Below are 55,564 nucleotides of genomic sequence, written 5' to 3'. Positions count from 1 at the left end.
CTTCCTGGCGGCAGAAAGGATTTCCTCGACATCGACGAAGGCGTGCGCTGCAGGTGTCATGGCGGGCAAGGTAGTTATGCAAAAAATGATCCACAAGAAAACCACTGCGGGAGGCAGACAGTGCAGGACTCGGTGGACCGTGCTTCAGGCCGTCGGAGTCCAGCACGGCCCGACGGGCCTGGGTGGTGTGGCGCGCAGTACAAAGTGCTGTTGATGCTGCGCAGGTCCGGGCCGCCCTACGAGGCCGGCCCCGCACAGCTGGCCGACCGGCTCGGGCTGACCCGGGGCGCGCTGTCGGCACGGCTCGGGTCCGTCGAGGAGGCCGGGCTGATCACCCGTACCCATGAGACCGGTGACCGCCGGCGCGTGCGGGTCCGGCTCACCGAGGCCGGCCATGCCGCGTTCGAAGCACACGCGGCAGCGGAGGACGCGGGCGAAGGCACACTGCTCTCAGCGCTGACCGAATCAGAGCGGCGCACACTGGCGGACCTGCTGCGCAAGCTGGTGCCGGCCGCCGAGGGCGAGCCCGGGGCATCCGCCCCAGACTCGCCCGCGCCGAGAAGGTCCAGGTCAGCCGGGAGGTGATGCGGACCCTCGCGTAGCTCCTTCCGGCGCCTGTCATGCCGGGGTGTGTCTACTCGTCCCAGGCCTGGATGATCAGCTGGTCGGCTATCTTGCCGTCGCGCAACGTGACCATCGACTCGGCGAGGACGCGGGTGCCGTCCCCGTACTGGCAGGACTCACTGAACGCGGCATGATCGCCCTGCACGACGCACCGGTCCAGCTTGTGTGTCATGTCGCGGCTGTAGACGTCGTCCAGCAACTCGGCGATCTGACCCCGGCCGCGCAGGACGGTGGGGTGGCTGGGCTGGTTGTTGCGGTCGACGATGCGGATCTCCGCGTCGTCGGCGTAGAGCGACAGAAGGGTGTTCCCCGTGTTCCCTTCTATTCCCCGGCGCAGTGTCTCGATGTCGAAGGCGGAACCTGTCGCGGTGCCCATGGGTGACCTCCTTCGGGCGTCGCCCGGCCCGGCGGGGCGCGGACCGCACGGACGCCCACCCTTCGAGACTGCTCCGGCCCGGCGGCCACGGCAAGCGCAGACGGCGGCCCTGGCCGCATGGGTCAGCGCGGGCCGCCGTCCGTGTCCGGGGCCTCACCGCCGTACGGCCCCGGAGCCGGTGCCCGGCCCCGAGCGCAGCGCCGCCCAGTCGCGGGACAGCGCGAAAGCCGAGGCCGCACCGCCCGGAAGGCAGTCCGGGAGACAGTCCGGGAGCAGGCGGGTGAGCCGGTCGCCCGGGCCCAGTTCCAGCCAGGTGCGCACTCCGTCGCGGTGCAGCAGGCCCACCGCCTCGGCGAACCGCAGCGGTGCGCGCTGCAGCCAGAACTCCGGCTCGGCGGTCTCCGCGCCCACCGGACGGGCGGTGATGTCGGACACCAGCGGGAGGCGCGGCGCACACGGGTGGAGCGTGGCGAGGGTGCGGCCGTAGGCGTCGAGGACGCCGTCCGGGCGCGCGGAGCGCGGCTCGGGGTCCGCCCGCCCGCCCAGGAGCCGGGCCAGGGTGCCGACCGCGTGACAGGCGTCCGCCAGCGAGAAGACGCCCGCGGCGTACGCGGCGGCCATCCGTCCGGCCGCCTGCCCGAACACCACGTCCGGCAGGACGCCCCAGCTGCGCAGCAACCGGTACTGCGCCACCTGGAGCGCGAACACCGCGGGCCCGGCGAACGACTCCCGCTCCAGCAGCGCGGCCGTACGCGTGCCGTCGTCCGCGAACATCACGGATTTCAGCGGGAGTTCGAGATACGGATCGAGCCGCCCGCAGATGTCGTCCAGGGCATCGGTGAACTCCGGGAAGGCGTCCCCGAGTTCACGTCCCGTTCCGGGGCGCGGCGCTGCGCCGGCCGAGAAAAGGAATGCGATGCGTCCTTTGCGGGCTTCGATGGGCATGCCCCCCATTGAGGCACGCCCGGGTCGATGCACACACCAGGCGAACTCATGCACCCTGCAAAAAGATTGCCATCATGGAATGACTTTATTCGGTCAAATTCTTACCGGAGAGCGGATCATTTCCTATGTAATCCGCCCGGCGGCCGGAAAGATCCACGATCACGGCCGTGGTCCGCCCGCTACCGGCCGGTCGCGCATAGGGTCGGCGGCGAAGGCATTCGAGGAAGGGGCCAGACCATGGCGCAGGAAGTGCGCGGCGTGATCGCACCGGGGAAGGACGAGCCCGTACGGGTCGAGACGATCGTGGTACCGGACCCGGGGCCGGGCGAGGCCGTGGTGCGCGTCCAGGCCTGCGGCGTCTGCCATACCGACCTGCACTACAAGCAGGGCGGCATCTCGGACGACTTCCCCTTCCTCCTCGGCCATGAGGCCGCCGGTGTCGTGGAGGCGGTCGGCGAGGGCGTGAGCGATGTCGCGCCCGGTGACTTCGTCGTCCTCAACTGGCGTGCCGTGTGCGGCAACTGCCGGGCCTGTCTGCGCGGCCGGCCCTGGTACTGCTTCGACACGCACAACGCGCGGCAGAAGATGGCCCTCGCGGCCACCGGCCAGGAGCTGTCCCCGGCCCTCGGCATCGGCGCGTTCGCCGAGAAGACGCTCGTCGCCGCCGGCCAGTGCACCAAGGTCGACCCGGCCGTCTCCCCGGCGGTCGCCGGCCTGCTGGGCTGCGGGGTCATGGCCGGTATCGGCGCCGCCATCAACACCGGCGGTGTCGGGCGGGGCGACTCGGTCGCGGTCATCGGATGCGGCGGGGTCGGTGACGCGGCGATCGCCGGGGCGAACCTCGCCGGCGCGGCGAAGATCATCGCCGTGGACATCGACGGCCGCAAGCTGGAGAAGGCCCGCACCCTGGGCGCCACCCACACCGTCAACTCCAAGGAGAGCGACCCGGTCGCGGCGATCCGTGAGCTGACCGGCGGTTTCGGCGCCGACGTCGTCATCGAGGCCGTCGGCCGCCCGGAGACGTACCAGCAGGCCTTCTACGCCCGCGACCTCGCAGGCACCGTCGTCCTCGTCGGCGTCCCCACTCCCGAGATGAAGCTCGAACTGCCCCTGCTGGACGTCTTCGGCCGCGGCGGCGCCCTGAAGTCCAGCTGGTACGGCGACTGTCTGCCCTCCCGCGACTTCCCGATGCTCATCGACCTGCACCTGCAGGGGCGGCTGCCGCTCGACGCGTTCGTCACCGAGACCGTCCAGCTCGGCGAGGTGGAGAAGGCGTTCGAGCGGATGCACCACGGCGACGTGCTGCGATCCGTGGTGGTGTTCTGATGACCGTACGCATCGAACGCCTCGTCACCTCCGGGCAGTTCACGCTCGACGGCGGCACCTGGGACGTCGAGAACAACGTGTGGATCGTCGGCGACGAGCGGGAGGTGATCGTCATCGACGCCGCCCACGACGCCGAGGCCATCGCCCGCGCCGTCGACGACCGGCGCCTGATCGCCATCGTGTGCACGCACGCCCACAACGACCACGTCAACGCCGCACCGGCACTCGCCGACCTGACCGGCGCCACCATCTGGCTGCACCCCGACGACCTGCCGCTGTGGAAGACGACCCATCCGCACCGCGACCCCGACCGGCACCTCCTGGACGGCCAGGTCATCGAGGCGGCCGGCGCCGACCTGACCGTGCTGCACACCCCGGGCCACGCCCCCGGCGCCGTCTGCCTGTACGACCCCGGGCTCGGCACCGTCTTCACCGGGGACACCCTCTTCCAGGGCGGCCCGGGCGCCACCGGACGCACCTACTCGCACTTCCCGACCATCATCGACTCCATCCGCGACAAGCTCCTCACCCTCCCGCCGGAGACCAAGGTCCTCACCGGCCACGGCGAGCCCACCACCATCGGAGCCGAGGCACCGCACCTGGAGGAGTGGATCAGGCGTGGACACTGAGACCGCGCCGGCAATCCCGACAGAAGATGTCGGGTTTTCCCGTGACAGTGGACGGCGACAGCAGTCGCAGTCGCACGCGCACGGGAGGCCGGACATGTCAGGACCGCTGCAGGACAGGGTGGCGCTGGTCGCGGGGGCGACCCGGGGTGCCGGACGCGGCATCGCCGTGGAACTCGGCGCGGCCGGCGCCACCGTCTACGTCACCGGCCGCAGCACCCGGGAGCGCCGCTCCGAGTACGACCGCCCCGAGACCATCGAGGACACCGCCGACCTCGTCACCGCGGCCGGCGGACACGGCATCGCCGTCGCCGCCGACCATCTGGAGCAGTCCGCCGTACGAGACCTGGTGGAGCGCATCGATCGCGAACAGGGCCGCCTCGACATCCTCGTCAACGACATCTGGGGCGGCGAGAAACTCTTCGAGTGGGACACACCGGTCTGGGAGCACGATCTCGCGGCCGGGCTCAGACTGCTCCGGCTCGCGGTGGAGACACACGCGATCACCAGCCACTTCGCGCTGCCGCTCCTGCTGCGGCACCCCGGTGGCCTGGTCGTGGAGGTGACCGACGGCACCGCCGACCACAACCGCGACACCTACCGCGTGAACTTCTTCTACGACCTCGCCAAGGCCTCCGTCCTGCGCATGGCCTTCGCCCTCGGCCACGAACTCGGCCCGCGCGGCGCCACCGCGCTCGCCCTGACCCCGGGCTGGCTGCGCTCGGAGCTGATGCTCGACGCGTACGGCGTCCGCGAGGACAACTGGCGCGACGCCCTCGAGCGCGAACCGCACTTCGCCGTCTCGGAGACCCCGCGCTATGTCGGCCGCGCCGTCGCCGCCCTGGCCGCCGACCCCGGCGTGGCCCGCTTCAACGGGCAGTCGCTCTCCAGCGGCCAACTCGCCCGGGAGTACGGCTTCACCGACCTCGACGGCAGCCGGCCCGACGCCTGGCGGTACCTGGTCGAGGTGCAGGACGCGGGCAAGCCGGCCGACGTCACCGGATACCGGTGACCGCACGCCCGCGGGGCCGTACGGTCACCGCATGACGGATCACACCCGCTTCGCAGGACACGGAGTTCTCGTCACGGGCGCGGCCCGCGGGATCGGCGCCGCCGTCGCGAGGAGGCTCGCCGAGGAGGGCGGACGGGTCCTGGCCACCGACCGGGACCTTCCCGAGGCCGAGCATGCCGCCGCCTCCTTGCGCCGACAGGGCCTGGCCGTCGAGGCGTCGGCGTGCGACATCGCCGACCGCGCCTCGGTGGAGGCGGCCGTCGCCCACGCCGTCGCCGCGTTCGGCTCGCTCGACGTGCTGGTCAACTGCGCCGCCCACTGCACCCCGGACGCCCCGCTCTTCGAGGACGAGTCCGACGACACGTGGGCGCTCGACCTCGACGTCACCCTCACCGGCGCCTACCGCTGCTGCCGCGCCGCCCTGCCGCACCTGGCCGCCTCCGGACGCGGCGCGATCGTCAGCATCGGCTCCGTCAACGGGCTGCAGGACTTCGGCAACCACGCCTACAGCGCCGCCAAGGCCGGTCTCGGCTCGCTCACCCGCACTCTGGCCGGGCATGCGGCGGGCCGGGGCGTGCGGGTGAACCTCGTGGTGCCGGGCACGGTCCGCACCTCGGCGTGGGAGGGCCGTGAGGACGAACTCGACGCCATCCGCCGTCTCCACCCCCTCGGCCGGGTCGGCGAGCCCGAGGACATCGCCGCCGCGGTCGCCTTCCTCGCCTCCCGCGACGCCGCGTGGATCACCGGCACCACCCTGGTGGTCGACGGCGGGCTCACCGCGGTGCACACCGGTTTCCGCGCGGCCGTACGGCACCCCTGAGCCGTCAGCCCGAGGCCGCCGCCAGCACCCGCAGCACCCGCTCGGTGTCGGCCTCGGTGGTGCGCCAGTTGCTGAACGCGGCCCGCAGCCCGGCCACCGCGCCGTACACGGTCGGCGTCACATACGCCTCCCCCGAATCGGCGACCGCCCGGGCCAGCGCGTCGACCCGCTCCTGCGTGGGGTCCTCGGCGAGGGTGAAGCAGACGACGTTGAGCCGGACCGGGGCCAGCAGGCGCAGGCCTGGCAGCGCGTCGATGCCCGCGCCGAGCCGGCGGGCCAGGGCCACGTTCCGTTCGACGATCTCCCGGTGCCCGGCGCGTCCGTAGGCCACCAGCGAGAACCACGCGGGCAGCGCGCGCAGCCGCCGGGAGTTCTCCGGGGTCAGATGCACGAAGTCGGGCTCGCCGACGGGCAGGCCGAGATAGGGGGAGGCGTTGTGGAACACCCTCACCTGAAGGTCGCGGCGCCGGGTGAACTGCACGGCCGCGTCGTAGGGGACGTTGAGCCACTTGTGCAGGTCCACGCAGACCGAGTCGGCCGCGTCGAGACCGTCGACCAGCGCGGCGTACTCGGGGGAGAGCGCGGCGAAACCGCCGAACGCGGCATCGACGTGCAGCCAGAAGTCGTACGTCTCCTTCAGCGCGGCGATGGCCCGCAGATCGTCGAAGTCGACGGTGTTCACGGTGCCCGCGTTCGCCACGACGATCGCCGGCCGGCCTTTGAGCCGGGCCAGCTCCGCCTCCAGCGCGGCCACGTCCACGGCCTCCCGGTTGCCGGGCAGCAACGGCACCGGCCGCAGCCGGTCCCGGCCGATGCCCAGCACCGACATCGCCTTGGTCACGCTGGAGTGCGGGCTGCCGGAGAGCACCTCGACCGGGCCGAGCGCCGTCGCGCCCTCCCGAGAGACATCCACGCCGAGCCGCTCGCCGAGCCACTCCCGGCCGATCGCCAGACCGACGGTGTTGGAGGCGGTCGCCCCCGTCACGAACGCGCCGCTGTGCGCCTCGCCCAGCCCGAACAGCTCGCGCAGCCAGGCCACCGTCTCCCGCTCCAGCTCCTGCGCCCACGAACCGCCCGCTCCGGACAGGTTCTGGTCGAACGCGGACGTCAGCCAGTCACCGGCGACGGACGCGGGAGTCGCACCGCCGGTGACGAAGCCCAGGTAGCGGGGACCGGCGGAGCCGGAGAAGCCGGGCGCCCACCGTTCGGCGAACCGCGCCAGAGCCGCGTCTCCGCCCGCGCCGTCCTCCGGCAGCGGAGTACGCGCGGGGGCTTTTCCAGGAGCGGCAACCAGGCGCTCGGCGACCCCCACCGCTTCACGGGCGGCGAAGTCACGGGCGGACTGGAGCAGTTCGGGGAGCCGGGAGAGGTCGTCGGCGAGGGTGGGGTGCATGTGCCGCAGCCTAGAGGGACGGGGAAGCCGCGGGCCCGGTCCAATTCCGGGGAACTGGACTGGTCGGGGGCGGGGCCGGCGACGCACGCCCCGAAGGGGCGCGGGGAACAGCGCGACCAGCCACGACGCACCCGTGCACGACAACGGCGAGACCCCCTGCGGCGCTCACCCGCCCCCGCCCATCCCCTCCCGCAGCCGCCTCAGAAGTTCCCGAGCCGCCGGCAGCATAGGCCCCTCCGCCCGCCACGCCAGGACCACCCTGCCGCGTGCCCGGGGGTCCTGCAGAGGGAGGACGGGGAGGCCCGGCCGGGGGACAAGGCCGGGCAGGACGGCAACCCCGAGCCCGCGAGCCGCCAGTCGGCCCAACGCGTCCGGGGTCGCCGCCTCGAAAGCGATCCGCGGCCGGAAACCCGCCTCGGCGCACAGCCGTTCCACCACACCGCGCATGCCGGTTCCGCGCGGCAGGCCGATCAGCCGGTGCCCGCGCAGGGCCGCCGGCGGAACGGCGGCGCAACCGTCGTACGCGGTGAAAAGGGGGTGCCCGGGGACGGCCGCCACGACCAGCGGCTCGTCGATCACCACATGGTGGGCGATGCCCGGCGGCGGCGCCTCCTGCGCGACCCCGGCCACCGCGAGGTCCAGCTCGCCCCGGCGCAGCGCGGCCAGCATCCGGTCCGAGGTGTCCTCGGTGAGCGTGACCTCCACCTGCGGGTGCGCCTCATGGAAGTCCGCCAGCTGCCCGGCCATGTCGAAGGGGTGCGCGAGGGTGCCGGGGACCAGGCCGACGGCGACCCGGCCGCGCAGCAGGCCGCTGTACTCCTCCACGGTCTGCCGCACCCCGTCGACGGCCGCGAGCGCGGCCCGCGCATACGGCAGGACGGCCTCACCCACCTCCGTCGGCCGCACCGAGCGGCCCGAGCGGTCCAGCAGTTGCTGCCCCAACTCTCGCTCCAGCTGCCGCACTTGCGCGCTCAGCCCGGGCTGGGCCAGATGCAGCCGCTCGGCGGCCCGGGTGAATCCGGCCTCCTCCACCACCGTCACGAAGTACCGCAGCTGCCTCAACTCCATAACGGATCATGCTAGATGCCAGACGGACCAGGTCTTGGACTTCCGGCGACGACGTCGACAACCCTGGAGGCATGGGGAAAACAGCACACACCGCAGCGGACAGGGCCGCCACGGCCGCCGCCATCGCCGCTGAACGTCGAGAACTGGCCGATCTCTTCGAGGCGTTGACGCCCGAGCAGTGGAGCGCGCCCAGCCTGTGCGCGGGCTGGCGGGTGCGGGAGGTCGTGGCGCACATGTCGATGGGGTTCCGCTATCCGACCGCGCAGGTGCTGGTGGAACTCGTCAAAGCGCGCGGCAGCCTGCACCGCATGACCGACCGGCTCGCCCGCCGCGACGCGGTCGCCCACCCGGACGCCGTACTCGCCGGGTTCCTGCGCACCCATGCCCGCCACCCCTGGAAGCCGCCCGTCGGCGGGCTCGCCGCGGCCCTCGGCCACGACGTCGTGCACGGCCTGGACGTCACCGTCGCCCTCGGACTGGACCGCGAGGTGCCCGAGGACCGGCTGCGGATCCTGCTGGACGCCGTCGACCCCCGCGCCTTCCGACTCTTCGGCACCGACCTGACCGGTGTGCGGCTGTGCGCGGACGACCTCGACTGGTCCTTCGGCTCAGGCGCCCCGCTGTACGGCCGCGGCCAGGACCTCCTGCTCGTCGCGTACGGCCGCGGCCTCCCCGCCGGCCGGCTGCGCGGCGAGGAGGTTCATCGTTTCGTCACAGCCTGACCGGAACCACAACCCTTCGACCCCCGCGCAGGTCTAGCAGTCCGAGATCGCGGGAATCGCGCAGGGGAGAACCCGGGGCAGGCCCTGGGCGAACAGGGGAGAAGGGTTGTACATGGGGGACACACGCAGACGGGGCATCGTCGCGCTGGGCGTCACGGGACTCGTGGCACCGCTCACGCTCGCCTTCACCGCGGCACCGGCCCAGGCCGCGAGCTGCACCACGCAGACGGGGCCGTACCAGAAGCAGGTCGAGAAGTTCCTCGGCCGGCCGGTCGACGGCAAGCAGTCCGCCGCCGACTGCAGGGCCATCCAGGCCTTCCAGGACAAGCACGGCATCACGCCCGCCATCGGCTACGCCGGACCCGTCACCTGGGGCGTGATGGACCTGATGAACCGGCAGAAGGCCGTCGGGAACGACCCGAACAAGGACGGCGCCTGCCCGGTGAACAAGGGCCGGATCGCCTGCGTGAACCTCACGCTCCAGCTGAGCTGGGTCCAGGACGGCAGGAAGCTCGTCTACGGACCGGTCCCCGTGCGCACCGGCCGCAAGGGCTATGTCACCCGCACCGGGCTGAAGAAGATCTACTGGCGGGACCTCCACCACGTCTCGACCGTCTACAACGTGCCGATGCCCTACAGCCAGTTCTTCGACGGCGGCCAGGCCTTCCACTCGGTGGGCCTGAGCATGTGGAACCCGCCGGGCTCGCACGGCTGCGTCAACATGACGACCAAGGACGCCCAGGCGTACTGGTCGCTGCTGAGGACGGGCGACGACGTCTTCGTCTACGGCCGCAAGCCGGGCACCTGAGCCGTCGTCGCCCGGGCCGTCACTGCTCCGGCGCGTCCCCGAAGTCGGGGATCGGCAGCCGGACGCCGCCCTGCCGTGCCGACTCGTGCGCGATGACGCCCGGCAGGGTGTAGCGAGCGGCCACCCATGCGTTGACCGGCGGAAGCGAACGCGTGTTGACCGCGGTGACGAAGTCGTCCACGAGGAAGTGGTGGCTGCCCTCGTGGCCGTTGTGCAGCCGGTCGAACTCCCGCGGCAGCCTGGACCGGTCGTGCACCGGCGCCGAACCCGAGGTGAAGGCGGCCCGCAGCTCCGGCGCGACGTGCGCCAGGGACGGATCGTCGGGGGCCAGGGTCGCCTTGGGCTCCAGCAGCTCGCTGATGTCCTTCACCCCGTTCTTGTCCTGCCACAGCGCCACCGTGGCCAGCTGTTCCATGCTGGCCTCCGTACCGAAGAACCGGAACCTGGATTCGCGGATGTGCGAGGGGTAGCCGACCCGCCGGAACTCGTTCGTACGGAACGATCCGCCGCCCGCCACCTCGAACAACGCGGTCGCGTTCGACACGTCGTTGTCGAACTGGCTGACCGAACGATCGAAAACGCCGTCGCGGCGATCGTCCCGCACCCCGATCGCCGACACGCTCACCGCGTGCGTCCGCCAGGCCCCGAGCACCCCGCCCACCGAGTGCGTCGGGTACAGCAGCGGCGGATAGCTGGCCGTCGCCTTCCAGTTCTCGCCGCCGCTGTACTGGTAGGCCTCGTAGAAGCCGAGGTCCATGTCGTGGACGTAGTCGCCCTCGGCGTAGAACAGCCGGCCGAAGGCGCCCTGGGCGATCTGGTTGCGGGCGTGCACGGTCGCCGGGTTGTACTGGCTGGTCTCACCCATCATGTACGTCAGCCCGGTCGCCCGTACCGCGCCGATGATCGCGGATATCTCGTCCGAGGTGACCGCCATGGGGACGGCGGAGTAGACGTGCTTGCCCGCGGCGAGGCCCGCCAGGACCAGCGGGCCGTGCGTCCAGCGCTGGGTGAAGACCGCGACCGCGTCGACCGCCGGCGAGTCCAGCATGGCCTCGTACGACGGGAAGGTACCGGCGAGATGCTGCGCGGCGGCGAGCCGCTCGGCCCGCTCGGGCAGCAGGTCGGTGACGTAGACGTCACGGACGCCGGGGTGGGCCTGGAACAGCGTGGCGAACTGACCGGAGAACTGCCCGGCGCCGACGATACCGAGGGAGAAAGTCATGCCGATTACTTTTGATGCGGAAGAATGTGTCCGTCAAGGGGTGGTCCGAAGCTTCTCCAGGGCGCTTGGCGCACGGTAAGGTGGGCTGGTTGCTTCTGATTCGGAAGAAAAGGGAGGGTCGGGTCGCATGACCAGCTGGCTGCCGCTGAGCCCCGCGGAGCGCTCCGTGGCGATCGAGGTGCTCGTGCACGGGCCGCTGTCCCGCACCGAGCTGGCCCGTCGCCTCGGGCTCTCCCAGGGCAGCCTCACCCGGCTGACCAAGCCGCTGCTGGAGTCCGGGCTGCTGGCCGAGGCTCCCGAGGCGGCCGGCCCGTCCCAGGCACGTCAGGGCCGTCCGTCACAGCCACTCGACGTCGTGGCCGACGCCCGCTCCTTCCTCGGCTTCAAGATCACCGGTGACATGGTCTACGGCGTCGTCACCACGTTGCGCAGCGAGGTGACCGGAAGGCTCGACCGGCCGCTCACCACGCACGATCCGGGCGCCGTCGCCGCACTGGTCTCGCAGATGGCGTCCGCCCTGGCCGAGGGGCGCCCCGCCCCCGCGGGTATCGGTATCGGCGCGGGCGGCCTGGTGCGCGAGCGCGCGGTGGTCGCCGAGTCGCCGTTCCTGGGCTGGCGGGACGTGCCGCTCGCCGCGCTGGTCCGGGAGCGCACCGGACTGCCGGTCGTCGTGGAGAACGACGTGGCCGCCCTGGCCGAGGCCGAGACCTGGTTCGGCGCGGGCCGCGGACTCGACCGCTTCGCCGTCCTCACCATCGGCGCCGGCATCGGCTACGGGCTGGTGCTCGGCGGCAGGCGCGTGCCCTTCGCGGAGGACGGCCGCGGCTTCGGCCACCACTGGATCATCGACCCGTACGGCCCGCTCACCCCGGACGGCGCACGCGGCAGCGCCGTGTCGCTGCTCACCATCCCCAGCATCGAGTACCAGATCCGCGCCGCCACCGGCCGTGACACCACCTACGAGGAGATCCTCGCCGGCGCCGCCGCGGGCGAGCCCATGGCCTCGCGGGTGATCGACGAGGCCGCCCGGGCCCTCGGCACCCTGGTCGGGCAGATCTCCAACTTCGCGATGCCGCAGAAGATCCTGCTCGCAGGAGAGGGCGTCGGCCTGATGGACGTGGCCGGGAACACGGTCCGTGAGACGATCGTCGCGCACCGGCATCCGCAGGCCGATCCGGTCGATGTGGAGACGAAGGTGTCCGACTTCCACGACTGGGCGCGCGGCGCCGCGGTGCTGGCGATCCAGGTGCTGGTATTGGGTGAGGGCGCGGTGTGAACTCCCGCCCCGCACTTGACACATCGACGTGATGAGTACCACGTCCGTAATGTCCGCATCGAGTGTACTTACTCACAGCGCCTTCACCCCGATCGGCATATGCTTCACAGCATGTCCACCACTGTTGAAGCCGCCCCCGAGCGCTCGGCCGCGGAGGTCAACGAGGAGATCAGGGCCCTGTGGCGCCGGTCGGGCGGGACACTGACCACCGAGCAGCGCGCGGAGTACCAGCGCCTCGTGATGGAGTGGGCCGCCGTGACCCCGCGGTCGCAGCGAGCGGCCTGACCCACCTCGCGCGGACCGCGCTTTCACCCTCCAGGGCACCCGTGAGCGCACGGGTGCCCTTTCTACGTCGCCCGCGTCAGCCCGTCGCCCGCGTCAGCCCCAGGTCGCCGAGTAGTACCGCTGATAGGCCTTGCGGTCCTGTTCGGCCCGGATGTAGCGGGTCGCGACCAGCGCGATCAGACTGCCCGCGATGACCAGCAGCCCGGGACCGATGTTCCGGGTGTCGGTCAGCCGTGCCAGCAGCGTCTGACCCTGCGTGCCGCCCGTCACCGGTGCCGAGGAACCCGGCGAGGCCGCGCTCGGCGCCACCGCGCCCTGCGCCGCCGGGGCGGACGACGCGGGGGAGGGGGCCGCGCTCCGGGCGGCGCCGCCGGCGTTCTGCGCCGACACGATCAGCTTCACGTTCAGCGCCGCCAGCGCCCGCGTCACCGGCTGGAAGAACGTCGTCCCGCCCGCCGTGCAGTCACCGCTGCCGCCCGAGGTCACCCCGAGCGCGATCCCGTCGGAGAACAGCGGACCGCCGCTGTCGCCGGGTTCGGCACACACATTGGTCTGAATCAGCCCGGTGACCGTTCCCTCGGGGTAGTTGACGGTCGCGTTGAGCGCCGTGACCGTCCCGTCGTGCAGTCCGCTGGTGCTGCCGCTGCGGAACACCCGCTGCCCCACCGCCGCATCCGCGAGCCCCGTGATCCGCACCCCGTTGCCGCCGCCGATCGCGACGACGTCGGCGCCGTCACCGGCCCTGCCGGAGGCGTACTGCACGAGCGAGAAGTCATTGCCGGGGAAGGTGCTGGCCACCGTCCGGCCGAGCTGCTGATTCCCCTGGTTGCCGGCGAACCAGGTGGATCCCGCAGGACCGCAGTGACCGGCCGTGAGAATGAAGTCGCTCTGCCCGTTGGTCACATTGAACCCCGCCGAGCAGCGCCCGCCGGTCGACAGGATCGGCTGGGCGCCGTTCAGCCGCGTGGTGAACGTGCCCTTCGTGCGCTCCATCCGCACGAAGTTCCCTGCCTTCGCGGCCACGTGGCCCATCCTGGCCCAGTCGCTCGCGGACACCGTGCTGTCCGCGCTGACCACGACCCGGTTGGTCCGGTAGTCCACCGCCCATGCGGTGCCCGCCACACGCGGCGCCGAACGCAGCGTCGCCGTCGCCGACTTGAGCTCGTCCATGCTGTGCGACACGACCTTCGCCTCGGCGCCGGCGCTCCGCACCTCCCGTGCCGCCGCCTCGTCCGTCACCGCCACGACCGGCCGCCCGTCGGCACCGATCCAGTCGCCCGCCGTCCGTGCCGTGCCGAGCCGCGCCACCAGCGCCGCTCCGGTGTCCCCGGCGCCGGACGCGCCGGGCACGCCGGATGCGGAGGAGAACGGTCGGGCGGCGGGGGGTGTCTCGCTCGCCATGGCCGCCTGGGCGACCATCGTGCCGCCCAGGAGGAGTCCGCCGACCGCCGCCAGGCGTGTCACCCGCCTGACGATCCGTCGTCGTGCGTGCCGCATGCAGGGCTCCCGAAGCCGAACCGGACGCGCGCCGCCCGTGCCGGCGGCGCGGAGCCCTCGGGTCGTCGAGGGCCCGCACCTCCATACGCGGCCCGTGGCCCGGGCGTTCAGCGGCAGCGGGGATCCCGGCCGCCCGGACTCGCCTGGGGTGGGATCCCTGCGGACTGTGCGTGGCTCTGGGGCCCCCTGGCCGGTGTGCGGCTTGGGGGACCCCCTGGCCGGTGTGCGGCTTTCGAAGGATCCCTCGTGTCCGTGCTCGGTTCACGTGGGATCCCTTCTGACCGTGCTCGGTTCGCCGGGTCCCTCCCGCACGCGCTGGGCTCTCGCCGGATGCCTCCGGCCTGTGCGTGGCTTTGGTGGGATCCTCGGGCTCGTGTGTGGCTGTCGGGGGATCGGTTCCGCACGCGCCGGGATCTCGCGCGAGCCCAACGGCAGCGCTCGGTTCCCGCGAGGCCTTGGCGCCACGCTCGGTTCCCGCCGGACCCCACCGGCCTGTGCGTGGCTTTCGTGGGATCTTTGCGGCCCGTGTGTGGCTGTCGGGGGATCGGTTCCGCACGCGCCGGGCTCTCGCGCGAGCCCAACGGCAGCGCTCGGTTCCCGCGAGGCCTTGGCGCCACGCTCGGTTCCCGCCGGATCCCACCGGCCTGTGCGTGGCTTTCGTGGGATCTTTGCGGCCCGTGCGTGGCTCTCGGGGCATCGGTTCCGCACGCGCTCGATCCTCGCGGGATCCCGGCCTGTGCGTGGTCTTGGTGGGTCCCTCGGGCTCGCGCGTGGCTCTCGGGGGATCGGTTCTGCACGCGCTCGGCTCTCGGGAAAGCCCTGCGGCCGCGCTCGGCCCTCGCGGGTCCCTTCGGCCACGCTCGGTTCCCGCGGGTCCCTTCCGCCGCGCTCGGTTCCCACGAGGCTTCTTGCAGCCCAGGCTCAGCTCTTGCGAGGCTTCTCGAAGCCTGGGCTCGGCTCGTGCGGATCTCTCCCGTCCGGGCTCAGCTCGTGTGGATCTCTCCCGTCCGGGCTCGGCTCGTGCGGATCTCTCCCGCGCGGGCTCGGCTCGTGTGGATCTCTCCCGTCCGGGCTCGGCTCGTGTGGATCTCTCCCGTCCGGGCTCAGCCCTTGCGGGCCACCCCGCCGAACATCGCGACCTCCTCCGGCTCGCCCCCGTGATCGTCCTCCGGGCGCCAGCGGGAGCAGGACACCACACCGGGCTCCAGCAGTTCGAGACCGTCGAAGAACCGGGCCACGTCCTCGGGAGTGCGCTGGGTCAGCTTCGGGGTGCCGTGCTCGTTCCAGAACTTCACCGCCTCGTCCACGTGCGGCATCGCCGGGTGGGTGACGGTGTGCGACAGCACCAGGTGGCTGCCCGCCGGCAACCGGTCCGTCAGCCGCCGAACCAGGCCGTACGGGTCCTCGTCCTCGCCGATGAAGATGACCACGCCGAGCAGCATCAGCGCGACCGGCTCGCTGAAGTCCAGTGTCTTCGCGGCGTGTTCGAGGATCGCGTCGACATTGCGCAGGTCCTCGTCCAGATAGTCGGTACGGCCCTCGGGCGTGCTCGTCAGCAGGGCACGTGCGTGCGCGAGGACCAGCGGGTCGTTGTCGACGTACACGATCCGCGACTCCGCCGCGATCCGCTGGGCGACCTCGTGGGTGTTGTCCGCGGTGGGCAGCCCGGTGCCGATGTCCAGGAACTGCCGGATGCCCACCTCGCCGACCAGGTGCCGTACCGCACGGCCCAGGAACAGCCGGTCGGCGCGCGCGTACTCCCCGATGCCGGGGTGCAGTTGGCGTATCTGGTCGCCGGCCGCGCGGTCGACCTCGTAGTTGTCCTTGCCGCCGAGCCAGTAGTTCCAGATCCGGGCGGTGTGCGGCTGGCTGGTGTTGATGCGGGCACGCAGCGACACGGCCACGTCGTCGGTGGCTGCCGGGTTGTCGGTCACGTGGGTCAGCTCCTGGGTGCGGGTGGGTTGCCGGACGTGGGATACACGGTTCAAGACGCAATCTAGACGCCCGAGTTGATCTCCGCTCGCGTCCTGGGTGTTCCGGTCGTTCCCGCGCCCCCGGACCGGCTCCTATCGTGAGCCCCATGACCAGCATGCCGCACGCCGCTCCCGGTGAACCCGACCCGCTGCACGCCCTCGGCCTGGAGCAGCTGCGCCGCCGTACCAGCATGAAGTGGCGCACCTACCCCGAGGACGTGCTGCCGCTGTGGGTGGCCGAGATGGACGTACCCCTCGCCGGCCCCGTCGTCCGCGCCGTGACCGACGCGCTCGCCCTCGGCGACACCGGCTACCCCGCCGGCACCGCCTACGCCGAGGCGCTGGCCGCCTTCGCCGCCGAACGCTGGAACTGGGACGGGATCGCCGTCGAGCGCACCGCGATCGTTCCGGACGTGATGCTCGGCGTGGTCGAGATGATCAAACTGGTCACCGGTCCCGGCGATCCGGTGATCGTCAACCCGCCCGTGTATCCGCCGTTCTTCCAGTTCGTCACGCACATGGACCGCCGGGTGGTCGAGGCCCCGCTCGACGCCGGTCTGCGCATCGACCCGGCCGGCCTGGAGGAGGCGTTCCGGGCGGCGACCGCCCGGACCGGCCGCGCCGCCTTCCTGCTGTGCAGCCCGCACAACCCCACCGGAACCGTGCACACCGCCGACGAACTGGCCGCCGTCGCAGCCCTCGCCGAGCGGTACGGCGTCCGGGTCGTCGCGGACGAGATCCACGCCCCGCTCGTCGCCCCCGGCATCACCTTCGTGCCGTACCTGAGCGTGCCCGGCGCCGAACGCGGCCTGTCCCTGATGTCGGCCTCCAAGGGCTGGAACCTGGCAGGACTGAAAGCCGCCCTTGCCCTCGCCGGGCCCAAGGCCGCCACCGACCTCGACCGGCTGCCGGAGGAGGTCGGTCATGGCCCGAGCCACCTCGGCGTCATCGCCCACACGGCCGCCCTGCGCGAGGCCACCGGCTGGCTGGACGCCCTGCTGGCCGGACTGGAGGCCAACCGGACCCTGCTCGCCGGCCTGCTCGCCGAGCACCTGCCCGCGATCCGCCTGCACCCTGCCGAGGCCACCTACCTCGCCTGGCTCGACTGCCGAGCCCTCGGCCTCGGCGACGACCCCGCACAGGTCTTCCTCGACCGCGGCCGGGTCGCCCTCAGCTCGGGCCTGCCCTTCGGTACCGGCGGCGCGGGCCACGTGCGCCTGAACCTGGCGACCTCGCCCGACATCCTCACCGAGGGGGTACGGCGCATGACCGCCGCGCCGGCGTGACCGCGCGGGTCGCGGGAGCGGACGGCCTCCTACACTGCCGTGCATGGACGAGACACGGCTGGACCGGCTGGGCTCCGGCAAGTATCTGCTGGTGACCAGCCACCGCAGGAACGGGACCCCGGTCGCCACCCCGGTGTGGGTGGTCCGCGACGGTGACACCCTCGGTGTCTGGACGGCCGCCGACAGCTTCAAGGTCAAGCGGATCCGCCGCCGTGCCGATGTCCTCGTCGGCCCCTGCGACCTGCGCGGCAACCCCACCGGCGACCAGGTGCCGGCCACCGCGGAGATCACCGGCGCCGCCACCACCGCCCGCTACCGCGACCTCATCGCCCGCAAGTACGGCATCGTCGGCCGCCTGACCCTGCTGGGCAGCCGCCTGCGGCGGGGGCTGGACGGGACGGTCGGAATCCGGGTGACCCTCACGGAGTGAGGGCCGACCGGAACGAACCCCGGCCCGGTACGCGGGCGGCGTACGTCTCACCCCGCGCGTCACCCCGCGCGCCGTCAGGTCCAGGCGCCCCGGTACGGCTCGTCCAGCAGCTGGAAGACCGGCTCGCCCCGCACCGGGTCCTTGGCGGTGGACAGCCGGACCCGGTCGCCGCTGTGGATGCCGACCGGCGGGCCCATGACCCGGCCCCGTACGACGAACCCCTCGGCCATCTCGATCAGCGAGACATTGCGCGCCGCGGGCGTGTTGCGGTGCACCACGGTGGAGTGCCGGACCGTCCCGACACCCTCGCTGCGTTCCGTGCGCAGCTCGCTGCCCTGGCACACCGGACACAGCAGCCGGTGGTACATCGCGGTGCCGCACCAGGCGCAGCGCTGGAAGAGGATGGCGTCCCTGGTGTCCGCGGAGACGGGGTCGAGAACACCCGCCGCGGAGCCGGCCGCCGGATGCGAGACGCTTGCTGAGTGGTGGTACACGCTGGTCAACTCCCTGCGCTCGGCCGGAATCCCGCGTGTCCGGCGCGCACCGGGCACACGCGTGCGCGGCAGCGGTGCCACCGTGCACGCCGACAGAGTATGGCACTCAGTGTCACTCGTAAAGGCACTGCGTACCCCCAATGTGCGGAAGCGGTCCGTCAGGCGCGGCCGAGTGCCGCCTCCAGCTCCTGCACCACCCGCCACAGCGGGGTGTCCCGGCGGGAGACCAGCACCACCAGGTCGTCGGGGCCGCCCGCCGGCTCACCGGCCGGCAGCGGACGGGTCCGGGCGGGTGTCGCGGCGGGCCCGGTCGCGTGTCCGAACGCCCGCTGCACATACCCCAGCGCGTGGTCCACGGCCGCGCCCGCGTCGCCGAGGCCGTCCGAACGCAGCCACGAGCGCAGGGCGTTGTTGTGTGCGGCGACCACCGCGGCCGCGATGACATCCGCCTGCAGCGTCCCGTCGGGCCGGCCCGCGAACCGTCCGCGCAGGTACTCGGCGAGCGCGCGCTCGTAGCGCCACACCACGGACAGCTCGTACGCCCGCAGGCCCGGCACCTGCTTCGTGAGGCGGTAGCGCTGCACGGAGAACGTCGGGTTCTCCGCGTACATCCCCAGTACCAGCCGGGCCGCGTCGCACACCCTGCGCACCGGTTCGTCCTTGTCGTCGCCGGCGGCGAGGAAGGCGGTCATGTCGGCCAGGCAGCGCTCGTGGTCGGGGAAGACCACGTCCTCCTTGGAGGGGAAGTAGCGGAAGAACGAACGCCGGCCGACCCCGGCCAGGGCCACGATGTCGTCCACGGTGGTCTGCTCGTACCCGCGTTCCAGGAAGAGCTGGAAGGCCGCCGCGACGAGGGCGTCCCGCATCGGCGGCTTCGCGGTCGGCGCCGCGCTGCTGGAGCTCATGGTGGGGAACGTAGCATTCGGACGAGCTCCGTGACACTCAGTGCAGTGCGAGTGCTCGGACGGGGGAACTGAGTGCTGTGAGGCGGACTGCCGAAGGCCGGAGCGATCGAATTGACGGGAACCGATCGTTACGCGAGGCCGCCGGTCCTCAGGCCAGGGGCCGGGCCGCGCACCACCGAGTGCACGTCGTACGGAGGTCCGGGCCGGGGACGGAAGCGGCCGCACCCCGACGTAACCTTTCTGCATCCACTGCCGACATGGCGCATTTCCGTGCCCGCCGTCGGCACGGCCGCACCCGCCCGAGGAGACCCCGTATGCCCGCCGCCCGCCCCCGCCTGCTCTACGTCACCGACCTGGCGTACGAGGCCCGCGGGCGCCGCTACTGCGACGAGGACATCTTCCTCACCTCCCGGCTGCGCGCCCGCTTCGACCTCGCCTTGTGCCACCCGCTGGACGCCGCCGCGCTGCTGGACGGCTTCGACGCCGTGGTCGTCCGCAACAGCGGGCCCGTCCTCGGCTACCAGCGCGCGTACGAGGCCTTCCGCGCCCGGGCCCTGGCCACCGGCGCCCGCGTGTACAACCCGCTCACCGGCAAGGCGGACATGGCCGGCAAGCAGTACCTGCTCGACCTGAGCGCCGCGGCCTTCCCCGTCATACCGACGGTCGGCCGTGCCGAGGAACTGCACCTGCTGCCGGCCGCCGAGCGGTACGTCGTCAAGCCCATGCTCGGCGCCGACTCCCTCGGCCTCAGGATCGTGCCCGCGGGCCAGGTCGCCGCGCTCGCCACCGGCCGGGTGCTGATACAGCCCTGCGTCGACTTCGTCCACGAGGTGTCCTTCTACTTCGTCGACGACGACTTTCAGTACGCCCTCCACGCCCCGGACCCGGAGCGCCGCTGGGAGCTGAAGCCCTATGCGGCCACCGCCGCCGACCTGGAGTTCGCCCGGCGGTTCATCGACTGGAACGACCTCGGCCACGGCATCCAGCGCGTCGACGCCTGCCGCACCCGCGACGGCGGCCTCCTGCTGGTCGAACTGGAGGACCTGAACCCCTACCTCTCCCTGCACGCCCTGCCGGAGGAGGCCAGGGACGCCTTCGTCGCCGCGTTCACGGCGTCCCTGGGCCGGTACGTGCAGGGGGCGCTCAGCCCAGCCTGACGGTGACCCGCTGGGTGGCCCCGGCCGTGCCGGTGAGGTCGCCGAAGGTCAGCGTCAGCGCGGTGCCGGTGGCCGCCGAGGCGAGCGTGCCCGGCGCGGACGTCACCGCGGCGACCGCCCGCCGCCAGGTCAGGGTGAGGCTCGTACGCATGAGCATCGGATCACTCACCGCGATCACGGCGGTGCCGTCGTCGTTCTCGCTGATCATCACGCAGCACGGATCGCTCGCCGTGAGCGTTCCGACCGTTCCGCCGAGCCAGAAGTTCACCCCGGTGAAGCCGAGCGAGCGCACCGAAACGCCCTGCCGGCTGCCGGAGTTGGCGAGCACCGTCAGCCAGCCGGCGTCCGCGGCCCGCGCCCGCGTGAGGGCGGCCGTGGCGCCCGGCAGCAGGAGGTAGGCGTACGACGCGTTCGCCGGGTCGGTGCCGTGATCGACGTACATCGTCAGGTACTTGCGGTTCACGACGGTGGTCGAGCCGCCCTTGTTGATCGTGCTCCAGCTGCCGTCGCGCGCGTCGCGCAGGGCCCGTACGGTCGCCCCGCCGGGGAAGACATAGCCGCCGTGCCCGCCGATGTGCGCCCATCTCGCCCTGGTGAGCGTCGCCGAACAGGGGGAGGAGGCGGGCCGGACCGTGCCGTCGACGGTGAAGGGGGCGCCGCCGGTGGGGCCGAGGTTGCGGTTCTCCACCGTGGTCTCCACGGCTGTGCCGTCGGTGCAGGTGATGCCCGCGCCGAGACAGACCACCGCGTCGTCCAGGAAGAACCACGACTTCTTCGCCACGAGCGTCGACTGCAGGCCCTTGAGGTGCTGCCCGACGGCCGCCCGTCGGCCGTCCGTCGCGCCGCCCACCCAGTCCACGTCCGGCATCGGGGCGCCCCAGTCCCCGCCGGCCCCGTCCGCGAGCGCCTTGCGCGAGACGGTCGTACCGGGCAGCCTGTAGGGGTCGACGGTGGGCCAGAAGGCGTCGCTGTACTGTCCGTTGGCGAAACTGTCGCCCCACCAGTAGAGCATCCCGGACCCGGTGTGCCAGCCGCGCAGGTTCTCGCCGTTGCCGGTCTCGTAGTACGTGATCCTCTTGTTCGCCATGCTCAGCGAGGCCGCCCAGCCGGGGCCGCGGTGCGTGGCCCGCGCCATGGACGGGAACAGCCGGTGCCCGGCCGGCTCGGCGGCCGCCGTCACCGACCCGTCGTCCTGAACCCCCTTGAGCCGGGCCAGATGCGGCAGGCTCAGCACCGGGTCGGCGAGCGGGGGGCTGTAGTGGTCCCGCTGCATCCAGCCCTTCACCAGGGCACGCCAGCGGGCGTTCTCCGCCGCGCTCGCACCCTGTCCGAGCAGCACGATCGCCCCGAGGACCGGATGGCCGCGCAGATGGTCGTCCTGCTGGACCTGCTTGGGGTCCGCCGCGGAGAGCCCCCGGCTGATGGCCCGGCCCGCGACGCCGTCCATCACCAGACCGTTGTGGAGGAACGGCGCCCAGGCGTGCTCCACCGCGTCGAACACGATCTGCCGGTTCGGGTCCGTCACCTCCCAGCTCGACCCCGCCAGCAGCGCGAACAGCAGTCCCAGACCGCCGAGCATCACCGAGCCGTACGAGCCGGTGTAGGGCACGGTGGTGTGCTGGACGAACGAACCGTCGGCGTACAGACCGTCGCCGGAGGTGACGTACGGGAACACGGGAGACAGGGCGTCGCGGGCCAGCGCCACCTTGGCGGCGCTCGCCCCGACGAGTCCGCGCAGCGCCAGCACCCGGCACAGGTCGACCCGGTTGGCGCCCGTGCTCGTCCCGCTGTAGCTCGCCACCGCCGAGTCGGGCACGAAGTGGTCGACGGCGGCGAGGTAGCCCGCCAGCTGGTCGGCCGACAGGACGTCGTACATCAGCACGCACACGTCCAGCAGGGCCTGCGGGGCTCCGATCTGCCAGCTGTACCAGTTGCCGTAGCGGGTCCGGTTCGCGTTGTAGACGTCGTCGTGGAGGTGGTCCAGGCCCGTGACGATCGCGTCGCGCAGAGCCGTGTCGCCGGTCAGGCCGGTGCCGGGCAGGGAGTAGGCCTGCGCGAGCGTGCTCAGCCGGGTGTAGCTGGTGTTCATGTTGCCCGAGTAGCCGTACGACTCCTGGTCGGTGTCCGGATCCGGGTCGGCGTAGACCAGGTCGGGCCACAGGGAGCCGGCGGCGGGGGCCATCGTGGCCCGGTACCGGCCGGCCGTCGTGCCCAGATCGGCGAGCCGGCTCCTGAACGGTTCGGCGGCGGGGTCGAACCCCTCGCCGAGGATCAGGGTGCGCCACCTCGCCCGGAGCGTCGCGAACTCGTCCGACGCCGCGAACGCCCGGGTCCCGAGCCCCACGGCGACAGCGGTTCCCGAACAGGCGGCCAGAAACCCACGGCGTGACCAAGGAGTCGTCATGACGGCGCTTTCTAGCATGCGCTTTCTGAAACGCTCAACACCTCTCACCGAGTTGAGCGTTCCGAACGTTCGAGGGGAGGCGGCCCACGGCTGAACGGCGGCACCCCCGTCGTCGTATCTCAGCACGGGGACGACGGAAGGAGAGCCAGGTGCCGACACCGACCGATCCCGAACGCCCGCATGCCGGACCGGTCCTGGAACCCGTCCGGGTCCTGCGGCCCCGCCGGCTCGACGGCCTCGCGGAGCTGATGCGCGAGATGGACGGCGTGGCGGCGCGAACAGCGGACGCCGACGACGCGGAGACACAGGAACTGCCGCGCGTACCGGCGCCGCCCCGCACCACGACCGTTCTGCGCCGGACCGCCGTCGCCGGGGCCGTGGCCGCCGCCGCGCTCCTCGGCTTCGGCTGCGCCCTGCTCCTCACCGGCCGCCAGCAGGCCGCGGCGACCGCACCCCCGCGGCGCCCGGCGACGACCGCACCACCCGCCACCGCACCGGCGCCGACCCCCACCGCATCCTCGGCGCCCACCACCGCCACCGACCCCGACGGACCCGGCACCCTCCGTCAGGGCGACACCGGCCCCGAGGTCACCGACCTGCAGAAACGGCTGCTCCGCATCCCGGACGTCTACCGCGACGGCTCCACCAGCGGCACCTATGACGCCGGCCTCACCGCGGCCGTCGCCCGGTTCCAGCTCTGGTACGGCATCAGCGGCGACGAGTCCGGCGTCTACGGCAACGACACGCGGCGTGCGCTGGAGTCGCGGACCAGCCTGGGCGACGATTCATGAGAGGCACGCGGGGAACCTCGGGAGAGCGGCGCGGGCCGCGCCCGGGCCTCCCTGCGTACGCCGGGGCCGGACCACAGCGGCGGACGGGAGCGCGGTGCCATGACGGACGTGGAAGGGACACACAGCACGACGGCTGCGGGCGGCGCGGCCGGCGCGGCGGGCTCGGGCGATGTGGCGGGCTCGGGTGGCGGCACGGCGGGTGTCGGCTCGGGGGAAGGCGCTGCCGACGCCACGCGCGGTTCCATGAGCGGCTTCTTCGGCCGGCTGAATCCTGACATGTGCGTGGTCACGGCCGTGGCCGAGGGCCAGCGGGCCGGGTGTCTGGTCGGCTTCGCCTCGCAGTGCTCCGTGCGGCCGCCCCGGTTCACCGTCTGGCTGTCCAAGGCCAACCACACCTACCGCGTCGCCCGGGCCGCACAGCACCTCGCCGTCCACCTGCTCACCCGGGACCAACGGGACCTCGCCGAACTCCTCGGCGGCGAGACCGGCGACAAGATCGACAAGTTCGCGCGCCTGGACTGGACCGAGGCGTACGGCGGTGCGGTGGTGCTGAGGGACACGGCGGCCTGGTTCGTCGGCACCATCCTCCACCGCACCGACGGCGGCGACCACGTCGGTTTCGTCCTGGACCCGGTGCAGTGGGGCGAGGGGCGCGGCGGGCCGCTGCTGCGCATGTCCGACGCGGCCGGTATCGAAGCCGGTCACCCCCTGGAATGAGCGGATTCGAACACCGGGCAACACCCCGGCGATGGGCATTGCCCCGGCGGTGGCCCCGGCCTCATCATGGGCAGCCTGCGGCCCACGGCCGCGCGTTCCGCCGCACCACGAACGAAGGCCAGCTCGATGACCGGCTCCCGCATTCCGGGCCTGCTCGTGCCCGCTGTCTTCCTGCTGGCCCTGGTCGTCGGGGTGTTCTGGTACTGGCGGCACCGGGACGACGACTGATCCCGGCCTCGCCCCCGGCTGACCGCCACCGGGCCACGGCGCCACCGGACGCTAGTCGTCCGTGCCCGGCGCGTCCGCCCCGTTCGTCACGTCCCCCAGCGGCAGCCTGATGTCGAGCACACACACATCGTCCCGGCCCTCGTCCGCGAGCATCGTGGCGAGCAGCGCGTCCAGCGAGCCGGACCCGCCGCATTCAGGGGCGCGCACCGCTTCGGCCAGCCGGTCCAGGCCCGCGTCGAGGCTCTCACCGGGGCGCTCGACCAGGCCGTCGGTGTACAGCAGCAGCCGGTCCCCGGGCTCGAGACGGAGCTCCGCAGCCTCGAAGACGGGGGCCAGGCTCGCGCCGAGCAGCATGCCGCCGGGCCGGTCGAGGTAGCGCACCTCGCCGTGGCGCACGAGCAGCGGCGGCAGATGCCCGGCCTGCGCCCAGGCGAGAAGGCACCGGCGGGGGTCGTAGCGGGCGATCACCATGGTGGCGGTGGTCTGGGCGTCGCGGGAGTGCAGCAGCAGGTAGTTGAGCCGCGCCAGCGCCCCGGTCAGCGAGGAGCCGGTGGTGACCATGCCCTTGGCGGTGAACCTGAGCTGGGCCATCGTGGCCACGGCGTCGATGCCGTGGCCCCCCACGTCACCGACCACGAACAGGGCGTCCTCGTCGGGCAGTTCGAGGGCACTGAACCAGTCGCCGCCGACATTGATGCCGGACTGGGCGGGCAGATACGCGACCTCGACGCGCAGCCCGGCCATCCGCACCGGCTTGCTCGGCAGCGGCAGCAGGGCCTGCTGCAGCCGGGCGGCCAGGGCCCGCTCGGCTTGCAGGATCCCGCGCTGCAGCAGCATCGCCCGCTCGCTCTCCACCAGCGCGAGTTCCGCGCTCCGCTGCCGGGTGAGGTCCTGGACGAAGCCGTGCACCTCCACGGTGGTGCCGTCCTGTGCCGTGACGGCCTCCGCGACCAGCCGCAGATGCCGCACTCCCTCGGTCGTGTCGATGCGGAACGGCACGTCGAACGGCCGGGCGTGGCGGATCAGTTCGGCGATCGCGTGGGTGAGCGGGCCCGCGTCCTCCGGCAGGGCGAAGTCCGGCAGCCGTTCCAGAGCCAGCGGCGGCTGCGCGGGGGGCCGGCCGAGCACGGAGTACGTCTGCTCGGACCAGGCGATCTCCCGGGTGATCAGGTTCCAGTTGGCCCAGCCGAGGTTGCCGAGCCGCTGCACGTCGGCCAGACGCTGCTCCTGCCGCTCCGCGGGGTCGTGCCGCAGCCAGGTGACCAGCAGGCCCTCGCCCAGCGGGGCGGCCCGCACCGAGTAGGTGGCGGTGACGGGCACCTCGCCCACCACGTCCGGGTAGACGAACGGCTCGCTCTCGAACGGCACCCCCGTCTCCAGGGCCTGCAGATAGCCCTGCCACAGCGGCTCGCCCGCGACGGACGGATAACTCTCCAGGACCTGCCTGCCCACCATCTCCCGGCCGGTCCGGCCGAAGACGTCGACCGCTTCCGAGGTCGCGGCCCCGATGCGGTAGTCCTCCACCGCGCCGGAGGCGGAGCGCAGCGGGGTCAGCAGGATCGCCGCGCCGGGCAGCGCGTCGAACACGGCCTGCACGGTCCGGGTGACGCCGTCGCCGGTGCGTTCCTGGGAGGAGTCGAAGGCGCGCAGCCGGCCCGCGCACAGCCGGGCCACGGCCCGCAGCAGCTCCCGTTCGCGCGGCCGGAACGCCCCGCCCCGCCGGCGCAGCACGCCGAGGGTGACATACGCGGTGTCCCCGGCCGGCATGGGCAGCCACGCCCGGCTGGGCCAGCGTTCGTTCGAATCCCCGATCAGCAGATACCGCTCGCGGTCCCCGACCGGGTCCTCCAGCCACTGCGCTTCGCCGGACCGCAGGGCCTCGAGCGCGACCACGCCGGTCACCGGGGGCAGGTACCGCCACTGTGCGGCGAGGGTGGCGTCCACTCCGGCGTGCCCGATCAGCTCGAGCCCGCCCTCGGGCAGCCGCTCGTACAGCATCACGGCGTCGGCGTCCGTCTCGGGCGCGAGGTGGTCCAGCAGGCAGTGGGCCAGTTCGTGCGGGGTGCCGACGCGGACCAGGTCGCGGCCGATGTGCCCGAGTACGTTCGCGAGCTCCACCGTGCCGGTGGGGGCGACCTGCCAGGAGCCGGCGAGCGGACGTCCTGCGGGGGACGGCGGTGTGCCGGCGGGCTGCTCCCGCGGCGGCAGGGTGCCCAGGGTCAGCCAGCACTGTTCGAGGAGTGTGCGGTTGCCGTCCGCGGCCCGCTGCAGCAGCTGCTCGTGCGCGGCTTCCGGGGTGCATCCGGTGACGGCCATGAGCACGCCCTTGGCTCGCTCCAGGACCGCCGAGGTGGCGGCCAGATCCCGGAGCCGTTCCATCTCCGCGCGCTGCCGGGCCACGACTTTGGCCAGCGCCGCCAGATCAGCGCCGGTGGTATCCACCGGGTGCACGGGCTCGCTCGTCACGCGACGAGCATGGCATATCCGGGACCGCTCGATCACTCCTGCGCCGGATCCGGTTTCATGGAAGCTTCACACGAGCTTCGTACGACCGCCCGGAGGCGGGCGCGAGTCGTCCGCACGAACCCCGCGCGACAGGGGCGCACGGCGGGCGCCGGCGACCGGCGGAGCCAGTGGCGGCCGATGGGCCGGTGACGGCCGTGGGATCAGCGGCCCGTGCCGCGGCCGGCCAGGGCCTCGCTGACCGCGCGGACGCTGCGGGCGATGTGCTGCAGCTGCAGGACCTCGGCGGCGTAGAGCTTGATCGTGTGCTCGATGACCGACTCGGGCAGGCCGAGCATCGGCAGCTCGGACCGTGCGGTCTGCAGCGCTGTCCGGGCCACCCTGATCTCCTGTTGGACCTGCAGCTGGGCGTGCCGGGCGAGCAGGACGGGGTGGCGGATCAGGGCCGGATAGCTGGCGTAGCGCGCGGGGATCAGCTCGCGCAGCCACTTGGCCGCCGAGCGCTCCCAGTCGTACGAGCCCGGCGTCTTGACCTGGCAGGGCCAGTCGGGGCTGATACGGGTGCTGGTCAGGGGCATGGTCATCGCTTCCGGTGTGCGGCGTCGTGAGGGTGGTCCGACGGGTGCGGGGCGGCCCCGGCCTAGGGGATGGCCGGGGCCGCCACGGGCGCGTCGCGCAGACGGCGCGCCCCGGTACACCCCGGGCGCCGACGTGGGTAGGGGACGGCGGCTCGGGGTGTCCGTGCGGGGGCCCCGGGCGTCGGAAACCGGCGCTGCGCGGTGACTTGCGTACGCATGGGCGGTCCGTCGGCTTTCTCGGGGCGGTGTGCGAGCGGTGAGTCCGCAGGTGCGGAACGTGCCAGGAGTGGGCCGGGCGCGATCCGTGAGCAGTATTTATATATGCCGTCCGGTTTGCAAGACGTATGAAAACATTCATGCGTGATTTGTCGTGGATGATCCCCGTCCAGGGCAGCAGAGACCGCAAGATCTTCACCGCGACCGGTGCCGCAGGTGCGGGAACGCGCGGGATTCAGTCCTTCATGAAGAACTGGTGCTGGTCGGAGAGCTGTTCGTACTTCTCCAGGCGGGCCTGGGTCCGCTCCGGATCGGCGTCGGTCATGGCCTGCAGCAGTGCGGCGGCCATCACACCCGGCGCGGCGTAGGAGTCGAACACCAGCCGTGAGCCGGTGCCGGTCGCGAAGGTGACGTCGGCCTCGTCGGCCACCGGCCCGAGGGCGAGGTCGGTCACCAGGGCGACCTTCAGACCGGCGCCGCGGGCCACCCGGACGGCCTGCAGCGTCTCCTGGGAGTGCCTCGGCATGGCGAAGGCCAGCACCCAGGTGCCACCGGCCTCACGGCACTGCAGCAGGGCGTCGTAGGCCACGCTGCCGCCCCGCGTGACCAGCCGCACGTCGGGGTGGATGCGGCGGGCGGCGTAGCCGAAGTACTCGGCGAGCGACTCCGAGATGCGCAGGCCCAGCACCGTCAGCGGGGTGGAGCGGGACAGCTCGCGGCCGACGCGGATGATCTGGTCGGGGTCGGCGAAGTCGCGCCGCAGGTTCTCCAGGTTCTCGATCTCGGCGTCGACGGCCGCCTGCAGTTCGTTGGCCCGGTTCTCCTCGCCCGGTCCGCCGGCCAGCGTGCTCAGCGCGATCGACTGCAGCCGCTCGCGCAGGGCGGGGTAGCCGCTGAAGCCGACGGCGGCGGCGAAGCGGGTGACCGAGGGCTGGCTGACCCCGACCCGGTCGGCCAGCTCGGTGATGGACAGGAACGCGGCCTCGGTGATGTGCTCGATCAGGTACTGGGCGATACGCCGCTGCCCCGGCGACAGACGGGGGCCGTCGAAGAGTTCCCTGAGCCGGGAGGTCGGGGCGGCCTCGGCCGCGGGCACGGTCTTGCCGGACGTGATCGCTGATGCCTGGGCTCGTGCCTGCTGCGGCGAGGGCACCGGTCCGCCTCCATTGTCTGCCACAAGCACTCAACATAGCTCACCCACCGTCAGGAACAGCGGGTTGAGCAGGAGGTTTCAGCGCCGGAAGAGGCTGATGGAACGGCCCACGTCACCGGCCGGACGGCTGCTGCCGACCAGCTCGGCGAGCTGTCCGCGCGCCTTGGCGAGCACGGAGTCCGAGACCACCAGGAGCCCGTGCACCCGCTGCGGCGGCACCGTGCGCGGATCGGCGGCGTGGATGCCGTAGTACGAGGGCACACCGCTGCCCTTGTAGACCAGCCACACCCGCTCGCCCGGATACCGCTGCCGGAGCAGGTCGGCGAGCCGGCCCAGGTCCTGTCCCCAGTCCACGTTGGAGTCGTGCAGCAGCCGGTGGGTGCGGGCGGGGCCGCCGAAGGCCTCGTTGGAGTACGGCAGGTAGCAGGGGAAGGTCCGCAGCGAGCTCACGGCCGTGAACAGCACCAGCGCGGCCACCGCGGCGGCCGTCCACCGCCGGCCGGGCCGGGGCACACAGGCCGCCGCCACCGCCAGGAACATCGGCACGAACAGCGCGTACCGCGTCCCGAAGTCCCGCGACCCCGTCATGGCCGCCGCGAGCAGCACCCCGGGCGGCAGCAGCACATACGGCGCCGCGGGCCGCAGCCGCCGTACCGCCACGACCGCCACCGCACCCGCCGCGCCCAGCGCCAGCAGCCCGAGCGGCGTCTTCACCAGCAGGGCGGCCGGAAGGTAGTACCAGAGCGAGCCGGTGTACAGGTGCCCGAACAGATAGCCCTGCCACGGGTAGTCCTCCATCCCGAACTGCACCCGCATGCCCGCCCGGTAGGCGTCGGGCACCGGCAGCAGGTCCACCAGCCGGCCGCGCAGCCCGTGCAGGGCCGGGACCGGTTCGGCGGGGGAGAACCGCAGGCCGGGATCGACGGCGAGATACGCGGCCCAGACGACGACGAGCGCCACCAGCCCCACGACGACCGCGCCGGCGAGGGCCGACAGCGCTGTCCGCCGTCGGTCGCCGGGGTCGCCCGCGGGGGCGGAGCGGGCCGTGCGACGGCGCGGATCGGCCAGGGCCGTGAGAGCGGACAGAACCCGCCGGGCCCGACCGGTGCGGGTATGCGGCCCGCCGGTCGGAAGGGCGTCCCCTTCCCGGCCGTCGTCCCTTGTGTCCGGCCCGTCGGTGTGCCGTGCCCGCTGCTTTCGGCTGTCGCCCGTCTCGGGTCCGTCGCCCTGCGGTGGGCGCTGTTGTCGGTCGTGGTACGTGTCCGGCCCGTCGGTGTGCGCTGCCTGACGTTTCCGGCCGTCACCTGTGTCCCGCCCGTCGGTTCGCGGCGCCTCCCGGTCCCGGCCGGGGCTTGTGTCAGGGCGCGCGCCGGCCGGGTGCCTGTCCCGCTCCCGGTCGATGTCGGTGTGCGGTCCACGCCTTGGACGTGCGCCCCGTCCCCGGCCCGGTTCCGCGTCCGGACGGTCCCCCGGCTGCAGTCCCGGTCCCCGGCGCGCCGCCAGGACGGACACCGCCGCCAGCACCATCAGCACCGGCACCGCAGGCAACGCGCTCATCTTGGTCGCCACGGCCGCGCCGAGTGCCGCCCCGGCGAGCGGCAGGTACAGCCCGGGCCGTCGCCGCGCCCGCCACACCAGCCAGGCCGACGTCAGCACGAACCCGGCCGTCGGCACGTCCAGCGTGGCCAGCGAGCCGTGGGCGATCAGATCGGGCGAGAAGGCGTACAGCGCGAGGGCCACCAGACCGCCCGCCGTGCCCGTCAGTTCACGGGCGAACGCGAAGGCGACCAGCCCGAACAGCAGCGTCAGCACGATCACCGGAAGCCGCGCCCACAGCATCACCCGCCAGGGGTCGTTGCCCGACTCGTACAGCAGATGCCGGCCGACATCCCCTTGGGTGCCGGTGTACGAGGGGTCGTAGTGCGGGTCGGCCACCGCCACCCCCAGCGCGATCAGCAGCTTGCCGAGCGGCGGATGCTCGGGGTTGTAGCGGATCCGGTGCTCGTGCAGATAGTCGGTGGCGGTCGCGACGTACACCGGCTCGTCGATGGTCGGGGTCTGCTGGACGGCCGTGGTGACCATCGCCGCGGCCATCTGGGCGAGCAACAGCGCGGCGAGCAGGGGCACCAGCCACCGCCGGTGGCGGCGCAGCCAGGCGTACGGGCGGCCGGGGGCCGGCCGTGGCGGCCCTTCGGCGGCAGCCGCACGGGTGAGGAGCAGGTGCTGTTCGCGTGCCATCATCCGCCCCGCGGTGGCACCGGCCGAAGGACGGCGGGAACGGTCGTGGGCCGGATCATGGCCCTACTGTCGCACCGCTCCCGCCGCCGGAGGCGTCACCGCTTCACGAGTCGTACCGACAGACCTTCTGCCGTGTACACGGGTACGGCCCGCAGCCGGTCGGAGTTCACCTCGATCCGGGTGAACCGGCCGCGCAGCCGGGGCACGTCGACGACCGCCAGGGTGCTGCCCTCGGCCGGCGGCCGCTCGGCGTCCAGCCGCAGCGACAGCACCGCCGAGCCGCCCAGCACGGCCAGGTGCCTGACCGTCAGCGGCGCCCTGCGGCCCGCGCGCAGGGTCACTTCCAGCGTGCCCGCGTCCTGCGTGTACGCGCCGCGCACCCGCAGTCGCTCGGTCACGCGCAGGGTGCCGCCCGCGAGCCGCACGTCGCCGTGGCCGAGGGCGTCCTCGGAACCGGCGACCAGTGCGCCCTCGGCCAGCACAGTCCCGCCGGTGTAGCGGTTGCGGCCGCTCAGCGTCAGCGAGCCGGTGCCGCGCTTGGTCAGGCCGCCGCACCCGTCGATGTCGTTGCGCCAGGCGTCGGCCCCCGAGAAACCGCCCGCCGCCGCGTCCAGCGTGACCGAGACGTCCGCGTCGAAGGCGCCGTAACCGTCCGCCGCGGCGAACAGGTTCAGCCGGCCCCACTGCTCGAAGCCGTCGAGGAGGACGTACCCGGAGGGCAGTCCGGTGGTGCGCAGCACCTCGCGGCGCTGATCGGCCGTCAGATACGGCAGCCGGGTCTCCAGCAGCACCTCGGCGCCCTTCGGCACGGTCAGCGGCAGATCGCGGCCCTGCCGGGTCAGGACGTACGTCAGCCGGGGCCGCACCGCGCGGGCGTTGGCGTCCCGGTCGGTGTACGGGTCGGCGCCGGTGTGGGCGTAGGCGTACAGCGTGTCGACGGTGGTGCCGGTCTGCGCGGTGAACCAGGCGAGGGCCTGGGCGCGGGCGGCGGCCTTCAGATCCGCGTTGGCCGGGTCGGCCAGGGTGGCCGCGGCGAGCGCGGTGGCCATGATCCGGCCGCCGATGACGTCGACGGGGTGGTGCATGCCCGCCACGATCCGGGTGTGGCCCAGCTCGAACGCGCGGGTCACCAGCTCCTGGAAGCGCTCGGGTACGGCGTAGGCGTAGGCCAGCGCGGCCAGGTGGAAGGCGTTGGTGTGGCCGCTCGGGAAGCCGCCGTCGTCGGCCGGGGAGGTGCCGCGCTGACGCAGCAGCTGCGGGGCCACGACCACCGGCGAGTCGTACACCGGGAAGCCGAACGCGTCCGTCTTCCCCGTGTCGACGACCTCGCTGTCCTCGGTCAGGCGCCACGGACGCGGGTACTGGTAGGCGTACTTGGCGGGGTTGCCTGAGGCGTACGGGCCGCGCACGGTGTCGACCAGTTCGGCGACCTTGCCGAGGGCCGAGTCGTGGGCGCCGGCGCCGAGCGCCGAGCCGGCCGGGGCGTCGGCGGGCACGGCGTCTCCGACGGTGGTCGCGGGTGTGCCGTCGGGCGCGCTCGTGATCGACGTGACCGCCTTCGCGCCCGCCCTGTAGAGGCCCGCGAGCGGGCCGAGGCCGGCGATCAGGGCGTAGCTCTGGTGCTGGCGGTCGTGGACGAAGGCCTCCTTCGCCTGCGCGTCGGTGCGCGTCCGCGTGACGCGGGCGCAGTAGTCCAGGTCGGCGCGCAGGACGTCGGGGCGCAGCGGGGTGCCGGAGTTCCAGGCGGAGCCGGTCTTCCACACCTGGGCGAAGCCGCCGAGGATCCGGACGACCGCGTTGGTCTCGGGCGTGAGGTTGGCGACGACGTTCGTCCTGTAGTCGTCCACGAACGCGGCCGGTGCGGTGGCGGCCTTCGCGTCGGCCGCCGGCAGCCAGGCGACGGCCGGGGCGGCGAACACACCCGCCGACGCGGCCAGCGAGGTCTTGAGGAACCCGCGCCGGTTCGGCACGGAGGAGGGGTGCCCGGCAGGTGACGGCATGCCTGTGCCTCTCGAGTCGTCCACGGGGGTGCCCGTCCGGATGTGCCGACGTGTGCGATCCCGTGGAGAAGCAGGGGGAAGAAGTTGAACGGGTGAATATCTAGGGCTGTGGTGTGACCCGCCGGGGAGGTCCCGGTGAGCTCCGCGTGGTCGGCGGGTGAACGCGGGGCGCCGGTCGCACAGAAACGCCCATGCCCTGTCCCGGCCTCACAGGAGCGAACGCGGCGGCGATGACGGCCGGGGCGTGTCGTCCCGCTCGGCGGAGGGATCCGCGCGCTCCAACGCCGCGCCCAGCGTGGGTGGCGCGATGTTCGCCCTGCCGACACTCGCGCTCGCCCCGACGCTCATCCGCTTCCCCGTCTCCCGCAAGAGACTGGTGGAAAGCCTGGCCACCACCGGAACGAAGGGCTGAACCGCATGCATCTGCCCTACCAGCGCGGCCCGCTGCACGACCTGCCGGACACCCCTGAGGCGTACGACGCCGTCCTCGCCGACGTCACCGAGCAGGCCCTCGCCCGGATGACCCCCCAGGGCAGCCTCGAACACCCCGGCGCCCACGACGACATCGGCGACACCTCCCTCGGTGTCACCTCGCTGCTCGCCCTCGCCTGGCGGCGCGGCAAGGATCCCCGGCTGCCGGAGGCGGTCCGTCGCAGTCTCGTCTTCCATCTGCGCGAACGCGTCTACACCGGGGACAACCCCGGCTATCCGAACCTCAGGGTCACCAACTCCGGTCTGCCGTACGCCCGTTACGTACTCGAAGCGGGCGCGCACCCGATCGGTGACTGGCCCAGTACGGTCTGGGCGCTGCTCCAGGCGGTCAACGTCCTCGACGCGGCCGACGGCCTTCTGGACGACGAACAGCGCGGGGAACTGCGCGAGGTGGCGCACGGCTACTGGCGGTGGCTCACCGAGGCCACCTTCTTCAATCCGCAGGAGGCCGGCAACCAGGCCATCGGCTGCGTCGTCGGTGGCCTGATGCTCGCCCGCCATCTCCCGGACGGACAGGGCGCGTCGGTCCGGGCACGTGCCCTGAGCCTGTACGCCGACGAGATCCGCGCCCACCGCGTCCGTGACCGGGGCGCCCTTCTTCCCCCCGAACACGGCGGCGCCTACGACAACAACTACGGCCCGATCTCCCTGTCCTTCCTGGCTCAGGCCCACCGGGTCAGCGCGGAGCGGATCTTCGCCGAGGACGGCGACACCCTCGCCCGGTACATCGACGCCCGGCTGACGTCCGGCGGCTACGACAACGGCGGCCCCCGCTACAGCGAACAGCACTCCGGCTTCGAATCCGTCCTCGGCCTGCGGTACTTCGGGGCCCGGATCGGCGCCGACCTAGGCCGCTACCGGGGTGACACACGCTGGGGGCGGCACGCGGTCCAGCGGGACGGCCGGATCGACGGGCACTTCGCCTTCATGCTGGTCTGGCAGATCCAGGACCCGACCCCCTGGCACCGCACGCCGTCGACGACGCCCCACCGCCATCAACTGCGCTCCGGCACCGTGTCCGTGGCCTTCGACACCCGGATGACCCCCTCGCTCGTCGAGGCGGGCGGCACCTACCACCTCCCCGCGGCCGTGCGCCGCCGGCAGGGGTTCGGGCCGGTCACGGACGGCTTCCTGCTGTGCCGCCCCATGGGCGAGGTCCGGGTCGCGGACGTCCGGGCCGACGGGCTCGCGGCGAAGCTGGTCACCAAGCCGGTCGTCGACCGCGACCACGTCCTGCGCCATGTGCGTTCGCTGTACGTCACCGACGGCACGAGCCTGTGGGTGACGGTGGCCGTGGAGCGGCTCGACGGGGCGCCGTACCTGCTGTCCGGGCTGCCGTACGCCGCCGACGACGGCGACCGGGTGCGCCGTACCGCCGAGGGCGAGGTCGCCTCGGCGGGCGGCCTGCGCCTCACGCACCCCACGGACTCCGGACCCGACCACTTCGACGCCCGTGCCGAACTCACCCAGGAACAGGCCGCGTTCGCGCTCGCCGCCGACCCGCGCGGCTACGGCGACCCCGACGAGGGCTGGCGCCATCTGGTCTCCTCCAGCGCCCTGGAGGCCGAACCGGCGCCGGGCGCGCCCGAGGGCCTGCACGTGTTCGCCGTGCGGTACGGCCCGGGAGCGGCGTTCGAGCCGGTGTTCGGGTCGGCGCCGGAGGAGGGCACGGACGGGTTCGTCGTCCGCACGGAGGCGTTCACGGCGGTCGTCGGCGCGGTGGCGGGCGACAGCCGTGGGGAGCCGTCCCTCACCCTCCGCCGCTGAGCGTCGTCAGCGCTCCGGGAGCACCGGTGCCGGCAGCACGCCCGCCGGCACCACCAGGTCCGCCCGCTCCCGCGTCGTCGCCACCAGGTCGGCGTTGCGCTGGTCGGTGCCCAGCACCCAGGCCACGGCCGTCTCGTGGTCCTTGCCGAACTCCTCGTGCCGGGCCACCAGCCGGCGGATCCGCTCGTCCTCGTCGGCCTGGCAGAACCACACCTCGTCCAGGCACGGCCGCACCCGCGCCCACGAACCCTCCGTCAGCAGCAGGTAGTTGCCCTCGGTCACCACCAGCCGGGCGGCCGCCGGCACCGGGATCGCGCCCGCGATCGGCTGCTCCAGCACGCGCTCGAACCCGGGCGCGTACACCACGTCGTCGGTGTCCTCGCGCAACCGCCGCAGCAGTGCCGCGTACCCGGCCGCGTCGAAGGTGTCCGGCGCGCCCTTGCGGTCCCGGCGGCCGAGCCGCTCGAGTTCGACGTCGGCGAGATGGAAGCCGTCCATGGGCACGTGCGCGGCCCAGGGCGGGCCGTCGGCGTTCAGGGCGCGCACCAGGTGCTCGGCGAGCGTGGTCTTGCCCGCCCCGGGGCTGCCCGCGAGGCCGAGCACGGCACGCCGGCCGTCCCGGACGAGGCCACGGGCACGGTCGATGAGGTCGTCGAAGGTCAGCGGCACACTGCAGAGTGTGTCACCAGGAGTTCGCGCGGTGTGTGGCGTGCGCCACTCACTGGACGGCGTCCCATGGGGAACAGTGCTGGGTATGACTCAGCTCGGTCTGCCCGACACCATCCAGGCCTGTCTCTTCGATCTCGACGGGGTCGTCACCAGGACGGCCGTCGTGCACGCGGCCGCCTGGAAGGAGACGTTCGACGCGTTCCTGCGCAACTACACGGGGGAGCAGGGGCGGCCGTTCGACGCGGTCGCCGACTACGACGAGTACGTCGACGGCCGCCCCCGCGCCGACGGCGTCCGCGCCTTCCTCGCATCGCGCGGCATCCACCTGCCCGAGGGCAGCCCGGAGGATCCGCCGGACGCCCGTACCGTGCACGGCCTCGGCAACCGCAAGAACGTCCTGCTGCTGGAGCGGATCCGCACCGGCGGCGTGGAGGCCTACGAGGGCACCCTGCGCTATCTGGAGGCCGTCCGCGCCGAGGGACTGAGCACGGCGATCGTCTCCTCCAGCGCCAACTGCCAGGACGTACTGCGCTCCGTCGGCGCCGAGCACTTCTTCGACGTACGGATCGACGGTGTGGTCGCCGCCGAACGGCACCTGCCCGGCAAGCCGCACCCCGACACCTTCCTCGCCGCCGCCCACGACCTGGGCGTCGAACCGTCCGGGGCCGCCGTCTTCGAGGACGCGCTCGCCGGCATGGACGCGGGACGTGCGGGCGGCTTCGGGTACGTCGTCGGCGTGGACCGCGTGGGCCAGGCCGACGCCCTGTACGCGCACGGCGCGACCATCGTGGTGCGGGATCTCGCCGAACTGGGAGGCAAGCAGTGATCACCGACCGGTCGTACAGTGTGGAGCCGTGGGCCGTACGGGAGACCGCCCTCGATCTCGGCGTGCTCGCCCAGAGCGAGTCGGTGTTCGCGCTGTCCAACGGGCACGTCGGCTGGCGCGGCAACCTCGACGAGGGCGAGCCCCACGGTCTGCCCGGCAGCTACCTCAACGGCGTGCACGAGGTGCACCCGCTGCCGTACGCGGAGGCCGGCTACGGCTATCCGGAGTCGGGCCAGACGGTCATCAACGTCACCAACGGCAAGATCCTCAGGCTGCTGGTGGACGACGAGCCGTTCGACCTCCGGTACGGGCGGCTCGTCGCTCACGAGCGGGTCCTGGACCTGCGCCGCGGGGTGCTGGAGCGGACCTGTGAGTGGACCTCCCCGGCCGGCTCCACGGTCCGGGTGCGCTCGACCCGGCTGGTGTCGCTGACCCAGCGGGCGGTGGCCGCGGTGGCGTACGAGGTGGAGGCCGTCGGCTGCCGCAGCAGGGTGGTGATCCAGTCCGAGCTGGTCGCCAACGAGCCCCTGCCCGAGTCCGACGGCGACCCGCGCGCGGCCATGGCACTGCAGTCGCCACTGGAGCAGGAGGACCACTTCGCCTCCGGCGGCCGGCTGCGCCTGGTGCACCGCACCCGGCGCAGCGGCCTCAGGGTGGCCGTCGCCGCCGACCATGCCGTCAGCGGCCCCGAGCGCAGCACCACCCGCAGCGAGAGCGGCACCGACATGGCCCGGCTCACCGTCACCGCCGTGCTGGAGCCCGGGCAGACCCTGCGGGTGGAGAAGCTGGTCGCGCACGGCTGGTCCGGCACCCGCTCGCTGCCCGCGATGGCCGACCAGGTCGACGCCGCGCTCGCCGCCGCCGCGCACGACGGCTGGCAGGGCCTGCTGGCGGACCAGCGGGCCTGCCTGGACGACTTCTGGACCCGCGCCGACGTCGAGACGGAGGGCGACGAGCAGGTCCAACAGGCGGTCCGCTTCGCCCTGTTCCACGTCCTGCAGGCCGGGGCCCGCGCCGAGCAGCGCGCCATCCCCGCGAAGGGCCTGACCGGCTCCGGCTACGACGGGCACGCCTTCTGGGACACCGAGATGTTCGTGCTGCCCGTACTCACCCACACCGCGCCCGCGGCGGTCGCCGAGGCGCTGCGCTGGCGGTACAACACCCTGGACGAAGCCCGCGAGCGCGCGGCCCAACTCGGGCTCGGCGGCGCCGCGTTCCCCTGGCGGACCATCGCGGGACCGGAGGGCTCGGCGTACTGGCCGGCCGGTACCGCCGCCTTCCATGTGAACGCCGGCATAGCCGACGCCGTGGTCCGCTACGCCGAGGCCACCGGCGACACCCGGTTCGAGCGCGAGGTCGGTGTGGAACTGCTGGTGGAGACGGCCCGGTTGTGGCGCTCGCTGGGCCACCACGACGCCCACGGCGTCTTCCACATCGACGGCGTCACGGGCCCCGACGAGTACAGTGCGGTCGCCGACGACAACACGTACACCAACCTCATGGCCCGGCAGAACCTGCTCCGCGCGGCCGACGCCGTCGAACGCCATCCGCGCGAGGCGGCACGGCTCGGCGTGGACGAGGAGGAGAGCGCGGCCTGGCGGGACGCCGCCGAGGCCATGCACGTCCCGTACAACGACGAACTCCGCGTCCACGAACAGCACGCGGGGTTCACCCGCTACCAGCGCTGGGACTTCACCGGCACCCGCCCCGACCAGTACCCGCTGCTGCTGCACTTCCCCTACTTCGACCTCTACCGCAAGCAGGTCGTCAAACAGGCCGACCTGGTGCTGGCCATGTACACCTGCGGCGACTTCTTCGACAAGGGGTACGACGACGAAGGCGCGGAGGGGGCGGAGCAGGTCGCGCGGAACTTCGCCTACTACGAGCCGCTGACCGTGCGGGACTCCTCGCTGTCGGCGTGCTGCCAGGCCGTGATCGCCGCCCAGACGGGCCATCTCGACCTCGCCTGGGCCTACACCACCGAGGCGGCCCTGATGGATCTGCAGGACCTGGAGCACAACACCCGCGACGGGCTGCACATCGCCTCGCTGGCCGGTACCTGGATGGCGCTGGTGGCGGGCTTCGGCGGGATGCGCCGCGACGGCGAGCGCCTGCGGTTCGCGCCGCGCCTGCCCGAGCGGCTGAGCCGGCTCGCCTTCAACGTGGAGTTCCGCGGCCGGCGGCTGCGCGTGGACATCGGCGCGGACAAGGCGACGTACGCGCTGCTGGACGGGCCGCCGCTGACCCTGCGGCACCATGGCGAGCGGCTCACCGTGAGCAGCGATGAGCCGGCGGTGCGGGCGGTACCGTCGGTTGTTCGCCGTGCCGCTCCTGAGCAGCCGCCGCACCGGGCGCCGAACGGGAGTTGACGTCCTTCGGGGTGCTTCTCCCGGGCTCGCTCAGTTCAGCACGCCGGACAGCTGCCGCAGCAGATCCCCCGTCGCGTCGGCGGCGAGCAGCGCGGACACGGTGCCCAGAAGGAGGACGGCCGCCGCGGCGGACCACAGCCGTGGGGGCGGGCTGGTCTGCAGGGCCGCGATCCGGCGGGTGACGGCCCGGTCGGTGAAGTGCAGGGCGCAGGCGGTGCGGGTCCGGCCGGCGCTGAGCGCTGCCCGGGCCAGCGCCCGGGCGGTGGTCGGCCGGTCGCCGACCGTGGCCGCGGCCTGCTCGTCGGCCCACCGCTCCACAAGGAAGCCGACGGCCGTGCGTACCGGGCCGAGCAGCGGGTCGGCCGCCGCCGCGAGCGTCGCCGCCGTGACCAGCGACCCGTGCCGGTGGGCGAGGTGGGCGCGCTCGTGCGCGAGGAGCACCCGCCGCTCGGCGGGCTCCAGCGCGCGCAGCATCGCCGAGGTGACCAGGATCCGGCCCGGCCGGCCCGGCACCGCGAACGCCTGTGGCACCTCGGAGGCGGCGACGATCAGCTCGGTGTCCGCCGGGTGCCCCGCGCACAGCCGGCGCAGGGCGCGCCGGGTGCGGCGTTCGGCGCGTACGGCCCGGTACACCCGTACGGCGATCGCCACCAGCGCCAGGCAGGCGGCGAGGCCGATCGCCTCGGGCACCGGATCCGTCACCGGATGTCCGTCCTCGCGGGCCTCGCGGATCACCGGCGGCGCGTACCCGAGGAGCGCGGCGGCCAGCAGGACCAGTGACCAGGTGGTGGCCGCGGCCGTCAGCACGGCCGCCGAGGTGAGCACGCGCGCGGCGAGCGCCGGAGCGACCCGGCGGCCGATCAGCGGGCCGGCCACCGCCAGCAGCAGCGACAGCACCAGCGGGGTGTACACGTCGAACCTCATGCGCCGCCTCCGGCGAGCAGCTCGCGCAGCGCCCGCTCCTCCTCGGGGCTCAGCCCGGTCACGAACTGCTGGAGCGCGGCGATCGGGTCCGGCCCCCGGTCCAGGGCCTCGTGCATCGCCTCGGCGGTCAGCTCGGCCGCGTTCTTCGCCGGCCGGTACGCGCCGCGCCGCCCCGCGGCGTCCCGCAGCACCAGCCCTTTGTCGTACAGGCGTTTGAGGATGGTGTGCACCGTGTTGTAGGCGAGCGCCCCGTCGACCTCGGCCTGGATCTCGGCCGGGGTCAGGGGCCGCTCGGTGGCCCAGAGTGTGGCCAGTACCTCGCTCTCCAGCTCACCGGCGCTGCGCCGCTCCGCCCTGCCGCGGGCCCCTGTGCCAGCCATGCCCCAACCTTACAGCGCGTAGTGCCGTCGGCCGGATGGCCCCGTCCGCCCGGCATCAGGCAGGTATTCGGGGTAGTTTGACGGTGTTTTCCCCGACTCCCGTCCTCGACCCTACGGGTTGTAGGGTGACCAGGGTCTCCACACGCCGCGGGGACAGAGGGGTGAAGATGGCCGGCAGCGCGCACGCCACACTCGCCGGACTCCGGCGCTCACGCTCACCGCGCCCGTCCGGGGGTACCCGGCCGGTCCCTGCCACCGCCCCGCTCGCGGCCGTCGCCGCCGCCTTCACCCTGGCCCAACTCCTCCTGGTCCGGCCCGGCATGGGCCTCGGCTGGGACGAGACGGTGTACGTCAGCCAGGTCAGCCCCCAGGCCCCCGCCGCCTTCTTCAGCGCACCCCGGGCCCGGGGCGTCTCCCTGCTCGTCGCACCCGTCGCCTCCTGGTCCACCTCCACGGCACTGCTGCGGACATACCTCGCCCTCCTGTCCGGCCTCGCCCTGTACCTGGCCCTGCGCGCCTGGCGCGGCCTGTTCCCGGTACGCGTCCTCGCCCTCGCCGGCGCGCTCTTCGCCTCCCTGTGGATCACCCTGTTCTACGGCCCGCAGGCCATGCCGAACTACTGGGTCGCCGTCGGCGCCCTGGCCGTCGTCGGCTGCTTCCTGCGCGCCCGCGCCGAGCGAGCCGACCGGGGCACCCTGTGGGGCCTGGCGGTGAGTGCCGCACTCATGGCCCTGATGCGGCCCATGGACGCCGTCTGGGCGGTGCTGCCGCTCCTCGCCCTCGGCCTGGCCCGCCGCCACCGGCGGGCACTCGCGGTGCTGCTCGCCGGGCTCGCGGCCGGCGCCGCCGAGTGGGTGATCGAGGCGTACGCCGCATACGGCGGCCTGGTGCGCCGGCTGTCCGAGGGCTCGGCGATCCAGGGCGGCCTCGGCTGGCACCTCGCCGTCGTCGACCAGCTGCGCAGCCTCGGCGGCCGGGCGCTGTGCCGGCCCTGCACCGGCCACCTCCCCAACCCGCTGATCACCGTCTGGTGGTTCGTCCTGCCGCTGCTCGCCGTGCTCGGGCTCGTCGTAGCCGTCCGCGCCCGGCGTACGACGGCCACGCTGCTGCCGCTCGCCTGTGCGGCCACCGCCGCCTTCCCGTACCTGTTCATGATCGGCTACGCCGCCCCGCGCTTCCTGCTGCCGGCCTACGCCCTGCTCGCACTGCCGGTCGCCGACGTACTGGCGTACCCGGTCACGGCGCCGCGCCGGCCCCGGCGCCCGGTTCTCGCCACCCTGGTCTGCCTCGGACTCGCCGCCCATCTCGCGGTGCAGCTGGCCGTCCTGGAGAACACGGTCCACAACACCACCGAGGACCGCCGCGGCTGGTCCCGCACCGCCGCCTCCCTGCACCGGCTCGGCGTCCGCCCGCCCTGCCTGCTCACCGGGGACGGGGCCGTGCCCGTCGCGTTCTACACCGGCTGCTCCTCGGTCGCGACGACCGGGCACCACACCAACAGCACCGAGGAGGCCGTCATCGGCACCGCCCGGCGGATCCCGGTCGCCGCGCTGGTTCCCGACGGCACCCGGCCGCCCGGATACGCCCGCGACTGGCCGTCCGAACCGCTCGACGGACAGCGGCTGTACTACTCCGTACCCGGGGGCGGCCGATGACGTCCCCGCCCCGTACCCAGGGACGGCCCCTGGAGTCCCCGCCGGAACTCACCCCGTCCCTGGGCCGTCGGCAGGCCTGTTGGCACGCCGGTGTCCTGCTCGCGGTCCTGCTGGGCGGGCTCTACCTGGCCCGCCGGCACTGGCCCGCCCTCGAGAGCGGGGCCGGGCGGCTGGCCGGCGCCGACCAGGGTTGGCTGCTGGTCGGCGCGACGGCGGCCCTCGGCACCTGGGCGGCCTCGGCGCTCGCCCAGCAGGGCGCGGTGCTCCGGCGGCTGCCCGGTGCCCGGCTGGTCGCCGCCCAGTTCGCCGCCTCCGCCGCCAACCATCTGCTGCCCGCCGGGCTCGGGGCGGGCGCGGTGAACCTCAGGTTCCTGATGCGCTGCGGACTGCCCGCGGGCCGCTCGGCCAGTGCCCTCGCCGTCAAGGCCACCGCCGGTGCCGCGGTCCGCCTGGCACTGATCGCGCTGCTCGCCCCGGCCTGCCCGGGGCTGCTGCGCCCGCCGCAGCCCACCCCGACGACCCTCGCCGTCGCCCTCGGCGGACTCGTGCTGCTCGCGGCCCTGCCGGTCACCCCCTGGTGGGCGCGCTGCCGCCGCGCCCTGTCGGCTGTGGCGGCCGACATCCGTGCCCTGCACGCCTGCCCCGCGCGAGCGGCGGCCCTGTGGGGCGGCTCCGTCGCCTTCGCCGCGCTGCACGCGCTCGTCCTCATCGCCGTCACCCAGGCCGTCGAACTGCCGCTGCCCCCGCTCCAGGTGGCCCTGCTGTACCTCGCCGCCAGCAGCGCCGCCGCCCTCCTGCCCACCCCGGGCGGCCTCGGCTCCCTGGACGCGGCGCTCGCCCTCGCCCTCACCGTCTCCGGCGCCCCCGGCGTGGCCGCCGCCTCCGCCGTGCTCGGGTACCGGCTGCTGACCGTGTGGCTGCCCCTGCTCCCGGGATTGCTGGTGCTCGGGGTGCTGGTGCGGCGCAAGGCCCTGTGACGGACCGGGAGTTTCCCGAGCGCCCGCCGCAGGTAGGAGTCGGATGTCGGGTGCCGTCACACGGAGGGGGAGAGCCATGGCGGGGAGCGACACGGCGGGGCTGCCGAGCGAGACGTTCTTCACGCCGGGGACCTCGTCCTTCACCGAGTTCCTGGCCGCGCACCGCCCCGGGCTGCTGCCCACCGCGCCCGTGCTGCCCGCCGGGGTGCGGATGGCGGCCGACCGGTTCCCGCACGGCACCACCGTGCTCGCCCTCACCTACCGCGACGGCGTGCTGATCGCCGGCGACCGCCGGGCGACCATGGGCAATCTGATCGCCCAGCGCGACCTGGAGAAGGTGCACCCCGCCGACGACCACACGGCCGTGGCCTTCGCGGGCACCGTCGGCCTCGCCGTCGACATGGTGCGGCTCTACCAGGTCGAGCTCGCGCACTTCGAGAAGATCGAGGGCACTGCGATGACCCTGGCCGGCAAGGCGACCCGGCTCGCGGCCATGATCCGGCAGAACCTCGCCCAGGCGATGCAGGGCCTCGCCGTCGTGCCGTTGTTCGCCGGGTACGACGTCACCGCGCCCGACGGCGGACGCGGCCGCATCTTCGGCTTCGACGCGGCCGGTGGCCTCTACGAGAAGTACGACTTCTACGCCGAGGGCTCCGGCTCCCCGTACGCCCGGGGCGCCCTGAAGAAGCTGTACCGGCCCGGCCTCACCCGGCGCGAGGCCGTCCTCGCCGCGCTCCAGGCGCTGTACGACGCGGCGGAGGAGGACTCGGCGACCGGCGGCCCCGATCTGCACCGCCGTATCTTCCCCGTCGTCTGCGTGATCACGGCGGACGGCTTCGAGCGGCTGCCGGAGCCGGAGACGGAGCAACTCAGCCGCGAGACGGTCCGCCAGCGCACGACCCGCCCGGACGGCCCGCACGCCGCACCCTGACCCCGGCCGCCCTTCCGCTCGGTGCGCCGGTGCGCAGGGGCTCGCCGCCCTGCTGACCTTCACGCTCCGGGCCCGCGCCCAGGGGCCGTGGAACGCCCCGCCCGTACGGGTCCGCCTGCCGGGCCGGGGAAGGCCGGTCTGCGGCCGAGAGCCGAGGGCATGTGGTGGTGCGGCCTCAGGTCAGGCGGTGGCCGATCCCGCGTGCGGTGGCGATGGTCCGCTCGCTGCCCGCCGCGCGCAGCTTGCGGCGCAGCCGGGTCAGGTACTGGTCCAGCGTGTTGTCGCTGACCTGTGCCCCCTCCGGCCAGCCCGCGCGGACCAGATCGCGGCGGCGCACCAGCTCTCCGCCGGCCGCGGTGAGCGCCGCCAGCAGCCGGAACTCCGTCGGGGTGAGGTCGACGCGCCTGCCGCGCACGGTGGCGCTGTGCCGGACGGCGTCCAGCACCAGTTCGCCCGCGGCGGCGGCCGCGGCCGGGGGCGCGGTCCGGCGCAGGGCGGCGCGCAGCCGGGCGGCCAGCTCGGCGAGGTGGAACGGCTTGGGCAGGTAGTCGTCCCCGCCGGCCGAGAAGCCGGACAGGCGGTCCGTGAGTCCCTGCCGTGCGGTCAGGAAGAGGACCGGGGCGAGGAAGCCGTTGGCCCGCATCGCCTGGCAGACGTCACGGCCGTCGGCGTCGGGCAGGCCGACGTCCAGCACGACGGCGGACACGTCCGGTGTCGCCAGCCGCAGGGCGGTGGCACCGTCGCCGGCGCACACCGTGTCGAACTCCTCGTCCTGCAGACCACGCCGCAGCACGTCACGCAGGGCGTGATCGTCTTCGACGATGAGGATCCTGGGGCGCATCTCTCTCCACCGGCCCGTCGGCCGCGTTGTTCGGGTGGGGTGTGCCCGGCTGCGGGGCACGGGGAACGTATCGCCCGGGCAGCCACCGGGCCACCGCGCAGATGAAGACACCGAGCCAGCCGACGGCCAGCAGCCAGCCACCGACCACGTCGGTGAACCAGTGCACGCCGAGGAAGACACGGGTCAGCCCGACCCCCGCCCCCCAGCACGCGACCAGCAGACACAGCACCATCCTGCCGCGCGGGCCACGCAGGCACAGGGCCGCCATGAGCAGGCCCGCCGTCAGTGCGGCCGTGGTGGTGTGACCGGAGGGGAAGGACCAGCCGGAGGCCTGGGTCTGCCAGTCGTACTGCGGCGGCCGGGCCCTGGCGACCAGCTCCATCACGCCGTACCGCACCGCCTGGCCCGTGCCCAGGCAGACCGCGCAGAGCAGCACGGCCTCGAGTCGCTGCCGCGCGGAGCGTCCCGCGATCAGCCCGGCCAGGACCACCAGGACGTACGGCACGACACCCGTGCCCGTGGCGGTCAGGCCTCGGGCCACCGCCACCGCGACGGGCGGGCGGTGCCCGACGGACCAGGACAGCAGGCCCTGGTCCAGGTCGAACGGACCGCCCTGGTCGCTCACCAGCACGGCGGCCAGCGCAGCGAACGCGATCCAGGCGCCCAGCGCCACCGTCCCCGCCGGCTCCGCGACGTTCCTGGGCTTCATGCGGTTCCCGCCACCGGCAGCGGGCGCAGCCGGCCGCCGGACACTGTCTTCGCGACGATGCCGTGCGGATCGTCCGCCCCGGCCCGCGCCCGGGAGGCCGCCATGGCGAGGGCGCACACCGCAGCGAGGGCAGCGGCGGGGTGAGGGCTCGCGGATGCCCCGTCGTCCCGCGCGGGACGCGCCGCCGGAGTGCGGAGGGCCAGGCCCCGGCACGGACGGTCCCCTGCGGCCAGGGGCTTGACGGCGCTGCTCACGGCGGACAACGCCACCGGCACGGTCATGGCCGCGCTCGCCCCGTCCCGGCGGGCCCGCCACCGGCTCACCCCCATGTGCGGCGCGCACACCGCGCGGCCGTACGCCGGCCACACGGGCGCCCGGTCCAGTGACGAGCCCGGCAGGCAGGACAGCATCAGCGGGCTTCCTTGGCCGCTTTGCGGGAGCGCAGCACCTCGGCCGCGAGCGGGAGGAGGGACACGGCGACGATCAGCGCGATCAGCGGCAGCAGGTACTTGTCGACGTTCGGGATCGAGGAGCCCAGCGCGTATCCGCCGAGCGTGAGACCGAGGCTCCACACGAGGCCGCCCGCGACCTGCCAGAGGGTGAAGGTCCTGGCCGGGACCTCGAGGGCGCCCGCCAGCGGGTTCAGCACGGTGCGCACCACGGGGATGAAGCGGGCCAGCACGATCGCCTTAGCGTGTCCGTACCGCTCGAGGAGTTCCTCGGCGCGCTGTGCGCCCTCGCGCAGCTTGCCCGAGCGGCTGCGGGCCAGCAGCGCGCCGCCCGCCTTCCGGCCGATCAGGAACCCGCACTGCGAACCGGCCAGCGCGCCCACGGCCGCCATGACGAGCAGCGGCCCGAGCGAGAGGTGCACCCCGCTGTCGGACTTGCCCGTGCACAGCAGCCCCGCCGTGAACAGCAGGGAGTCTCCGGGCAGGAAGAACCCGATCAGCAGTCCCGTCTCCGCGAAGAGCACCACGCCGACGCCGAGCACGCCGAAGGTGGCGAGCAGCGAATGGGCGTCGAGCACGTTGACCGCGAGCTGCGACGCCAGGTGTGGGGGAGTGGCCATCGCCGTACGCCCTTTCCTTCGACTTCGACTTGGGCTTCGACTCGTCTTCGACTGCGACAAGTTCCGACTACACATTTGTAGACGGCCCACCGGACCGAAGACGAACGGAGAGCGGCGAACGTTCCCGGACTTTACCTGTCCATTGCCGCTTCGTGACCATTCGACTACATGGGCATGGCCATGATGGTCCGCGAAGGTAAGGTATGCCTTCACTAACTAACAGGGAGGGCAGCAGGGCATGTGGGACGACGCGTTTCCGAGTTTCCTGATCGGACTCAGGGAAGGACTCGAAGCCGGACTCATCGTCTCCATCCTGGTCGCCACCCTGGTGCGGGCCGAGGCGCGCTCGCGGCTGCCCCAGGTGTGGACCGGCGTCCTGGCCGCCGTCGCCGTGGCGATGAGCTTCGGCGCGGTGCTCACCTTCACGGCCGCGTCCATGCCGCAAACCGCCCAGGAGGCCTTCGGCGGCACCCTCAGCGTGATCGCCGTCGCCTTCGTCACCGCCATGGTCTTCTGGATGCGCCGTTCGGCCCGGGGCCTCTCCGGCGAGCTGAAGGAGAGGGTGACCGGCGCCCTTGCCATGGGCTCCGGCGTGCTGATCCTCACCTCCTTCCTCGCGGTCGGCCGTGAGGGCCTGGAGACGGCTCTCTTCCTGTGGACCACCGCGCAGGCAGCCGGCGAGTCGGCCGGACCGCTGACCGGCGCCGCCATCGGCCTCGTCCTGGCGGCGGGCCTGTGCTGGGGCCTGTACCGGCGCGTGCTGAAGATCAACCTGACGAAGTTCTTCACCGCCACCGGCGCCGTCCTGATCGTCATCGCCGCCGGTGTCCTCGGCTACGGCCTGCGCGATCTCCAGGAGGGCGGTGTGCTGCCCGGGAAGGCGGCCTATGCGGTCGACCTGGCGAGCAGCGTCGACGCCGGTTCCTGGTACAGCACCCTGATCCAGGGCGTCCTCAACCTCACCCCGACCATGACCTGGCTCCAGGTGGTGGCCTACGTCGCCTACCTGGCCGTCGTGATGACCCTGTTCGTGCGGGGCGTGCGGACCACGGCTCCCCGGCAGGCGAAGGAACGGCCCGAGCCGAAGGCCAGCCGGCCCGAGCGACGCCGGCCGGTCTGGGTGGTGCCCGCGGCGGTGGTCGCCGTGCCCGCCGTGATCGCAGGACTCGTCGTCGCCCTCTCCCGGCCCAAGCCCGCCGGTGACCAGACCGTCGCCGTCTCCGAGACCGAGTGCGGCAAGGGCTTCACCGCGCCCAAGCCCGGCCGGCAGACCTTCCAGATGCAGAACACCGGCGGCAAGACCTCCGAGGTCTACCTCATCGACCCGTCGACCAGCGCGGTCTACGGCGAGATCGAGGGCCTCGCCCCCGGCACCACCCGCGACCTCGTCGCCACCGTCGCCGGCGGCACCTACGCCTGGCGCTGCGTCCCCACCGGCGGCAGGGCCGTCACCTCCAAGCCGGTCACCGTGCGCGGCGGCGGCGCGGCCAAGCCGGTCGTCCCCGTCTCCGAACAGGACCTCGCCGCACCCCTGAAGGCGTACAAGACGTACGTCGAGCAGGGGCTGGACACCCTCGTCACCCAGACCCACACCCTGGACGACGACATCGAGCACGGCCACCTGGACAAGGCCCGCACCGACTGGCTCACCGCCCACCGCACCTACGCCTCCCTCGGCGCCGCCTACGGCACCTTCGAGGACTACGACAAGAAGATCGACGGCCGCGCCGACGGACTTCCGGACGGCGAGAAGGACAAGGACTTCACCGGCTTCCTGCGCCTGGAGTACGGCCTGTGGCACGGCCAGTCCGCGAGCGACCTGACCGCCCCTGCCCGGCAGCTCGCCACCGACGTCGCGGGCCTGCGCAAGGCCTTCCCGAGCCAGGACTTCGACCCGGGCGACCTGCCGCTGCGCGCCCACGAGATCCTGGAGAACACCCTCCAGTTCGAGCTGACCGGCGACACCGACGAGGGCAGCGGCACGGGCCTCGCCACCGCCGACGCCAACCTCGCCGGCACCCGCGAGCTGCTCACCGTCCTCGAGCCGCTGCTCACCCGCCGCGCCCCGAAGCTGCTCCCGACGGTCGACGCCGACATCGCCCGCGTGCAGAAACTCCTGGACGCCGCCCATGACGGCACCCACTGGACCCCCGTCGGCCAGCTCGCCCAGACCGACCGGCAGCGGCTGAACGGCGCCACGGGCCAGCTGCTGGAAGACCTCGCCCCGATCCCGGACCTGCTCGAGATCCGGAAGTCCGCCTGATGACCGAAATCTGCCCGATGATGTCCGCGCACCCGCACCCCGAAGGGAATCCTGCGATGTCCACTGCCGAACCGTCGGCCTGCCCGGTCGGCCCCGCCCGCCGCTCCTTCGTGCGGACCGCGCTGGGCGCCGGCGCCGCCGGAGCGGTCCTGGCCGGCGGAGGCTTCGCCCTCGGCGAGAGCGGCGGCACCGCGCAGGCCGGGTCGGCGAACCCCGACGGCACCGCAAAGGTCCCCTTCCACGGCGCCCACCAGGCCGGCATCGTCACCCCGGCACCGGCCGCCGCCACCTTCGTCTCCCTGGACGTCATCGCGGACGACCGCAAGGGCCTGACCGACCTGCTGAAGACCATCACCGAGCGGGCCCGCTTCCTCACCTCCGGCGGCACCCCCACCGACCTGGGCGTCGGCGCCCCGCCCTCCGACAACGGCATCCTCGGCCCCGAGGTCCCCTCCGACGGCCTGACCGTCACCGTCGGCGTCGGCGCCTCCCTCTTCGACGACCGCTACGGCCTCGCCAAGGCCAGGCCCGCCCGGCTCACCCCGATGCGGACCTTCCCCAACGACAACCTGAACGCGGCCGAGTGCCACGGCGACCTGTCCCTGCAGATCTGCGCCCAGAGCACGGACACCGTGCTGCACGCGCTGCGCGACATCGCCCGGCACACCCGCGGCGCCATGCAGATCAAGTGGCGCATCGACGGCTTCCAGAACGCCCCGCGTCCCGCCGGCGCCCAGCGCAACCTGCTCGGCTTCAAGGACGGCATCGCCAACCCGGACGTCACCTCCGCGCGCGAGACGGACAAGCTGATCTGGGTCGGGGACGGCCAGGGTGAGCCCGCCTGGACCAAGGGCGGCAGCTACCAGGTCATCCGGATCATCCGGATGCTGGTCGAGTTCTGGGACCGGGTCTCGCTCACCGAGCAGGAGAAGATGTTCGGCCGCCGCAAGGACACCGGTGCCCCGCTCGACGGCGCCAAGGAGACCGACATCCCGAACTACACCAAGGACCCGCACGGCACCGCGATCCCGCTCGACGCCCACATCCGCCTCGCCAACCCGCGCAAGGCCTCGACCGACAGCTCCCGCATCCTGCGCCGCGGCTACAACTACGACCGCGGCGTGGACAACGTCGGCAACCTCGACATGGGTCTGGTCTTCTGCTGCTACAACCAGGACGTCAGGCGTCAGTTCGAGGCCGTGCAGACCCGGCTGATCGACGAGCCCCTGGTGGACTACATCTCCCCGACCGGCGGCGGGTACTTCTTCGCCCTGCCCGGCGTCCGCGACACCCGGGACTGGCTGGGCCGGGGCATGTTCTCCGTCTGACACCGGCGGCCTTATTGCACATCGGTTGCAAGTGCGGTTGTATAGCGCATGGCTGTGCTGTGCAGCCGTACCCGCACCACCGAAGGATGACCCTCCCGATGACGGCCGCCCCTGGTTCCGCTCCGTCCCTTCCCGCCCAGGCCGACGCCAAGCGTTCGGCCTGGCAGCGTGTCCGCGGCTCCATGACGCGGCAGGAGTGGATCAGGGTCGGTTCGATGGCCGCCTTCGTGCTAGCCCTGCACATCATCGGCTGGGGCATCCTGGTCGGTATCGTCGCACCGCAGCACTTCAGCGTCGGCAAGGAATCCTTCGGTATCGGCATCGGCGTCACCGCCTACACCCTCGGCATGCGGCACGCCTTCGACGCCGACCACATCGCGGCCATCGACAACACCACCCGCAAGCTCATGGGCGAGGGGCAGCGCCCGCTGTCGGTGGGCTTCTGGTTCTCCCTCGGCCACTCCAGCATCGTCTTCGGGCTCTCCCTGCTGCTCTCCCTCGGCATGAAGACCCTGGCCGGGCCGGTCCGCGACGACAACTCGCGCCTGCACGAGGTGACGGGCCTGATCGGTACGACGGTCTCCGGCACCTTCCTGTACCTCATCGCCGGCATCAACCTGGTCATCCTGGCCGGGATCTGGAAGGTCTTCCGGCAGATGCGCTCCGGCGCCTACGACGAGGCCGCCCTGGAGACGCAGCTGAACAACCGCGGCTTCATGAACCGCCTGCTGAGCCGGGTCACCGGCTCGATCAGCAAGCCGTGGCAGATGTACCCCCTGGGCCTGCTGTTCGGCCTCGGCTTCGACACCGCGACGGAGATCGCCCTGCTGGTCCTCGCCGGTTCCGGCGCCGCCTCCGGCCTGCCCTGGTACGCCATCCTGTGCCTGCCCGTCCTCTTCGCGGCCGGCATGTCCCTGCTGGACACCATCGACGGCTCGTTCATGAACTTCGCCTACGAGTGGGCGTTCTCCAAGCCGGTCCGCAAGGTCTACTACAACCTCACCATCACCGGCCTGTCCGTCGCCGTCGCCCTCATCATCGGCACCGTCGAACTCCTCGGCCTCCTCGCCGACAAACTCGACCTCCACGGCGCCTTCTGGGACTGGATCTCCGGCCTCGACCTCAACACCGTCGGCTTCGTCATCGTCGGCCTCTTCTTCGCCACCTGGGCGATCGCCCTGCTGGTGTGGAAGGCGGGCCGTATCGAGGAGAAGTGGACGCAGGGCCTGGCCACGACCGAGCAGTCGGGGTCCTGAGGGGGTTGGCCGCCCGCTTCCGGGAAACGCGGACGGGACCGCCCGCGAGCCCAGAAGGAGGCGACCATGAGCGACCAGCAGTCCGAGCAGACCCCGATGGCGGACGACGCCTACCAGCCCACCGGAACCAACGAGGAACAGGCGGACGCCGGCCCCCTGGACCTCCAGGACGCGATCGACGAGCGCACCTACGACGACGTCCTCGATGAGGGCTACTCCCCGCCCGAACGCCCCCTCGCCGTGACCAAGCAGGGCACCACCGCCGCCGAGCAGCACACCGGGGAGACCCTGGACGAACGCCTCGCTCAGGAGGTCCCGGACGTTCAGCCGGCGGCAGGCGACGAGATCGGCGACCTCCCCGGGGGCGAGGGCGAACCGGTCGACCCCGAGGCGGGCGAGTCCCGCGCGGGCCGCCTGGTCGCCCCGGACGAGGGCGCGCACACGAACACCACCAAGGAGGAGGTCGCGCGGGACGTGGGCGTGGACGGGGGTGCGGCCGGCGCCGAGGAAGCGGCCGTTCACGTGGTGGAGAAGGGAACCTGAGCCTCTGGGCGGACGGAGCTGGACCAACCCAGGGGCGCGGGGCTGTATCGATATGCGGCTCCGCCGCGCGGGCGTGACCAGCCGAGGACGACCCGCACCCGGCGTCGAAGAGCCACCCGGAACGGCGCTACCCCAACCGGTCCACCTGACGGAGCCGATTCGTCGCGTCCAGCGCCGCGACCTTGTACGACTCGGCCAGCGTCGGATAGTTGAACACCGCGTCGACCAGGTAGTCCACGGTCCCCCCGCACCCCATCACCGACTGCCCGATGTGGATCAGCTCCGTCGCCCCGGAGCCGAAGCAGTGCACCCCGAGCAGCGTGCGGTCGACGGGGGAGACCAGCAGCTTCAGCATGCCGTGCGAGTCCCCGATGATCTGCCCGCGGGCCAGCTCCCGGTACCGGGCCACGCCCACCTCGAACGGCACCCGGTCCTCGGTCAGCTGGTCCTCGGTCCGGCCGACGAAGCTGATCTCCGGGATGGTGTAGATCCCGATCGGCTGCAGACGGTGCATCCGCCCCACCGGCTCCCCGAACGCGTGGTACGCGGCCGCCCGGCCCTGCTCCATCGAGGTCGCGGCGAGCGCGGGGAAGCCGATGACGTCACCGACGGCGTAGATGTGCGGCACCTCGGTGCGGTAGTTCTCGTCCACCTCGATCCGGCCCCGCGCGTCCGCCGCCAACCCGGCCTTGCCCAGGTCGAGTTCGTCGGTGAGGCCCTGCCGGCCCGCCGAGTACATCACCGTGTCCGCGGGGATCTTCTTGCCGCTCTCCAGCACGGTCAGCGTGCCCCGCGGATGGCGTTCGACGGCGGCGACCGTCTCACCGAACCGGAAGGTGACGGCCAGGTCCCGCAGGTGGTACTTGAGCGACTCCACGATCTCCACGTCACACAGGTCCAGCATCCCGGGACGCTTCTCCACCACCGTCACCTTGCTGCCCAGCGCGGCGAACATGGAGGCGTACTCCATCCCGATCACGCCGGCACCCACGATCACCATGGACCGCGGCACCCGCTCCAGCGAGAGCACGTTGTCGGAGTCCATGATGGTCCGCCCGTCGAACTCGACCGTGTCCGGGCGGGCCGGCCGGGTGCCGGTGGCGATGACGATGTGCCCGGCACTCAGTCGCCGTTCCCGGCCGGAGACCTCGGACAGCGCGACGGTGTGCGGGTCGGCGAAGCGGGCCGTGCCGGCGTACACGGTCACCTGGTTGCGGGTGAGCTGGCTGCGGACGACGTCCACCTCGCGGCCGACCACGTGCCGGGTGCGCGCGGTCAGATCGGCGACGGTGATGTCGTCCTTCAGCCGGTAGCTCTGCCCGTACATGTCGCGCTGGGTGAGACCGGTCAGGTACAGCACCGCCTCGCGCAGGGTCTTGGAAGGGATGGTCCCGGTGTGCAGGGAGACCCCGCCGAGCATGTCGGGGCGGTCGACGACGGCGACCCGGCGGCCCAGCTTGGCCGCGGCGATGGCGGCCTTCTGACCCCCGGGTCCGGATCCGATGACGAGCATGTCGAAGTCGAAGTCGGGCACCCTCGGGAGTCTGTCAGCCCCCCGGCCCGCTCCGGAAGAGATCGCCGCCGCCGAAATCTCCGGAGACGCGCGGAAGTTGCCGCCGGTGTCCGCTCTTGTCGCCGCGCCGGTGCCCCGGGAGGACAATGACGCCATGGGCCAGCGACCCGGCGACGTGAGCGCCCCCGCCCGGCTGGCCGGTCCCGGCGAGGGCATCGGCGCCGACGAACTCGCGCTCGCCACCCGCAACCACGGCCTGCCCCTGGAGGCACTGCGGCACGACATCACCCCGCCCGGACTGCACTACGTCCTCACGCACTACGACATCCCGTACGTGCCGGACGCCGGTGCCTGGCGGCTGACCGTCGACGGCCGGGTGCGCACCCCGCTCGACCTGTCCCTCGCTGACCTGCTGTCGTTCCCGCAGGTCACCACCCGGGTGACCCTGGAGTGCGCGGGCAACGGCCGGGCCCTGCTCACACCCCGGCCGGTCAGCCAGCCCTGGCTGGTGGAGGCGGTCGGCACCGCCGACTGGACCGGAGTGCCGCTCAGGGCGCTGCTCGCCGAGGCGGGCGCGGACCCGGCGGCCTCCGACGTCGTCTTCACCGGCGCCGACCACGGCGTGGAGCGCGGTGTCGAGCAGGACTACGAGCGCGCCCTGCCCCTGGCCGTGGCCACCGGCGACGACCCCGAGGTGCTGGTCGCCACCGCCATGAACGGCGCGCCGCTGCCGCCGCAGCACGGCCGGCCGCTGCGGCTGATCGTGCCCGGCTGGTACGGCATGGCCCAGGTGAAGTGGCTGCGTTCGGTCACGGTGAGCGACGTAGCGTTCACCGGCTTCCAGCAGTCGGTCGCGTACCGGATCCGGCGTACCGCCGACGAACCGGGCGAGCCGGTCACGCGGATCGCGCCGCGCGCCCTGCTGGTCCCTCCGGGCTTTCCCGACTTCATGTCCCGGACACGGGTGGTGCGGCCGGGGCCGGTGAGGCTGTTCGGCCGGGCCTGGTCCGGGCGGGCGCCCGTGTCCTCGGTGGAGGTCAGCACGGACCGCGGCGCGAGCTGGGAGCCGGCCGTTCTCGACCCGGTCGTGGACCGGCACCGGTGGGCCTGGCGGGCCTGGCATCACGCCTGGTCCGCCACGCCCGGAGAGCATGCGGTGGGTGCGCGTGCGACCGACGCCGACGGTTTCACCCAGCCCCTTGAGCAGCGCTGGAACCGAGGCGGCCTTGCCAACAACGCCGTGCGCTGGGCGCGGGTTGTGTGTGTTGCCGACGCCTCTGCGCCGTAGGGGTTTCCTGCGTCCTGCGGGCGCGGGCCGCGCGTGGTGGCCCGCGCCCGCGGAGCGGCCCCAGATCGCATACGGCCCCGCGCCCCTCGAGGCCGGCCCCCGTTGACAATGAGCCCTCTGTTTCCCCGGACCGCCCTACGGCATCAGCCTCTCGATGGCTGTGGGGCCCTCCTTCTCCATCTTGCGGCGTGCCCACTCGAGGTTCTTCGGTGTGACGTCCCTGCCCGCCGCCATCACCAGGTCCTCCGGGGTGACATCCCTGGAGGGTGCGGAGTGGAGCAGGGCGTCCGGGGTGCAGTGGTCGTCGGACGACCGGGACTCGTCGGGTGTGATCGTCGACATGATGCCTCCTCCTCGGTCCGGATGACCGCATCCGTGCCGGTGCCGCCGAACGGGGCACACTCTCACCATTCCCCGCAGCGCCTTCCCACGCCACCCGAGAGCACTCGCACCTAAGCTGGAAAACATCTCGCACCGCTCACCGGGAGGCCGCAGATGGCCGAGACCCCGTTTCCCGAGGACGTCCGCTCCCGCCCCCGCTATCTGCCGATCGCCGAGCACGGACTCATCGGCGACCTGCGCAGTGTGGCCCTGGTCGGCACGAACGGCACGATCGACTGGTACTGCTGTCCGTCCTTCGACTCCCCGAGCGTCTTCGCGGCCATCCTCGACGCCGAGCGCGGCGGCAGCTTCGAACTGGCCGCCGCCGTACCCGCGCGTGCCAAGCAGTT

52 protein-coding genes (2 of these 52 running past the window's edge) are annotated in these 55,564 nt (G+C 72.9%); 27 read left to right on the top strand and 25 right to left on the bottom strand.

What is annotated here, in order from left to right; translation table 11 throughout:
* Positions 1-82 carry the start of a hypothetical protein gene (locus ACWDEN_RS05205; protein WP_450857332.1) on the bottom strand. The gene continues 782 nt to the left of window position 1, outside the view, so 82 of the gene's 864 nt are visible here — the first part of the coding sequence; the start codon lies at positions 80-82; the stop codon falls past the left edge of the window.
* Here ACWDEN_RS05205 and ACWDEN_RS05200 point away from each other — a divergent pair.
* The gene (locus ACWDEN_RS05200) at positions 43-585 is read left to right on the top strand and encodes a MarR family winged helix-turn-helix transcriptional regulator (protein ID WP_450857328.1); all 543 of its coding nucleotides are present in this window, start codon (positions 43-45) and stop codon (positions 583-585) included. The genes ACWDEN_RS05205 and ACWDEN_RS05200 overlap by 40 nt on opposite strands.
* A gap of 49 nt (positions 586-634) precedes the next feature.
* Here ACWDEN_RS05200 and ACWDEN_RS05195 read toward each other — a convergent pair whose 3' ends face one another.
* Both ACWDEN_RS05195 and ACWDEN_RS05190 read right to left on the bottom strand, forming a co-directional pair.
* Complete coding sequence (locus ACWDEN_RS05195; RefSeq protein ID WP_450857305.1) at positions 635-1,000, bottom strand: nuclear transport factor 2 family protein; 366 nt, start codon at positions 998-1,000, stop codon at positions 635-637.
* 153 nt (positions 1,001-1,153) lie between these two features.
* Positions 1,154-1,945: an acyltransferase domain-containing protein gene (locus tag ACWDEN_RS05190; protein WP_450857304.1), complete on the bottom strand. Its 792-nt coding sequence runs from the start codon at positions 1,943-1,945 to the stop codon at positions 1,154-1,156.
* 237 nt (positions 1,946-2,182) lie between these two features.
* Between ACWDEN_RS05190 and ACWDEN_RS05185 the strand changes: the two genes are divergently transcribed.
* From ACWDEN_RS05185 to ACWDEN_RS05170, 4 genes are all read left to right on the top strand, one after another.
* The gene (locus ACWDEN_RS05185; protein ID WP_450857302.1) at positions 2,183-3,271 is read left to right on the top strand and encodes an S-(hydroxymethyl)mycothiol dehydrogenase; all 1,089 of its coding nucleotides are present in this window, start codon (positions 2,183-2,185) and stop codon (positions 3,269-3,271) included.
* Entirely contained in the window at positions 3,271-3,900 is a 630-nt protein-coding gene (locus ACWDEN_RS05180) for an MBL fold metallo-hydrolase (protein WP_351618490.1), read from the top strand. Before ACWDEN_RS05185 ends, ACWDEN_RS05180 begins: the two co-directional genes overlap by 1 nt.
* Positions 3,901-3,994: 94 nt before the next feature.
* Entirely contained in the window at positions 3,995-4,909 is a 915-nt protein-coding gene (locus ACWDEN_RS05175) for an SDR family oxidoreductase (protein ID WP_450857299.1), read from the top strand.
* Between the two features lie 31 nt (positions 4,910-4,940).
* Entirely contained in the window at positions 4,941-5,729 is a 789-nt protein-coding gene (locus tag ACWDEN_RS05170) for an SDR family NAD(P)-dependent oxidoreductase (protein ID WP_450857297.1), read from the top strand.
* Positions 5,730-5,733: 4 nt separating this feature from the next.
* On the opposite strand, the gene ACWDEN_RS05165 is transcribed toward ACWDEN_RS05170, so the two are convergent.
* The gene (locus tag ACWDEN_RS05165) at positions 5,734-7,122 is read right to left on the bottom strand and encodes a pyridoxal phosphate-dependent decarboxylase family protein (RefSeq protein ID WP_450857295.1); all 1,389 of its coding nucleotides are present in this window, start codon (positions 7,120-7,122) and stop codon (positions 5,734-5,736) included.
* A gap of 165 nt (positions 7,123-7,287) precedes the next feature.
* A complete protein-coding gene (locus tag ACWDEN_RS05160) occupies positions 7,288-8,190 on the bottom strand; it encodes a LysR family transcriptional regulator (RefSeq protein WP_450857294.1) in 903 nt (300 codons plus the stop codon).
* A 71-nt stretch (positions 8,191-8,261) separates the two neighbouring features.
* Here ACWDEN_RS05160 and ACWDEN_RS05155 point away from each other — a divergent pair, with 71 nt between their 5' ends.
* Together ACWDEN_RS05155 and ACWDEN_RS05150 are read left to right on the top strand one after the other, a co-directional pair.
* Positions 8,262-8,912 carry a maleylpyruvate isomerase family mycothiol-dependent enzyme gene (locus tag ACWDEN_RS05155; RefSeq protein ID WP_450857292.1) on the top strand — a complete coding sequence of 217 codons (651 nt, stop codon included), beginning with the start codon at positions 8,262-8,264 and terminating at the stop codon, positions 8,910-8,912.
* Positions 8,913-9,024: 112 nt separating this feature from the next.
* Complete coding sequence (locus ACWDEN_RS05150; protein ID WP_351618508.1) at positions 9,025-9,720, top strand: L,D-transpeptidase family protein; 696 nt, start codon at positions 9,025-9,027, stop codon at positions 9,718-9,720.
* A gap of 19 nt (positions 9,721-9,739) precedes the next feature.
* Here the strand turns inward: ACWDEN_RS05150 and ACWDEN_RS05145 are convergent, their stop codons facing one another.
* Entirely contained in the window at positions 9,740-10,942 is a 1,203-nt protein-coding gene (locus ACWDEN_RS05145) for a Gfo/Idh/MocA family protein (RefSeq protein ID WP_450857290.1), read from the bottom strand.
* A gap of 127 nt (positions 10,943-11,069) precedes the next feature.
* On the opposite strand from ACWDEN_RS05145, the gene ACWDEN_RS05140 reads away from it, so the two are divergent.
* Together ACWDEN_RS05140 and ACWDEN_RS05135 are read left to right on the top strand one after the other, a co-directional pair.
* A complete protein-coding gene (locus tag ACWDEN_RS05140; RefSeq protein WP_450857288.1) occupies positions 11,070-12,218 on the top strand; it encodes an ROK family protein in 1,149 nt (382 codons plus the stop codon).
* Positions 12,219-12,317: 99 nt separating this feature from the next.
* Entirely contained in the window at positions 12,318-12,503 is a 186-nt protein-coding gene (locus ACWDEN_RS05135; protein WP_351618515.1) for a hypothetical protein, read from the top strand.
* 93 nt (positions 12,504-12,596) lie between these two features.
* Here ACWDEN_RS05135 and ACWDEN_RS05130 read toward each other — a convergent pair whose 3' ends face one another.
* Together ACWDEN_RS05130 and ACWDEN_RS05125 are read right to left on the bottom strand one after the other, a co-directional pair.
* Positions 12,597-14,000 (bottom strand): S1 family peptidase, encoded by a 1,404-nt coding sequence (locus tag ACWDEN_RS05130; protein WP_450857286.1) that lies wholly within the window; start codon positions 13,998-14,000, stop codon positions 12,597-12,599.
* A gap of 1,103 nt (positions 14,001-15,103) precedes the next feature.
* Entirely contained in the window at positions 15,104-15,934 is an 831-nt protein-coding gene (locus tag ACWDEN_RS05125; protein WP_450857326.1) for an SAM-dependent methyltransferase, read from the bottom strand.
* Between the two features lie 146 nt (positions 15,935-16,080).
* On the opposite strand from ACWDEN_RS05125, the gene ACWDEN_RS05120 reads away from it, so the two are divergent.
* Both ACWDEN_RS05120 and ACWDEN_RS05115 read left to right on the top strand, forming a co-directional pair.
* Positions 16,081-17,259: a MalY/PatB family protein gene (locus tag ACWDEN_RS05120; RefSeq protein ID WP_450857284.1), complete on the top strand. Its 1,179-nt coding sequence runs from the start codon at positions 16,081-16,083 to the stop codon at positions 17,257-17,259.
* A 43-nt stretch (positions 17,260-17,302) separates the two neighbouring features.
* The gene (locus tag ACWDEN_RS05115; protein WP_351618521.1) at positions 17,303-17,689 is read left to right on the top strand and encodes a PPOX class F420-dependent oxidoreductase; all 387 of its coding nucleotides are present in this window, start codon (positions 17,303-17,305) and stop codon (positions 17,687-17,689) included.
* 74 nt (positions 17,690-17,763) lie between these two features.
* Here ACWDEN_RS05115 and ACWDEN_RS05110 read toward each other — a convergent pair whose 3' ends face one another.
* Both ACWDEN_RS05110 and ACWDEN_RS05105 read right to left on the bottom strand, forming a co-directional pair.
* Positions 17,764-18,183, bottom strand: coding sequence for a Zn-ribbon domain-containing OB-fold protein (locus ACWDEN_RS05110; RefSeq protein ID WP_351618544.1), 420 nt, complete (start codon positions 18,181-18,183; stop codon positions 17,764-17,766).
* Between the two features lie 158 nt (positions 18,184-18,341).
* Entirely contained in the window at positions 18,342-19,088 is a 747-nt protein-coding gene (locus ACWDEN_RS05105) for a TetR family transcriptional regulator (protein WP_351618523.1), read from the bottom strand.
* Positions 19,089-19,402: 314 nt separating this feature from the next.
* Here ACWDEN_RS05105 and ACWDEN_RS05100 point away from each other — a divergent pair, with 314 nt between their 5' ends.
* A complete protein-coding gene (locus ACWDEN_RS05100) occupies positions 19,403-20,245 on the top strand; it encodes a hypothetical protein (protein WP_450857281.1) in 843 nt (280 codons plus the stop codon).
* Here the strand turns inward: ACWDEN_RS05100 and ACWDEN_RS05095 are convergent.
* Positions 20,232-22,649 carry a polysaccharide lyase 8 family protein gene (locus ACWDEN_RS05095; RefSeq protein WP_450857279.1) on the bottom strand — a complete coding sequence of 806 codons (2,418 nt, stop codon included), beginning with the start codon at positions 22,647-22,649 and terminating at the stop codon, positions 20,232-20,234. The genes ACWDEN_RS05100 and ACWDEN_RS05095 overlap by 14 nt on opposite strands.
* Before the next feature lie 149 nt (positions 22,650-22,798).
* On the opposite strand from ACWDEN_RS05095, the gene ACWDEN_RS05090 reads away from it, so the two are divergent.
* A complete protein-coding gene (locus ACWDEN_RS05090; protein ID WP_351618530.1) occupies positions 22,799-23,440 on the top strand; it encodes a peptidoglycan-binding domain-containing protein in 642 nt (213 codons plus the stop codon).
* 243 nt (positions 23,441-23,683) lie between these two features.
* Positions 23,684-24,157, top strand: a complete 474-nt coding sequence (locus ACWDEN_RS05085; protein WP_351618547.1) for a flavin reductase family protein — start codon at positions 23,684-23,686, stop codon at positions 24,155-24,157.
* 279 nt (positions 24,158-24,436) lie between these two features.
* Here the strand turns inward: ACWDEN_RS05085 and ACWDEN_RS05080 are convergent, their stop codons facing one another.
* The 5 genes from ACWDEN_RS05080 to ACWDEN_RS05060 form a co-directional block, all read right to left on the bottom strand.
* Positions 24,437-26,764 (bottom strand): SpoIIE family protein phosphatase, encoded by a 2,328-nt coding sequence (locus tag ACWDEN_RS05080; RefSeq protein ID WP_450857324.1) that lies wholly within the window; start codon positions 26,762-26,764, stop codon positions 24,437-24,439.
* Positions 26,765-27,051: 287 nt separating this feature from the next.
* A complete protein-coding gene (locus ACWDEN_RS05075) occupies positions 27,052-27,432 on the bottom strand; it encodes a hypothetical protein (protein WP_351618535.1) in 381 nt (126 codons plus the stop codon).
* 445 nt (positions 27,433-27,877) lie between these two features.
* Positions 27,878-28,795: a MurR/RpiR family transcriptional regulator gene (locus ACWDEN_RS05070; RefSeq protein WP_351618538.1), complete on the bottom strand. Its 918-nt coding sequence runs from the start codon at positions 28,793-28,795 to the stop codon at positions 27,878-27,880.
* A 78-nt stretch (positions 28,796-28,873) separates the two neighbouring features.
* Positions 28,874-31,036: a phospholipid carrier-dependent glycosyltransferase gene (locus ACWDEN_RS05065; protein ID WP_450857276.1), complete on the bottom strand. Its 2,163-nt coding sequence runs from the start codon at positions 31,034-31,036 to the stop codon at positions 28,874-28,876.
* A gap of 92 nt (positions 31,037-31,128) precedes the next feature.
* Positions 31,129-33,033, bottom strand: coding sequence for a phosphatase PAP2 family protein (locus ACWDEN_RS05060; RefSeq protein ID WP_450857274.1), 1,905 nt, complete (start codon positions 33,031-33,033; stop codon positions 31,129-31,131).
* A gap of 244 nt (positions 33,034-33,277) precedes the next feature.
* Here ACWDEN_RS05060 and ACWDEN_RS05055 point away from each other — a divergent pair, with 244 nt between their 5' ends.
* Positions 33,278-33,445, top strand: a complete 168-nt coding sequence (locus tag ACWDEN_RS05055; protein WP_450857272.1) for a hypothetical protein — start codon at positions 33,278-33,280, stop codon at positions 33,443-33,445.
* A gap of 5 nt (positions 33,446-33,450) precedes the next feature.
* Positions 33,451-35,292, top strand: coding sequence for a hypothetical protein (locus ACWDEN_RS05050; protein ID WP_450857270.1), 1,842 nt, complete (start codon positions 33,451-33,453; stop codon positions 35,290-35,292).
* Positions 35,293-35,298: 6 nt separating this feature from the next.
* Here the strand turns inward: ACWDEN_RS05050 and ACWDEN_RS05045 are convergent, their stop codons facing one another.
* A complete protein-coding gene (locus tag ACWDEN_RS05045; protein ID WP_351622780.1) occupies positions 35,299-35,961 on the bottom strand; it encodes a nucleoside/nucleotide kinase family protein in 663 nt (220 codons plus the stop codon).
* A gap of 85 nt (positions 35,962-36,046) precedes the next feature.
* On the opposite strand from ACWDEN_RS05045, the gene ACWDEN_RS05040 reads away from it, so the two are divergent.
* Positions 36,047-36,787 (top strand): beta-phosphoglucomutase family hydrolase, encoded by a 741-nt coding sequence (locus tag ACWDEN_RS05040; RefSeq protein WP_450857268.1) that lies wholly within the window; start codon positions 36,047-36,049, stop codon positions 36,785-36,787.
* The gene (locus tag ACWDEN_RS05035; protein WP_450857266.1) at positions 36,784-39,156 is read left to right on the top strand and encodes a glycoside hydrolase family 65 protein; all 2,373 of its coding nucleotides are present in this window, start codon (positions 36,784-36,786) and stop codon (positions 39,154-39,156) included. Before ACWDEN_RS05040 ends, ACWDEN_RS05035 begins: the two co-directional genes overlap by 4 nt.
* A 30-nt stretch (positions 39,157-39,186) precedes the next feature.
* On the opposite strand, the gene ACWDEN_RS05030 is transcribed toward ACWDEN_RS05035, so the two are convergent.
* A complete protein-coding gene (locus tag ACWDEN_RS05030; protein WP_450857264.1) occupies positions 39,187-40,080 on the bottom strand; it encodes a M48 family metalloprotease in 894 nt (297 codons plus the stop codon).
* A complete protein-coding gene (locus ACWDEN_RS05025) occupies positions 40,077-40,460 on the bottom strand; it encodes a BlaI/MecI/CopY family transcriptional regulator (protein WP_351622792.1) in 384 nt (127 codons plus the stop codon). Before ACWDEN_RS05025 ends, ACWDEN_RS05030 begins: the two co-directional genes overlap by 4 nt.
* Before the next feature lie 167 nt (positions 40,461-40,627).
* Here ACWDEN_RS05025 and ACWDEN_RS05020 point away from each other — a divergent pair, with 167 nt between their 5' ends.
* From ACWDEN_RS05020 to prcB, 3 genes are all read left to right on the top strand, one after another.
* Positions 40,628-42,115, top strand: coding sequence for a hypothetical protein (locus ACWDEN_RS05020; protein WP_450857262.1), 1,488 nt, complete (start codon positions 40,628-40,630; stop codon positions 42,113-42,115).
* Entirely contained in the window at positions 42,112-43,092 is a 981-nt protein-coding gene (locus ACWDEN_RS05015) for a lysylphosphatidylglycerol synthase domain-containing protein (protein WP_450857260.1), read from the top strand. The genes ACWDEN_RS05020 and ACWDEN_RS05015 overlap by 4 nt, the downstream gene beginning before the upstream one ends.
* 76 nt (positions 43,093-43,168) lie before the next feature.
* The gene (prcB, locus tag ACWDEN_RS05010; protein WP_450857258.1) at positions 43,169-44,023 is read left to right on the top strand and encodes a proteasome subunit beta; all 855 of its coding nucleotides are present in this window, start codon (positions 43,169-43,171) and stop codon (positions 44,021-44,023) included.
* Positions 44,024-44,198: 175 nt separating this feature from the next.
* On the opposite strand, the gene ACWDEN_RS05005 is transcribed toward prcB, so the two are convergent.
* Genes ACWDEN_RS05005 through ACWDEN_RS04990 form a run of 4 tightly spaced genes read right to left on the bottom strand, consistent with a single transcriptional unit; the run spans position 44,199 to position 46,642 of the window.
* Entirely contained in the window at positions 44,199-44,864 is a 666-nt protein-coding gene (locus ACWDEN_RS05005; protein ID WP_450857256.1) for a response regulator transcription factor, read from the bottom strand.
* Positions 44,818-45,573, bottom strand: coding sequence for a phosphatase PAP2 family protein (locus ACWDEN_RS05000; protein WP_351619435.1), 756 nt, complete (start codon positions 45,571-45,573; stop codon positions 44,818-44,820). Before ACWDEN_RS05000 ends, ACWDEN_RS05005 begins: the two co-directional genes overlap by 47 nt.
* Positions 45,570-45,983, bottom strand: a complete 414-nt coding sequence (locus tag ACWDEN_RS04995; protein WP_450857254.1) for a hypothetical protein — start codon at positions 45,981-45,983, stop codon at positions 45,570-45,572. The genes ACWDEN_RS05000 and ACWDEN_RS04995 overlap by 4 nt, the downstream gene beginning before the upstream one ends.
* Positions 45,983-46,642 (bottom strand): DedA family protein, encoded by a 660-nt coding sequence (locus ACWDEN_RS04990; protein ID WP_351619430.1) that lies wholly within the window; start codon positions 46,640-46,642, stop codon positions 45,983-45,985. Before ACWDEN_RS04990 ends, ACWDEN_RS04995 begins: the two co-directional genes overlap by 1 nt.
* A gap of 238 nt (positions 46,643-46,880) precedes the next feature.
* On the opposite strand from ACWDEN_RS04990, the gene efeU reads away from it, so the two are divergent.
* From efeU to ACWDEN_RS04970, 4 genes are all read left to right on the top strand, one after another.
* Positions 46,881-48,905 carry an iron uptake transporter permease EfeU gene (gene efeU, locus ACWDEN_RS04985; protein ID WP_351619427.1) on the top strand — a complete coding sequence of 675 codons (2,025 nt, stop codon included), beginning with the start codon at positions 46,881-46,883 and terminating at the stop codon, positions 48,903-48,905.
* A 56-nt stretch (positions 48,906-48,961) separates the two neighbouring features.
* Entirely contained in the window at positions 48,962-50,233 is a 1,272-nt protein-coding gene (efeB, locus tag ACWDEN_RS04980) for an iron uptake transporter deferrochelatase/peroxidase subunit (protein ID WP_351619425.1), read from the top strand.
* Between the two features lie 98 nt (positions 50,234-50,331).
* Positions 50,332-51,489 (top strand): Nickel transporter NicT, encoded by a 1,158-nt coding sequence (locus tag ACWDEN_RS04975; RefSeq protein WP_351619422.1) that lies wholly within the window; start codon positions 50,332-50,334, stop codon positions 51,487-51,489.
* Between the two features lie 66 nt (positions 51,490-51,555).
* A complete protein-coding gene (locus tag ACWDEN_RS04970) occupies positions 51,556-52,032 on the top strand; it encodes a DUF5709 domain-containing protein (protein WP_351619419.1) in 477 nt (158 codons plus the stop codon).
* A 127-nt stretch (positions 52,033-52,159) separates the two neighbouring features.
* On the opposite strand, the gene sthA is transcribed toward ACWDEN_RS04970, so the two are convergent.
* A complete protein-coding gene (gene sthA, locus ACWDEN_RS04965) occupies positions 52,160-53,545 on the bottom strand; it encodes a Si-specific NAD(P)(+) transhydrogenase (protein ID WP_450857322.1) in 1,386 nt (461 codons plus the stop codon).
* 154 nt (positions 53,546-53,699) lie between these two features.
* On the opposite strand from sthA, the gene ACWDEN_RS04960 reads away from it, so the two are divergent.
* Positions 53,700-54,833, top strand: coding sequence for a molybdopterin-dependent oxidoreductase (locus ACWDEN_RS04960; RefSeq protein ID WP_351619413.1), 1,134 nt, complete (start codon positions 53,700-53,702; stop codon positions 54,831-54,833).
* Between the two features lie 135 nt (positions 54,834-54,968).
* Here ACWDEN_RS04960 and ACWDEN_RS04955 read toward each other — a convergent pair whose 3' ends face one another.
* On the bottom strand, positions 54,969-55,175 hold the full coding sequence (locus ACWDEN_RS04955) for a hypothetical protein (RefSeq protein WP_228618244.1): 207 nt from the start codon (positions 55,173-55,175) through the stop codon (positions 54,969-54,971).
* A 153-nt stretch (positions 55,176-55,328) separates the two neighbouring features.
* Between ACWDEN_RS04955 and ACWDEN_RS04950 the strand changes: the two genes are divergently transcribed.
* Positions 55,329-55,564: the start of a glycoside hydrolase family 15 protein gene (locus tag ACWDEN_RS04950; protein WP_351619410.1), read on the top strand. Its footprint extends 1,615 nt past the window's final position; 236 of the gene's 1,851 nt are visible here — the first part of the coding sequence; it begins with the start codon at positions 55,329-55,331; its stop codon lies beyond the right edge, outside the window.

This window comes from Streptomyces sp. NPDC001153, assembly GCF_053598315.1.
This window is presented reverse-complemented; position numbering and strand designations above follow the sequence as displayed.

Excerpts from the sequence above, each read along its gene's own strand:
- ACWDEN_RS05195 (WP_450857305.1), bottom strand. The coding sequence starts at position 1,000 with ATGGGCACCGCGACAGGTTCCGCCTTCGACATCGAGACACTGCGCCGG.
- ACWDEN_RS05190 (WP_450857304.1), bottom strand. The coding sequence starts at position 1,945 with ATGCCCATCGAAGCCCGCAAAGGACGCATCGCATTCCTTTTCTCGGCC.
- ACWDEN_RS05185 (WP_450857302.1), top strand. The coding sequence starts at position 2,183 with ATGGCGCAGGAAGTGCGCGGCGTGATCGCACCGGGGAAGGACGAGCCC.
- ACWDEN_RS05180 (WP_351618490.1), top strand. The coding sequence starts at position 3,271 with ATGACCGTACGCATCGAACGCCTCGTCACCTCCGGGCAGTTCACGCTC.
- ACWDEN_RS05175 (WP_450857299.1), top strand. The coding sequence starts at position 3,995 with ATGTCAGGACCGCTGCAGGACAGGGTGGCGCTGGTCGCGGGGGCGACC.
- ACWDEN_RS05170 (WP_450857297.1), top strand. The coding sequence starts at position 4,941 with ATGACGGATCACACCCGCTTCGCAGGACACGGAGTTCTCGTCACGGGC.
- ACWDEN_RS05165 (WP_450857295.1), bottom strand. The coding sequence starts at position 7,122 with ATGCACCCCACCCTCGCCGACGACCTCTCCCGGCTCCCCGAACTGCTC.
- ACWDEN_RS05160 (WP_450857294.1), bottom strand. The coding sequence starts at position 8,190 with ATGGAGTTGAGGCAGCTGCGGTACTTCGTGACGGTGGTGGAGGAGGCC.
- ACWDEN_RS05155 (WP_450857292.1), top strand. The coding sequence starts at position 8,262 with ATGGGGAAAACAGCACACACCGCAGCGGACAGGGCCGCCACGGCCGCC.
- ACWDEN_RS05150 (WP_351618508.1), top strand. The coding sequence starts at position 9,025 with ATGGGGGACACACGCAGACGGGGCATCGTCGCGCTGGGCGTCACGGGA.
- ACWDEN_RS05145 (WP_450857290.1), bottom strand. The coding sequence starts at position 10,942 with ATGACTTTCTCCCTCGGTATCGTCGGCGCCGGGCAGTTCTCCGGTCAG.
- ACWDEN_RS05140 (WP_450857288.1), top strand. The coding sequence starts at position 11,070 with ATGACCAGCTGGCTGCCGCTGAGCCCCGCGGAGCGCTCCGTGGCGATC.
- ACWDEN_RS05135 (WP_351618515.1), top strand. The coding sequence starts at position 12,318 with ATGCTTCACAGCATGTCCACCACTGTTGAAGCCGCCCCCGAGCGCTCG.
- ACWDEN_RS05130 (WP_450857286.1), bottom strand. The coding sequence starts at position 14,000 with ATGCGGCACGCACGACGACGGATCGTCAGGCGGGTGACACGCCTGGCG.
- ACWDEN_RS05120 (WP_450857284.1), top strand. The coding sequence starts at position 16,081 with ATGACCAGCATGCCGCACGCCGCTCCCGGTGAACCCGACCCGCTGCAC.
- ACWDEN_RS05115 (WP_351618521.1), top strand. The coding sequence starts at position 17,303 with ATGGACGAGACACGGCTGGACCGGCTGGGCTCCGGCAAGTATCTGCTG.
- ACWDEN_RS05105 (WP_351618523.1), bottom strand. The coding sequence starts at position 19,088 with ATGAGCTCCAGCAGCGCGGCGCCGACCGCGAAGCCGCCGATGCGGGAC.
- ACWDEN_RS05100 (WP_450857281.1), top strand. The coding sequence starts at position 19,403 with ATGCCCGCCGCCCGCCCCCGCCTGCTCTACGTCACCGACCTGGCGTAC.
- ACWDEN_RS05095 (WP_450857279.1), bottom strand. The coding sequence starts at position 22,649 with ATGACGACTCCTTGGTCACGCCGTGGGTTTCTGGCCGCCTGTTCGGGA.
- ACWDEN_RS05085 (WP_351618547.1), top strand. The coding sequence starts at position 23,684 with ATGAGCGGCTTCTTCGGCCGGCTGAATCCTGACATGTGCGTGGTCACG.
- ACWDEN_RS05080 (WP_450857324.1), bottom strand. The coding sequence starts at position 26,764 with ATGGAACGGCTCCGGGATCTGGCCGCCACCTCGGCGGTCCTGGAGCGA.
- ACWDEN_RS05075 (WP_351618535.1), bottom strand. The coding sequence starts at position 27,432 with ATGACCATGCCCCTGACCAGCACCCGTATCAGCCCCGACTGGCCCTGC.
- ACWDEN_RS05065 (WP_450857276.1), bottom strand. The coding sequence starts at position 31,036 with ATGATGGCACGCGAACAGCACCTGCTCCTCACCCGTGCGGCTGCCGCC.
- ACWDEN_RS05060 (WP_450857274.1), bottom strand. The coding sequence starts at position 33,033 with ATGCCGTCACCTGCCGGGCACCCCTCCTCCGTGCCGAACCGGCGCGGG.
- ACWDEN_RS05050 (WP_450857270.1), top strand. The coding sequence starts at position 33,451 with ATGCATCTGCCCTACCAGCGCGGCCCGCTGCACGACCTGCCGGACACC.
- ACWDEN_RS05040 (WP_450857268.1), top strand. The coding sequence starts at position 36,047 with ATGACTCAGCTCGGTCTGCCCGACACCATCCAGGCCTGTCTCTTCGAT.
- ACWDEN_RS05030 (WP_450857264.1), bottom strand. The coding sequence starts at position 40,080 with ATGAGGTTCGACGTGTACACCCCGCTGGTGCTGTCGCTGCTGCTGGCG.
- ACWDEN_RS05025 (WP_351622792.1), bottom strand. The coding sequence starts at position 40,460 with ATGGCTGGCACAGGGGCCCGCGGCAGGGCGGAGCGGCGCAGCGCCGGT.
- ACWDEN_RS05020 (WP_450857262.1), top strand. The coding sequence starts at position 40,628 with ATGGCCGGCAGCGCGCACGCCACACTCGCCGGACTCCGGCGCTCACGC.
- ACWDEN_RS05015 (WP_450857260.1), top strand. The coding sequence starts at position 42,112 with ATGACGTCCCCGCCCCGTACCCAGGGACGGCCCCTGGAGTCCCCGCCG.
- prcB (WP_450857258.1), top strand. The coding sequence starts at position 43,169 with ATGGCGGGGAGCGACACGGCGGGGCTGCCGAGCGAGACGTTCTTCACG.
- ACWDEN_RS05005 (WP_450857256.1), bottom strand. The coding sequence starts at position 44,864 with ATGCGCCCCAGGATCCTCATCGTCGAAGACGATCACGCCCTGCGTGAC.
- ACWDEN_RS05000 (WP_351619435.1), bottom strand. The coding sequence starts at position 45,573 with ATGAAGCCCAGGAACGTCGCGGAGCCGGCGGGGACGGTGGCGCTGGGC.
- ACWDEN_RS04995 (WP_450857254.1), bottom strand. The coding sequence starts at position 45,983 with ATGCTGTCCTGCCTGCCGGGCTCGTCACTGGACCGGGCGCCCGTGTGG.
- ACWDEN_RS04990 (WP_351619430.1), bottom strand. The coding sequence starts at position 46,642 with ATGGCCACTCCCCCACACCTGGCGTCGCAGCTCGCGGTCAACGTGCTC.
- efeU (WP_351619427.1), top strand. The coding sequence starts at position 46,881 with ATGTGGGACGACGCGTTTCCGAGTTTCCTGATCGGACTCAGGGAAGGA.
- efeB (WP_351619425.1), top strand. The coding sequence starts at position 48,962 with ATGTCCACTGCCGAACCGTCGGCCTGCCCGGTCGGCCCCGCCCGCCGC.
- ACWDEN_RS04975 (WP_351619422.1), top strand. The coding sequence starts at position 50,332 with ATGACGGCCGCCCCTGGTTCCGCTCCGTCCCTTCCCGCCCAGGCCGAC.
- ACWDEN_RS04970 (WP_351619419.1), top strand. The coding sequence starts at position 51,556 with ATGAGCGACCAGCAGTCCGAGCAGACCCCGATGGCGGACGACGCCTAC.
- sthA (WP_450857322.1), bottom strand. The coding sequence starts at position 53,545 with ATGCTCGTCATCGGATCCGGACCCGGGGGTCAGAAGGCCGCCATCGCC.
- ACWDEN_RS04960 (WP_351619413.1), top strand. The coding sequence starts at position 53,700 with ATGGGCCAGCGACCCGGCGACGTGAGCGCCCCCGCCCGGCTGGCCGGT.
- ACWDEN_RS04955 (WP_228618244.1), bottom strand. The coding sequence starts at position 55,175 with ATGTCGACGATCACACCCGACGAGTCCCGGTCGTCCGACGACCACTGC.